Origin of the sequence: Bacillus sp. AFS031507, assembly GCF_002584635.1 — a bacterium.
In the GTDB taxonomy this organism is placed as follows: domain Bacteria; phylum Bacillota; class Bacilli; order Bacillales; family Cytobacillaceae; genus Neobacillus.
The window spans coordinates 1-57,671 of the sequence record NZ_NUOW01000001.1 but is presented as its reverse complement, the minus strand read 5'-3'; the positions used below and the strand labels follow the sequence as shown (position 1 = coordinate 57,671).

Genomic DNA, 57,671 nt, shown 5'->3' with positions numbered 1-57,671 from the left:
CGGATAGGAGTTATGAGTTTTCAATGAAAGAATATTATTATGATAAATTAATGGGGATAAAAACGGGAGGGGACCAAGAGGGATTTAATAAGTCCTTTCACTACCATCGTTATGAGCCAACGCCATATAGCGCCCTCGAAGAATTATTTAACAACTATAAATTAACTAGCCGTGATCGAATAGTTGACTTTGGGTGTGGCAAAGGGCGGTTAAACTTTTTTATTCATTATCTATTTAATGCAATGGTTGTCGGCGTTGAAATGAACGAGGATTTCTATCAAGAAGCAATTGAAAATCGAACTAGTTATTTAAAGAAAACCAACACGAGAAATAGCAATATTGATTTTTATTGCGGTTTGGCGGAAGAATACCAGATTGACCCTTTTGACAATCGATTTTACTTTTTTAATCCGTTTTCGATTCAAATTTTTATGAAAACCATTAATAATATATTACTATCGGTGGAAAAATCCGAGCGTAATATTGAATTGATTTTATATTACCCATCAGAAGATTATATTTATTATTTAGAAAACGATACCTCTTTTGAATTGAAAAAAGAAATCACGTTGCCTTACTTCTATGAACATAATTCTAATGAGAGATTTTTAATTTATCAATTAATCGTATAGCTTTGCATTAATCTGTTTAGCTCATCGTCTAATTCGGCTGTGTTTTTAGTATCAAGCAATTGTTCAGAAATGACGATATAACTGCTGTTGCTTCCTTTTAAATAACTATAGATAATCTGCGCGGCATCAATTTCATCTCTGCGTACTTTTTTTGATGAATTAACTTCTGTAGTTTTAAAAATGCTTAATATATTGGACTTGATTGTTTCTCTCAATGACTCAATCTCAGACCATGAATATCTTTCACTAAAGAGTATTTTGTTCTTCTTAATTAGGAATAGTTTAAAAGTACTTTGATTTAAGGGTTCAACGACTGCGAGATTTTTATTACTTTCCATAAATTCAATCACTTTTTCTTTATAAAGAAGGGAGTGGATGGCATCCAACGTGTCTCTATACTTTGCAGCCACTTCAAAATCAAATTCTTCAGAAGCCTCTGTCATTCTTCTCTCCATAACTTCAAGCAGGCTCAAATCGGTGCCATGCAGTAAGCCGATAATCTTAGTTATGTTTTCATTATATCGATCAAGTGCATCTCCTCCTAAACACATACCAAGGCATAAACCTAAGGAATAATTTAAGCAGGGAGTGTACTTGTTTGAAGGGCTGCTACAGCAGATCTTATAGAATTCCTTGATACCTTGGAGCGCTTTTTCGATAGTATGCTTGCTTGTATACGGACCAAAATAAAGACTGTTAGGATTATCAGGACTGCTACAAGTATTGATTCTGTGATAGCCGGCATCCATTTCAATCATAATATAGATATAGGATTGAGGATTTTTCATCATTCTATTAAAAAGGGGCTTTATTTCACTGATTAATTTACATTCCAACATAAACGCTTCAAATTCTGTGTCAGTAAGGACATAGTCAAAATCCTTAAGGCTTGCTTTTAGCTTTATTATCTTTTTAGGATGGACCTTTGAATTTTGGAAGTAAGACCGCACACGATTTTTAAGGTTTTTTGCTTTTCCTACATATATAATTTGTGCTCTGGAGTCCTTCATAAGATACACTCCAGGGGAAGAGGGAAGGTTTTTTACCTTTTCTTTAAGATCCATATGAATACCTCCATTCACACTATATTTTATCACAAATAAAAAAGGTGCCCAGCCTTCACCATCAATGGATGAGAAGACTAGGCACCTTTGAACTTAGATAACTGACTAGCTCAGCACCCCGCGGCTAGTGGACTTCGCCCTTTTCCCTACGATAAGTCAAGTACGAATGCGCTTACGCTTTCCGTGTTTCCTTTATCTCAGTCAAAGTGCTCCAGTCCATACGCAGCTAAACGGGCGCCTACGCTTTTCTTATTACCTGATACCTTTCATGTAGCCCTGAATTTTCGGAGCTAACATTAATAGGATAATACCTAGTACGATGGATGCTCCACCAATCACACCAAAATAGGTCATTTCAGTTTCAGGTGTGTAGAATTTAACAACTTGTGCATTAAGTGCTTGTGCAGCAGCACTTGCTAAGAACCATAAGCTCATCGTCTGTGCAGAGAAGGCTGCAGGAGCTAATTTAGTAGTCGCTGACAAACCAACAGGTGACATGCATAATTCTCCAAATACAACAATTAGATAACTAAGAACAAGCCACATTGGACTCACCAATGAATCCGTACCGCCAAAATAAGCAGGTATAAGAATAACTAGGAATGACAAACCAGCAAATAATAATGATAATGAGAACTTTTGAGGTACTGATGGCTGACGCTTTCCTAATTTAACCCACAACCAAGCAAATACAGGAGCAAATATAATAATAAATAACGGGTTTAAAGATTGAAACCACGCTGGCTTAATTTCAATTCCAGCAAAATGTAATTGTGTACGAGTATCAGCATAGCTTGCAAGGATGGTTGAACCTTGCTCTTGAATTGCCCAGAACATAACCGCTGCAATAAATAACGGGATATAAGCAATAATCCTTGAACGTTCTACAGCTGTTGTTTTTGGACTACGGTACATCACAACGAAATAAATCGTCGGAATTAAAATACCAAGAAAAGTAACAATATTTATAAAGCTAGCAAATGTTAAAAGTCCGTTTGGTATTAATACTGCACATAAAACAGCAAGAATAATTACAGCTAATCCAATAAAAGTGAGGACCTTTTTCTTTTCTGCAGGTGACATTGGATTGGCAATCATCGTTCCTGCAAGACCTAGATTTTTTTTCTTTGTAAGTCTGAACACGATTAATCCTAAGAACATACCAACAGCGGCAATTCCAAAACCTAAGTGGAAGTTACCAACCGATCCAACTATTAATGGGGATAAAAATGCTCCCAAGTTGATACTCATATAGTAAATAGTGAAACCTGCATCACGACGTTCGTCCTTTTCGCTGTACAATTCACCTACTGCGGAAGAAACATTTGGTTTAAGCATTCCAGTACCTAGGACAATCAATACCATGGAAACAAAGAACATAGAAACACTGCCAGGAATAGCTAGAGCTATATGTCCAAACATAATCAAGATTCCGCCGTAAAACACGGCTTTTGAAGAACCGAAGACCCGGTCAGCAAGCCAGCCGCCAATTATTCCAGACATATAAACAAGTGATCCATAGATGGACATGATAGAAAGTGCGAGATTTTTATCAATGCCCAATCCACCTTTAGAAACTTCATAATACATATAGAATACAAGGATGGCTCTCATTCCATAGTAAGAGAAACGCTCCCAGAATTCAGTGAAGAAAAGGGTCGATAGTCCTTTAGGATGTCCGAAAAATCCTGTTTGAGGCACACTATCCACAATTTTCTGTCTATTTATGTTTGACATGTTACAACCTCCCTTTTATTATATTATAATACTTTCTGTTGTTTTGAATTGTCAAAAACTTTTTTTGGAAAATAAGTTATGAAAGGGTTATAAACATTGATAATACTGAATTTCAGTTTAATAAAGGGAGAAAAGAAAGTTTTTTTAAAATAGTAAATGATTTCAGATAAGAGGGACTTTTCGCTCTAATAGACCTTAATTGGGTGCCTGACACCACAGATGGACATTTGTCCATCTGTGGTGTCAGGCACCTTTTTTCCGAAAATTAGGCATAATAGTGATTGACATTGACGTTGCGTAAAGGTGTATCGTTAGTTTATAAGGGGGTGAACGAATGGAGTATACAGTGCAGAAGCTTGGAAGTCTAGCTGGTGTTAGTACTAGAACACTTAGGTATTATGATGAAATTGGAATTCTTAAGCCAGCTAGAATTAATTCGTCAGGATACCGAATCTATGGTCAAGCGGAGGTGGACCGTCTTCAACAAATCTTATTTTACAGGGAATTAGGGATCAGTTTAGAAAGTATAAAAGAAATTGTAACGGCTCCAAACTTTGATGGCGCTGCAGCACTTAAAGAACATCGTGATAAACTCCTTGAGAAAAAGGAACAGTTGGAATTATTAATTGCGAATGTAGATAAAACGATCGCAGTAACAGAAGGGAGAATGAAAATGTCAAATCAAGAAAAGTTCGAGGGTTTTAAGAAAAAAATGATTGACGAAAATGAGAAGAAATACGGGAAAGAAATTCGAGAAAAGTATGGAGATGAAACCATTAATAAGTCAAACGCCAAACTTCAAAATATGACACAAGAACAGCATGATGAGGTAACAGCACTAGCTGAAAAATTGACACAAACGTTAGCAGATGCTTTTAAAACAGGGGATCCAGCCGGAGAAAAGGCACAAACAGCCGCTGACCTCCATAAGCAATGGTTATGCTACTATTGGAATGAATATAGTAAGGAAGCCCATGCAGGTCTGGCACAAATGTATGTGGATGATGAAAGATTCACCGCCTATTATGATAAACAACAGCCAGGGACCGCCGAGTTTTTAAGGGATGCCATTCACATTTATACGGGTATGAAAAAATAACTTTTTACAATAGAAACAGGAGAGTAATCTATGGGTGCAAAAGTAGAGTATAAAAAAACATATAAGCATATTTACCTTCCAAAAACCACACCAGTAATAATCGATGTACCAATGATGCCTTTTTTTATGATCAGCGGCACAGGTGACCCAAACGGTGATGAATTTGCCTTAGAAACCGAAGCATTATACAGTCTTAGTTATGCAGTAAAAATGTCCTACAAAAGTAAGGAAGTGCCGGAAGGATATTATGAGTATACTGTTTTTCCGCTTGAAGGTATTTGGGATTTGATCGATAAGTCTAAGCCGGTACAAGACAAGAGTAATTACAAATATACGATTATGATTCGCCAACCGGATTTTTTAACCAGCAATCTATTTGCAAAGTTCGTGGAACAAACGAAAAAGAAGAAGCCTAATCCGTACCTTGAGAAAGTGCTATTTGGCGAAATGTCTGATGGACTTTCCTGCCAAGTCATGCATATCGGTCCGTACAATAATGAACAAGAAAGTTTCGCCAAGATGGAGTCCTTCTGCGAAGAAAGTGGATATATTCGAACGTGTAAAACCCACCGTGAAATCTATCTATCTGACCCGCGCAAGACAGAAATGCACAAACTAAAAACTGTATTGAGATTCCCTGTAAGACAGCGATAGTCTTACAGGGTTTTTTTATTACTTTTTATCCTTTTTTATTATTTTAATATCTAAAGAAAAAATTTGGTGTATAACATAAAAAAATGCCTTAGTGCATTAACGCGACTATGTGCTACTGGGGTATTTTGAACTTTTTTCACGTAATTGACAAAAATGGATAGTACCACTAAAGTAATATATGTCATAATTATTTTAAAATTTATTATATTGTTATATTTCTGATTAGAAAGAATACATAAAAACAATCAATGTACAGGTAGGTGTAAATGTGGAAAAGGATCCTATTCTTCGAATAAAAGACTTAAAGGTGTCTTTTCAATCAGGGAAAAAACTAGTGCCGGCAGTTGATGGCATCAGTTTCGAATTAAAGGATGGAGAAATTTTAGGGATTGTAGGTGAATCAGGGAGTGGTAAAAGTGTCACCTCTTTAGCGGCCATGGGTTTGATTCCTTCTCCACCAGGAAAAATCGAGAATGGTGAGATCATTTTTGAAGGAAAAGACCTGAAAAATATCTCCGAAAAAGAGTGGAGAAAAATCCGCGGTAATCAAATTTCAATGATATTTCAAGAGCCAATGACATCATTAAATCCGCTGTTTACTATTGGCAATCAATTAATAGAAGCGATTCGATTACATACAGACCTATCAAAGCGAGAAGCAATTGTACGTAGTATTGAATTATTAAAACTGGTTGGTATTCCAAGAGCAGAAGGAATCCTTAAAGAGCATCCACATCAACTATCGGGTGGTATGCGGCAACGGGTAATGATTGCGATGGCCATGGCATGCAATCCTAGAGTGTTGATTGCAGACGAACCAACAACCGCACTTGACGTAACAATTCAAGCACAGATCCTTGCCTTAATGAAGGACTTAAATAAAAAGACAAATACAACAATCATTCTGATTACCCATGATTTAGGTGTCGTTGCAGAAATTTGTGAACGCGTAATTGTCATGTATTCTGGGCAAATCGTGGAGCAGGGGGATGTTAGAACGATACTCAAAAATCCTCAGCATCCTTATACAAAGGGCCTATTAAAATCCGTCCCTGATTTAAGAGGGAAAAAGGAGCGGCTTTATAGTATTCCCGGCACTGTCCCTACACCAGGATCGATCCAAAAGGGCTGTCGGTTCGCGGCTAGATGTTCAGAGGCATTCGGTCAATGCCAGGAAGAAACGCCAGATTTATATAAAACGGAAAAAGACGAACATGAAGTGCGCTGTTTCCTACAAACATTGAAGAAGGGGAGTGACAACTATGTCAGAGTTACTTCTTGAAGTAAATGGATTAAAAAAGTACTTTCCGATTACAGGCGGCCTTTTTGGGAGCAAACAAGGAGAAGTCAAAGCGGTTGATGATGTATCCTTTTACGTTAGAAAAGGAGAAACATTGGGCATCGTTGGTGAAAGCGGTTGCGGTAAATCGACCACAGGCCGTCTGCTCATGCGTTTGATTGAAGCAAGTGAGGGTAGGATTGTTTTTGAAGATCAAGAGATTACTAGTATGTCAAAATCTGAATTAAGAAAAACTCGACGAGATATCCAAATGGTATTCCAAGACCCTTATGCATCGCTTAATCCAAGACATTCGATCGAACAGATTCTTGAAGAGCCGCTTATTGTTCATGGAATAGGTACAAAAGAGGAACGTAAAAAGCAAGTGAGAGATATGCTTGAGGTAGTTGGCTTAAGCAGTTACCACGCCAAAAGATATCCCCACCAATTTAGCGGCGGTCAGCGTCAAAGAATTGGAATTGCAAAAGCGTTAATGACCAAACCAAAACTAATTATCGCCGATGAGCCTGTTTCAGCACTGGACGTATCCATTCAGGCTCAGGTTCTTAACCTGATGAAGGACATACAAAAGGAATTTCAGCTTACTTACATATTTATTGCTCATGATTTAGGAGTTGTACGCCATATTAGTGATCGTGTTGGCGTTATGTATTTAGGAAGATTAATAGAGTTAGCTGAAAGTGAAGATCTATATGAAAATCCGAGGCATCCATATACAAAAGCGCTGCTATCGGCTGTGCCAATACCTGATCCAGATATAAAGAGGGAAACGATTTTAATCGAAGGAGAACTTCCAAGTCCTGCGAATCCTCCCTCAGGTTGTGCCTTCCATACACGATGCTCTCAGGTGATGGATATTTGTAAAAAGACTAGACCTGCGGAACAAAATCTAAACGGTCATTTTGTCGCATGTCACTTATATAACAAGTGATTTGCAGCATTTATGATAAAAAAGCAAAAATATAAGGGGGCAACAAAACTTATGAAGAAGAGATCTTTTAAACTGCTGTTAATCTCTCTATTAGCCATCAGTATGTTTCTAGTTGGCTGTAACAGCAAAACCAATGAAGAAACGGGAGGCAAGAAAGATCCTGCCACTGGAAGTGGATCGAAAAAAGATACACTAGTTTATGGTCGTGGTGGAGATTCTACATCTCTAGATCCGATCACAACCACTGAAGGTGAAGCATTCAAAGTAACAGAAAACATTTATGAAACATTGATTCAATATGGTGATCAAGATACTACTATTAATCCAGGACTTGCTGAATCGTGGAAAGTGACACCAGATGGCTTAACTTACACATTCAAGCTTCGTCAGGGAGTTAAATTCCATGACGGTACTGATTTTAATGCAGACGCGGTCGTTTTTAACTTTGATCGCTGGATGAATGGTAATGCTGATAGCTTCCCATATTACACCATGTTTGGTGGATTTAAAGGGGAAAAAGGACACGTAATTAAAGAAGTTAAAGCTGTTGATCCAAATACAGTACAATTTGTATTATTTAGACCACAGGCACCGTTTCTTAAGAACCTAGCCATGTCTCCGTTTGGAATTGCAAGCCCTGCGGCTGTTAAAAAATACGGTGATAAGTTTAGACAAAATCCGGTAGGAACAGGTCCATTTAAATTCGTAGAGTGGAAAGAAAACGATACAATCACACTTGAAAAGAACCCTGACTACTGGCAAAAAGGTTTGCCTAAGTTAAACAAAGTTATTTTCCGCGTGATTCCTGAAAATACTGCACGTTTGAACGCTCTAGCAAATGGCGAGATTGATGTGATGGATGGACTAAACAATTCAGATGAGGCGACTGTTAAAGCAAATGCCAATCTCCAAGTGATTGAACGTCCATCAATGAACGTTGGCTATATTGGTTTAACAACCACTCGTAAACCATTTGATAATAAACTCGTTCGTCAAGCGATTAACTACGCTGTCGATAAAAAATCAATCATCGATGCGTTTTATGGTGGGAAAGCCCTTGCAGCGGTCAACCCAATGCCTCCTTCCATCGAAGGTTATAATAAGGCAGTTGAGCCGTATCCATATGATTTAGAGAAAGCAAAGCAATTGTTAAAAGAAGCTGGATACGAAAAAGGATTTGAAATTGACCTATGGGCAATGCCTGTTGCTCGCCCATATATGCCTGAAGCACAAAAAGTTGCTGAAGTTATTCAAGAGAGCTTAAGCAAAATCAATGTCAAAGCCAAAATCCAATCTGTGGACTGGGCTACTTACTTAGATAAAGCAGCAAAAGGTGAATTTGATATGTTCATGCTTGGCTGGACAGGCGACAATGGTGACCCTGATAACTTCTTGTACACATTGCTTGATAAAGACAGTATTGGAAGTAATAACTATTCCCAGTACAGCAATGACAAATTACATGACGTCTTAATTAAGGCACAAACAGAAATTGATCAAGCAAAGCGTAATGCACTTTATGAGGAAGCACAAGTAATCATTCATGATGATGCCCCTTGGGTTCCACTTGTACATTCTACACCTTTGTTAGCAGCAGGGAAAGATGTGGCAAATTATTTACCGCACCCAACTGGTTCTGAAGCACTAACAAAAGTTGAATTTAAATAATAGGCTGAGTTTAAGGTCACCTTTGATTTTTTAGCACAGTTGATTGGAGCGGAAGGCNNAGACTCCTGCGGGAGGACGGGGCCGGGGAGACCCCACAGGCGCTTAGCGCCGAGGAGGCTCCCCGAACCGCCCGCGCCTAGAGCAGAAATCAACAGACAAGTTGAACAGACCCAAATAATAATGGCTGAAAGGGGAGGGAGCATAGCCTCCCCTTTTATTAACTAAACACATTCAATATTTTTGTAGAAAAATTGTTTAGCTAAAGCATCTAACCAGGCGCTTACGCTTTTCAGTGAGGTGAAAAATTTGTTTACTTATACAGTCCGCCGTGTGTTTTCTTTAATACCTGTTTTAATTGGGATGACTCTAGTGGTTTTTGCCATCATCCATGCTATTCCAGGAAATCCCGCTCAGGTAATTCTTGGGCAAAGAGCAACTGCAGAATCAATTGCCACGTTAACAAAGGAATTAGGGTTGAACAGACCTTGGTACATACAATACGCCGATTATATTAATTCTTTACTTCATGGGGATTTAGGCATTTCACTCAGGACAAGGGGTCCAATTAACGAAGAAATATGGTCCTATTTAGCAGCAACCGCTGAACTAACCGTAGTGGCAATGCTAATTGCCATCATTGTAGGGGTAAATGCAGGAATTGTCAGTGCTTGGTTCTCCAAATCATGGTTTGATTATGTTGCGATGGTTCTTGCACTGATTGGGGTGTCATTGCCGATTTTTTGGCTTGGTTTAATGGAGCAATGGGTATTTTCAATTGAATTGGGCTGGCTTCCAACGACAGGAAGAGAGAATGTTAGAGATCCCGTTGCAGCAATTACTAATTTTTATTTAATAGATACCCTCTTACAAGGAAGATTTGATCAATTTATAACGGTCATTAAGCATTTGGTGTTACCTAGCATTGCACTCGCAACGATTCCAATGGCGATTATTGCTCGAATGACCCGCGCAACCATGCTGGAAGTGATGAAGTCAGATTATGTCCGTACCGCAAGAGCAAAGGGACTGAGCATGTTCTGGGTCGTTTATAAACATTCCTTAAAAAATGCCGTTATCCCTGTTCTAACTATCATCGGGTTGCAAACCGGTCTTTTACTTGGAGGAGCTATATTGACGGAAACGATCTTTGGCTGGCCAGGAATCGGGAGATATCTATATGATGCGATCGGCTATCGAGATTATCCTGTTATCCAGTCAGGGATATTAATTATTGCGGCAATTTTTGTACTCATTAATTTAATTGTGGATCTATTATATGTTTTTGTTGATCCACGAATTAAATATACCAAGTAGAGGAGGGGGATCTTAAAGTGGCGGAACTTGCAAAAAAACCGGCAAATATGGCAACGGTAATTGTTGAAGAAAAGCTGACACCTCCCTGGAAGGAAGCATGGATTTCATTTTATAAAAACCGATTAGCAGTTGTTGGTTTAGGAATTGTTGTCTTTTTTATTATCATTGCTATAATCGCTCCTATTATTGCTCCATATAGCTTTAAAGATCAAGTGTTGGCAGATCGAATGCTCCCACCTTCAAGTGAGCATTGGTTTGGGACAGACGACTTTGGCCGAGATATTTTTTCTCGTATTGTTTATGGTGCAAGAATATCATTGTGGGTTGGCTTTTTCTCAGTTTTAGGCTCAGTTGTGGCAGGGACATTACTAGGAATTGTCGCTGGATATTACGGCCGCTGGGTAGATGCGATTATCTCACGTATTTTTGATATTATGCTAGCTTTTCCAAGTATTCTATTGGCGATTGCGGTTGTTTCTATTTTGGGGCCATCTCTGCAAAATGCTTTGATTGCGATTGCGGTTATTAATATACCGAACTTTGGACGACTTGTTCGCTCCAAAGTATTAAGTGTTAAACAGGAAGAATATATTATGGCTGCCCGTGCCGTCGGAATGAAAGATTCACGTATTCTTCTCCGTCATATATTACCTAATAGTATATCACCAGTAATCGTTCAAGCTACATTAGCGATTGCCACAGCAATTATTGAGGCAGCAGCCCTTGGTTTCCTTGGAATGGGTGCACAAGCACCGACACCAGAGTGGGGGAAAATGCTTGCCGATTCAAAAAATTATATCACTCAGGCACCATGGACGTTATTCTTCCCAGGGGTCGCTATAATGCTGACCGTGCTCGGATTTAACTTAATGGGAGATGGGCTGAGGGACATCCTAGATCCGAAAATGAAACAATAGATGTAGAGACTCCTGTGTGGGTCTCTTTCTTTTGGTGTCAGGCACCATTAACTTGATTAATTAATAATTGTCTAAAATCTCAATATAGCATTATAATTATTCTTAATAATTTGTTTTTACCAATTGGGGGTTCGGGGTATTATGGGGAACAGAAATAAGAGTATTGTTTTTATTGGGTTTATGGGGGTTGGAAAAACTACTATCGGCAAGATGGTTGCTAATAAACTAAATCGTGATTTTATTGATGTAGATGAACAAATTGAAAAAGAATATAACATGCCAGTTTCTCAAATTTTCTCTGAATTTGGTGAGAAAGTTTTTAGAGAAAGAGAAAAAAGTTTAATTGCAAGTCTAGCGTCCCAGCAACAACAAAAGGTTATTTCTGTCGGCGGCGGTGCCTTCCTACAAGAAGAAATTAGAAAGACTTGTTTAGAATCTTGTATTGTTATTCTGCTAGATTTATCATTGGAGGGCTGGAAAGATAGATTAGGCCTGATTATAGACAGCCGACCTGTTTTAAAAGGAAAGTCAATTGAGGAAATGGAAGATCTTTTTTACAAAAGACAAGATATTTATGTTAACCATCATTTGAAGATTTCAACTGATAGCAAGGATGCAAAAGAAATTGCTGACCAAATTATTGACGAATTAAATTCAATCTAGGGAAAAATAGGTATCAAAACTTATGTAGAATGGGACAAGGAGTGAGAACAAATGACTAAAACAGTAACGGTTAGAGGTCTCGTCATTGGGGAAGGAATGCCAAAAGTTTGTGTCCCGTTGATGGGAGAAACACTTGTACAATTAAAGGAAGAAGCCGAATTTCTAAAAACAATTGACTTAGATGTAGTGGAGTGGCGGGTTGACTTTTTTGACCAAGTAGAAGATTTTGAGCAGGTGAAAAAGGCTCTTGCTGAAATTCGCACGATCCTGCCTACTACACCACTTATCTTTACCTTTCGAAGTCATAAAGAAGGCGGCAATAAGGAAATAACCACTTCTTTTTATTTTGAATTAAACAAGACGGTCGCAGAAACAGGTCTGGTGGATATCATTGATGTTGAGTTATTTAATGATGAAAATGAAGTCAAAACAATAATTGAAAAGGCACATGCAAAAAATGTTTTTGTTATTGTCTCTAACCATGATTTTCATAAGACGCCAACAAAAGAGGAAATTATCTCGCGGTTACGGAAAGCACAAGAGTTTGGAGGCGATATACCAAAAATTGCTGTAATGCCAAATAGTCCAGCCGATGTGCTAACCCTCTTAGATGCAACAAATACAATGAACGAACAGTTTGCGGATAGTCCATTCATTACCATGTCTATGGCAGGTAAAGGGGTCATAAGTCGATTAGCTGGCGAAGTATTTGGGTCTGCTGTTACTTTTGGGGCAGCAAAAAAAGCCTCAGCACCCGGACAGGTAAATGTGAAAGAGTTGCGAAGTGTATTAAACTTGTTGCATGAAAGTCTATAAATATCCGAAAAGCACTCAGAGGAGTGCTTTTTCTATTTTTGTAAGGAGACGGGCACGAATAAGCACCAATCGTTACCAGTGACTTCTATTTTTTAATAGCAGGTCCACTGTTTTTCTTATACATAAAGATGCATAAAAATGGAATAATATCACACAACATAATGTAAGCGTTTTCATTAAAAAGAAGCAAAATAACTAATTAAAACTGAAAATTAAGGTATCTATCTATTGAATATTTATATATAACTATGTATAATAATTCATTATGAAAGACACTTAGGAGTTGGGTAAATTGAAAGCTGCAATTATCGGTGGTACTGGTTACGGTTCGATTGAACTTATTCGCTTAATTCAAAAGCATCCTCATTTGAAAATTGGTTCTGTTGTTTCTAACTCCCAAGCGGGCGCTAGGTTTAGTGATATTTATCCCCACTTATCTGACATTGTTGATCAACCTCTTGAATCCTTTGATGCAGATGCTTTAGGGGAAAATAATGATATTGTGTTTTTGGCGACGCCCTCCAGTGTGAGTAGTAATCTTGTTCCGTCACTTTTAAATAGCGGGGTTAAATGTATAGATTTATCCGGTGATTTTCGATTAAGGTCTACTGAAGAATATGAATCTTGGTATAAACATAAACCTGCCGATGAGAAATATCTACAACTAGCAAGCTACGGATTAAGTGAAATATATGCAGAAAAAATTAAAACAGCTAACTTAATAGCCAATCCGGGCTGCTATCCGACTGCGACTACACTCGGTCTTATTCCAATATTAAAAACAAATTTGGCTGATGAAACGTCGATTATCATTGATGCAAAATCTGGTGTTTCTGGAGCTGGAAGAGGACTTTCCTTAACAGCCCATTACTCGGAAATCAATGAAAACTTAAAAGCTTATAAACTAGGAGCACATCAGCATATTCCGGAAATTGAGCAAGTACTTTCAGATGAGAGTGGAAGTCCAATAACGGTTACATTTACAACCCATCTTGTTCCAATGACAAGGGGAATCATGTGCACGATGTACGTGAATCTAACAGAAGAAATTTCATCAAAAAAAATTATAGATTTATATAAACAATTTTATCAAGATTCTCATTTTATAAGGGTACGTCCAGAAGGGAATATACCTTCAACAAAAGAGGTTGCTGGAAGTAATTTTTGTGATATCGGGCTGCATGTTGACGAAAGAACAAACCGCCTGACCATCATTTCAGTTATCGATAATTTAGTTAAAGGGGCTGCCGGGCAGGCCATCCAAAATGTGAATTTGATGAATGGCTGGGATGAGCGAACAGGGCTTACAGACATTCCAATGTATCCATAAGTAAAACTACTACCTTTTATGTATAGAACGAAGGGAAATTTGAAGGGGGAAATTAAATTGACACAAGCTACATCAACAAACGAAATCGTAATTATAGAAGAAGGTAGTGTGACCTTACCTAAAGGATACAAAGCAGGCGGCATGCACTGTGGAATAAAAAGAAAGAGACTTGATCTGGGATATATCGTTTCAGAAGTTCCTGCAACAACTGCAGGGGTGTATACAACCAACATCTTTCAAGCAGCTCCATTGTTAGTTACCCAAGAAAGTATCGCAAAAGAAAATATGATTCAAGCAATTATCGTAAACTCAGGGAATGCCAATGCCTGTACAGGAGAGCAAGGTTTACTTGATGCGTTCGCTATGCAAAAGGGCTTTGCAAGCGAACTGGGAATACAAGACCATCTCGTAGCGGTTACTTCAACGGGAGTGATCGGGGAACTACTGCCGATGGATAAAGTAAATGCAGGGATAAAACAAATCCTAAATAAAGATAATGAAAATGAAAATAATTTTATGGATGCTATCCTAACAACTGACACTTGTATCAAACATATAGCAGTGCAAATGAAAATCGATGGAAAAACAGTTTCCATTGGCGGTACCTCAAAGGGTTCTGGAATGATTCACCCTAACATGGCTACCATGCTTGGATTTGTAACATCAGATGCAAACATTGCCCAAGAAGACCTGCTTGGAGCATTGAGAGATATAACTAATCAAACTTTCAATATGATTACGGTTGATGGTGATACTAGTACGAACGATATGGTTTTAGTTATGGCAAATGGCTTGGCTGATAATAAACCACTAACTAAAGATCACCCTGAATGGAATATTTTTAAACAAGGGTTAAAAATCGTTTGTGAGTCACTTGCTAAAAAAATTGCAAGAGATGGTGAAGGTGCTACAAAACTAGTAGAAGTTCAAGTAAATGGTGCTTACAGTCAAAACGCAGCAAGTGCAGTCGGTAAAGCGATTATTTCATCAAACCTAGTTAAAACTGCAATTTATGGAACGGATCCAAACTGGGGAAGAATTGTTACTGCAATTGGCTACAGCGGTGTACCGGTTGAACCAAATGCAATTAAGGTGAATATCGGACCTTTCACTGTGTTCGAAAATGGTCTGCCAAGCACGTTTGTAGAAGAAGAAGTAAAGGAATACTTAGAGTCGGAAAATGTTAAATTAAGTGTTGAATTAAATCAAGGTAAATATAGCGCTACAGCCTGGGGATGCGATTTAACTTATGATTATGTGAAAATCAACGCATCTTACCGCACGTAAGGGAGGACAAGAAAATGAAATATATAGTCATCAAGTGCGGCGGAAGTGTGTTAGATAATCTCCCAAGATCCTTTTATGAAGATGTTGTAAAAATGCATCAAGCTGGTAAGTGGACACCTATCATTGTCCACGGTGGCGGGCCACTTATCACTTCGTTATTAAAAAACTTAAATGTCGAAACTACATTTGTGAATGGTTTAAGAGTGACTAATCATGAGGTGTTAGATGTCGTCGAAATGGTATTAAGCGGCTCAGTCAACAAACAAGTTGTAAGAAATATTGTGGAAGTTGGCGGAGAAGCACTAGGCGTGAGCGGTGTTGATGGCAGTTTGTTAAAAGCAGAGCCAACATCTGATTCAAAGAATTTAGGTTTTGTAGGGGACGTAATCGAAGTAAATCACAATGTAATAGATACAATCGTAAAACAAGGATATATCCCAGTCATTTCACCCATCGGAATAGATGCTAGCGGACAGCGATACAACATTAATGGAGATATAGCAGCAAGTGCGATTGCCAAAGCTTTGGAAGCAAATCTTTGTTTTATCAGTGATATTCCAGGGATTTTAATTGAAGAAAATGGAATGAAGACGAAACTAGATAAAGCTTCCAAATCTATAATTGAAACGTTAATCGATAATAAAACAATTTATGGTGGGATGCTTCCGAAGGTAAAAGCCGCTATTGACGGTCTTGTTCATAACATACCTGAGGTTGGTATTATCAATGGATTTGAGAAAAATAGCTTGATAGATTATATGGATGGAAAAAAAGTCGGCACAAAAATTGTCTTAGAAGAGGGGATCGCGTAATGTCAATCAATAATTCAATCTCCCTAGCCTCGCCAGTGATGGCAACATACAGTCGATTCCCTGTTACTGTCGTTAAAGGGAAGGGAAGCTATGTTTGGGATGAAAAGGGTACTCAGTATTTAGATTTCACTTCCGGTATAGCGACCTGTAACCTTGGGCATGTGCCTGATGTCGTAAAAGAAGCACTTGAGGAGCAATTACAGAATCTTTGGCACTGTTCAAACCTCTATAACATACCGAATCAGCAGCAATTGGCAGCGATTCTTACTGACAATAGCTGCGGTGACCAAGTTTTCTTTTGTAACAGTGGGGCGGAAGCAAATGAGGCAGCGATCAAGTTAGCTAGAAGGTATGCCAACAAAGTGAAGGGAAAGGAATCACCTGAAATAGTAACGTTTCAGCAATCCTTTCATGGTAGAACGCTAGCCACCTTATCGGCCACAGGACAAGAAAAAATTCAGCAAGGATTTTTGCCGTTAGTATCCGGGTTTAATTATCTTCCTTTTAATGATGAAGAAGCACTTGAACTGCTCTATACACTCGAGCCTGCAGCCGTTCTCCTTGAGCTTGTTCAAGGAGAAGGTGGAGTCATCCCAGCGAACCAAGAATGGGTTAGTAAACTTGCGAAAATTTGCCAAGAAAGAGAAATCCTCCTAATGGTGGACGAAATCCAGACAGGGATCGGTAGAACAGGCACACTGTTTGCATATGAACAATACGGCATAGAGCCCGATGTCATTAGCATTGCAAAGGGACTTGGCTCAGGTTTTCCAATTGGAGCAATGATCGCAAAAGAAGAAGCCGCTAAAGGATTTGACCCAGGAAGCCACGGCAGTACTTTTGGAGGAAATCCATTAGCAACAGCAGCAGGACTCGCGACTGTTACACATATTACTGAAAGTAATTTATTAAATAACGCCAACGAAATTTCAGGGTACTTAGATAAAAAGTTACAAGAACTGAAGGAAAAGTACTCTTTTATAAAAGATATCCGCGGCCTCGGCCTATTAAAGGGATTGGTCGTCGAAACGAATGCTTTAGGAATTGTTCAAAAGGCAATCGAAAACCATCTTCTTATCTTAACAGCCGGACCAAATGTAGTGAGAATTTTACCTCCGTTAACAGTAACAAAGGAAGAAATAAATGAATTTATTAAAGCATTGGAAATAACTTTCCAAGGTATTGAGAAAGGCGAGTGAGTATGTTGCAGAATGGATATCTTACTTTGGAAACGGGAGAAGTATTTGAGGGGGTACTAATTGGTGCCGAAAAAGAGTCTCTAGGAGAAGTGGTTTTTAATACAAGTATGACTGGGTATCAAGAGATTATCACCGATCCATCATACGCAGGACAAATCATTACCTTCTGTTATCCCATTATCGGTAATTATGGGGTTAACGCAATCGATGATGAGAGCATCACACCAGCATTATCAGGGGTGATTATCGGTGATTTATGTGAAACACCGAGCCATTATCAATCCGTAAATAAATTCTCTGAAAAACTAAAGCAGGCAGGAGTTCCTGGGATTGCAGGAATTGATACGCGTCTTTTAGTAAAAACCATTCGCAGCCGTGGGACAGTAAAAGGGTATTTAAGCCAGTCCAAGAATGGCGAAATATCAGCACCAGAAAAATCTTCATTTTGGGTGGAGAAAGTATCAACTAAAAAAATACAATATTTCAAAAACCAAGGGCCGCATGTGGTGATCATGGATTATGGATTTAAAAAGTCGATTCTCAACGCCCTGCTAGATGAAAACTGTGCGGTAACAATCGTCCCATACAATACTCCTTATGAAAAAATAAAGGCCTTGAACCCAGATGGTGTCCTGTTCAGTAATGGACCTGGGGACCCAATGGAATTAAAAAAATGGTTTCCAGAAATAAAAAAAATAAGTCAGAACTATCCTACACTGGGCATTTGTCTTGGGCATCAATTAATCGCCCTTGCCTATGGGGCTAAAACAAAAAAACTAGCCTATGGGCATCGCGGTGGTAATCATCCAGTGAAGGAACTTACGACTGGAAAAGTGAAAATCACAGCACAAAATCATGGCTATGTTGTCGTTGACGAAAGTATTGACAACAAGGAATTCGATGTCACCTACCGAAACGTAAATGACCGTTCGATTGAGGGGCTAATGCATAAGAACCATCAGATACAAACCGTGCAATTTCATCCTGAAGCCCATCCAGGACCAAGTGATACAGAATATATTTTAAAAAATTTCGTAACTCAGATAGCTTCTATGGGAGAGACTGTTTATGCCATTAAATAAAAGTTTAAAAAAGGTACTAGTGATTGGATCAGGTCCAATTGTTATTGGGCAGGCTGCAGAATTTGATTATGCAGGTACACAGGCATGTATAGCCTTGAAAGAAGAAGGAATTGAAGTTGTTTTAATTAATAATAACCCGGCCACCATCATGACAGATGAAGCCGTTGCCGATAAGGTATATATTGAACCGCTTAACGTTGAAACCATTGAAAAAATCATCAAGAAAGAAAAACCTGATGGTATTATTGGTACATTAGGCGGCCAAACGGGTCTGAATTTAACTGTGCAGCTTTACGAACAAAATATTTTAGAAAAATACAATGTTGAATTATTAGGAACATCTGTTGAGTCTATCAAAAATGGTGAGGACAGAGAGAAGTTCCGTAACTTGATGCTTAAAATTGGTGAACCAATTCCAGAGTCCGCGATTATTCACAGCTTTGAGGAAGGCGTGTCCTTTGTAAAGGAAATTGGATTTCCAGTCATCATTCGCCCTGCGTATACACTTGGAGGGGATGGAGGCGGCTTTGCTTATAATGATGAAGAACTGGAAACTGTTCTGAAAAAAGGCCTAGCGGCAAGTCCAATTCAGCAGGTGTTGGTAGAAAGAAGTATCAAAGGCTGGAAAGAAATTGAGTATGAAGTCATGAGAGACGACAATGACACCTGCATTATCGTTTGTAATATGGAGAATATGGATCCAGTCGGTGTTCATACAGGGGATTCTATTGTCGTTGCTCCGTCGCAAACATTAACAGATGTCCAATATCAAATGCTTCGTGATTCTTCTATAAAAGTTATTAAAGAATTAAAGATTATCGGTGGTTGTAACATCCAGTTTGCTCTTCATCCGGAATCGAATCAGTATTACATTATCGAAGTAAATCCAAGGGTGAGCCGTTCTTCGGCGCTTGCATCTAAAGCGACTGGTTATCCAATTGCCAGGATGGCTGCGAAGTGTGCGATTGGGTATCATTTGGATGAGATTGTGAATCCGATAACAGGTAATACCTTTGCATCATTTGAGCCAGCGATTGATTATATTGTGGTAAAACTACCTCGCTTTCCTTTTGACAAATTCCCTGAAGCGGACCGGACATTAGGAACGCAAATGAAGGCAACTGGGGAAGTAATGGCGATTGATCGGACATTTGAAGGTGCCTTAAACAAAGCCATTCGCTCGATGGAAATGAATGTTTATGGACTTTGCCTCGAAGGAAATAAATTAATTGATGAAAAGAACTTGCTTGAACTTCTTAACCAGGCAAATGATCAGCGATTATTCATCATTGCAGAATCGCTTAGAAGAGGGATCTCACTTCAAAAAGTTCGACAGTTGACCGAGATTGATCCATGGTTTTTACACAAAATTAGCTCAATCGTTACGTTAGAAACGGAATTAGCTGCATATAATTGGAGCGATGTTCCAGTTTCCTTGCTTAAGGTAGCAAAGCGAAATAATATTTCCGATAAGCTCTTATCTCAAATATTTGCTATTCCTGAAAAGCAGGTAAGAAGCAAATGGAAAGAACTCAACTGGAAACCTGGTTATAAAATGGTTGATACCTGTTCAGCAGAATTTGATGCTGTTACACCTTACTATTATTCAACCTGGCACGGGTTTGATGAAGTTGAAGTGACGAGCAAGAAAAAGATTCTTGTTATTGGCTCTGGCCCAATTCGAATCGGCCAAGGGATTGAATTTGATTACTGCTCGGTACACGCGGCAAAAGCGATCAAGAAAAAGGGCTACGAAGCGGTTGTTATCAATAACAACCCTGAGACTGTTAGTACCGATTATTCGATTGCAGACTGCCTTTATTTTGAACCACTTGCAGCAGAGGATGTACTTCATGTCATCGAAAAAGAACAGGTGGAAGGTGTATTGATACAGTTCGGTGGGCAAACAGCCATTAATTTAGCCCATGATTTAGAAGAAGAAGGGATCAAAATTTTAGGTACTACGGTGAAAAATGTTGATCGCCTAGAAGATCGTAAAGAATTTTATCAGCTGCTTGAAGACTTAAACATTCCGCATATAGAGGGTCAAACAGTTTCGCATTCTGACGAATTAATAGAAGCAGCCACTAAACTGGGTTATCCAGTCCTTGTGCGCCCATCCTATGTCATTGGCGGCCAATCAATGTTTACAATTTTTTCAGAAGCGGAATTGAGCCAGTATATACTGCAACTGGAGAAAAATTCGCAGGCAACGATGTGGCCATTATTAGTAGATAAATACTTACCTGGATTAGAGTGCGAGATTGATGTCATATGTGATGGGGAAAATATCCTCGTCCCAGGTATCTTTGAACATATAGAAAAAGCTGGGGTCCATTCAGGGGATAGCATCTCGGTGTTCCCGCCGATATCACTGTCAGAGAAAATTAAAGAAACGTTAATTGATTATGCCGAAAAAATTGCAAATTCAGCACCAGTTATTGGAATCATGAACATTCAATTTGTTATCTATGAAGGCCAGGTTAATGTGCTTGAAGTCAATCCGCGTTCTTCTAGAACAGTGCCAATCATGAGTAAGGTCACAGGAATTCCGATGATTGAATGGGCGACACGCGTTCAATTAGGAGAGACCCTCTCAGATCTATGTTCAACAAAGGGACTAATGGATGAGCCATCCTATTTTTCAGTAAAAACACCTGTTTTTTCATCAAGTAAGCTAAAAGGTGTTGACCATGTGCTAGGACCAGAAATGAAATCAACTGGTGAAGCGCTTGGCATGGGAGTAACCTATCAAGAGGCACTTGAAAAGTCTATTCCTGCTCTTGGCGGGCAACAAGATGAAAATTATATTTTCTGTTCCATTTCTGATCGAGATAAGCAAGCATCTCTTCCTATCATTCAAGAACTTGTAATAAAACAATACAAGATTGTTGCTACAGAGGGGACTGCTTCATATTTCCAAAACCATGGAATTGATGTTGAAAAAGTGATTAAGGAAGATGCAGAAGTCATTGAACTTTTCCGAAATCAGTCCATGAAGGCTGTCATTAATATACCGAATCAAGGACGAAATAAAATTAAATTTGGTTTCCAGATTCGCGAACATGCGGTTCGCTACAAGGTACCAGTATTTACACACTTAGATACAATTGAAGCGATTATCGGCCTGGAAAAAGGATCTCAATCCGATTCTGAGGTTCGATCTATGAATGAATATTACAAGTTGGAAGAGAGAGGTGCCGTTCATGGGTGAGGCCATTAAATTAAATGAAATTAGTAATATAAATAAGCCGAAACTTAAAGGAAAGGGCTTTTTACAGCTTTCCGATTTTAGTACAGATGAAATCTTCTATCTTCTAAACGAGGCGATAGAGATGAAAAAGCTCCAAAAACAAGGAAAACCGCATCCGTATTTAAGCGGGAAGGTTTTAGGGATGATTTTTGAAAAATCATCCACCCGTACAAGGGTATCATTTGAGGTAGGGATGTTGCAGTTAGGCGGTCATGCAATATTCTTAAGTTCAAAGGATATCCAGCTTGGAAGAGGAGAAAGTATTTCTGATACCGCAAAAGTGTTGTCGCGCTATGTGGACGGATTAATGATTCGAACGTTTTCACACGATTCAGTCGAAGAATTAGCTGAGCATGCAACAGTACCAGTTATTAATGGTTTAACTGACCTGCAGCACCCTACCCAAGTGTTAGCAGACCTTTTAACGATTCTTGAGTATAAAGGGAAACTGTCCGGCTTAAAGATGTGCTATATTGGGGACGGCAATAACAATATGGCTCATTCTTTAATGGAAGGCGCGATGAAGGTTGGAATGGATATTAGCATTGCCAGTCCCCCAGGATATTTGCCTGATGGAAAAATAACAGAAAAGGCAATTAAAGTTGGAAAACAAACTGGATGTAAGCTCGTGATTACAAATGATCCGCTAGAAGCTGTTAAAGATGCAGATGTCATCGTAACAGATGTCTGGACCAGTATGGGGCAGGAAGAAGAAACTTCAAAAAGACTCGAGGCGTTCCATGGATTTCAAGTAAATAATGAACTTTGTAAGAATGCAAAGGAGGACTATATCTTTTTGCATTGCTTGCCTGCTCATCGAGGCGAAGAAGTAACAGCAGAGGTAATCGATGGTCCTCATTCAGTGGTTTTTGATGAAGCGGAGAACCGTCTTCATGCCCAGAAAGCAATTTTAAAACTTTTACTAGCATAATAGTTTCCTTTTCTATGAGATTTGTTGTATAATAATTCTATTGGTTGAATAAAAATACACATAAGGTAAGAGGAGAATAATAACAATGACAAAAGAAAAAATTATTTTAGCCTACTCAGGCGGTTTAGATACATCAGTTTCAGTAAAATGGATTCAAGAAAAATATGGCTACGATGTAATTGCATTAGGTCTAGATGTCGGTGAAGGAAAAGACTTAGAAGCCATCAAAAATAAGGCACTGAATGTCGGAGCCATTAAAGCATATATGATCGATGCTAAAGAATTATTAGCAAAGGAATATATTTTACCAGCATTAAAAGCTAATTGCTTATATGAAGGAAAATATCCATTATCTTCAGCTTTATCTAGACCGCTTATTTCAAAACTATTAGTAGAGGTAGCTGAACAAGAAGGGGCTACTGCTGTTGCTCATGGCTGCACAGGTAAAGGAAATGACCAAGTACGTTTTGAAGTTTCCATCCAAGCATTGAACCCAAGTTTAAAAGTTGTTGCCCCTGTTCGTGAATGGGGAATGACACGTGACGAAGAAATCAAATATGCTGAGGAGAACGGAATTCCAATCCCAGTCGATTTAGATAATCCATTTTCAATTGATGCCAATATCTGGGGACGTGCTTGTGAGGCCGGAGTTCTAGAGGATCCATGGGCTGAGGCGCCAGAAGCAGCCTTTGATTGGACGAATCCAATAGAACTTACACCAGATGCAGCGGAGTATGTTGAAATTGAATTTGAACAGGGGGTACCTGTTGCCCTTAACGGTGAGAAACTCCCACTTGTTCAATTAATTGAAACCTTAAATGAGCTTGGCGGCAAGCATGGTGTTGGCCGTATTGATCATATTGAAAATAGATTAGTAGGAATTAAATCTCGTGAAGTGTACGAAAATCCTGCTGCGCTAATTTTAATCAATGCCCATAAAGAATTAGAGTTTTTAACTCTAACTCGTGAGGTTACACAATTTAAGACACAGGTTGAACAGCAAATGGCGAAGATCATTTATGAAGGACTTTGGTATTCTCCGATAAAACCAGCACTTGATGCATTTATTAATGAAACTCAAAAGAACGTTTCTGGAACAATTCGTGTCAAGCTTCATAAAGGTAATCATACGGTTGTGGGCAGAAAGTCTCCTTACAGCTTATATAACGAGGAACTAGCAACGTATTCAAAAGGTGATGCGTTTGATCATAATGCCGCAGTAGGATTTATTAAGATTTGGGGTCTGCCAACAAAGGTCTATTCAGAAGTGAATAAAAAGGAATCAATTTTAAAATAATTCGGATTGCCCTCGAATCCTTTTTCGAGGGCTGTCTTGTTAGGTTAAGGGGGAGCAATCAATGTCTAAGTTATGGGGCGGCCGTTTTACGAAAGAAACGAATAAACTAGTTGAGGAATTTACAGCCTCAATTACATTTGATCAAAAGCTAGCTAAGGAGGATATTGCAGGAAGTCTTGCCCATGTGCAAATGCTGGGTGAGTGCGGTATTATTCCAATGGAGGATGCTATAAAGATTAAGGACGGACTACTCTCCATCAAGAAAATGGTCGACGATAACGCGGTAGAGTTTTTAGTTGAAGATGAAGATATCCATATGAATATTGAAAAGTTATTAATAGAAAAAATTGGTCCGGTGGGAGGAAAGCTCCATACAGGGAGAAGCCGTAATGATCAGGTGGCCACCGACATGCATCTATACTTAAGAACGAAAACAACTGAGCTTATTAAATTAATAGAAGATGTCCAACAGGCATTAATTGAGCAGGCGAAAGAGAATGTCCAAACGTTAATTCCTGGGTATACTCACCTGCAGCGTGCCCAGCCTGTATCCTTTGCCCATCATTTAATGGCATATTTTTGGATGTTTGAACGTGATAAAGAGAGATTGATTGATAGTTTAAAGCGTATCAATTGGTTACCTCTTGGTTCAGGGGCATTGGCAGGAACGACGTTTCCGATCAATCGTGAACGTGTCGCGGAACTGTTGGGGTTTGAAACGGTTTATCCTAATAGTATGGATGCTGTCAGTGATCGCGACTTTATCCTTGAGTTTTTATCGATTGGTTCAATAATCATGACTCATATTTCCAGATTATCCGAAGAGCTTGTCATTTGGTCGAGCCAGGAGTTTCAGTTCGTCGAGTTGGATGATTCATTTTGCACAGGTTCAAGTATTATGCCGCAAAAGAAAAATCCAGACGTACCTGAGCTGCTACGTGGAAAAACCGGACGGACATATGGTAATTTAATCGGACTGCTCACCGTTCTTAAAGGTCTGCCACTCGCGTATAACAAGGATTTACAGGAAGATAAGGAAGGTATGTTTGATACGGTTGAAACGCTTGAAGGTTCCTTAATGTTATTAGCACCGATGATTGAAACGATGACAGTAAATAAAGACGTGATGCGTAAGGCCATTAACAATGACTTTTCTAATGCCACAGATATTGCTGATTACTTAGTAAGAAAAGGTCTGCCTTTCCGTGATGCGCATGAAGTTATCGGAAAAATTGTTTTATATGCTATTCAGTCTAACAAATTTTTGCTAGATTTGAGCTTCGAAGAATATCAGGGCTTTAGTCCATTATTTGAGGAAGATATTTATGTTGTATTAGCTCCTGAGCATGTTGTTGGTGTCCGAAATAGCTTTGGGGGAACAGCTCCAGAGCAAGTGGAAAAGCAAATCAAGCTTGCTGAGGGAAAACTAGAGCAATAAAAATAATTTTTTAAAAGCCTGCCATTTGGTGGGCTTTTAGTTTTTAAAATTTGTATTAAATAGTAAAATATTAGATAATTTACCCATGGGAATTTTAACTAATGACAGGAGGAAAAAATGATGAAAATTCGTGTGTCTGCCGTCCAGTACCAACTACATACCATTCAATCCTTCGAGGAATTTACCTCACAATGTGAGCACTACATAAAAACTGCTGAGGAATTTGGGGCAGAGTTTGTCTTATTTCCAGAGTTCTTTACAACTCAATTACTTTCAATAGGTAATGGTCATGGCAAGAGCCTGACAATTAATGACCTGCCAAGTTATACCCAACAATATCTAGAACTATTTTCAAATTTTGCACAAAAAAAGAACTTACATATTATTGCGGGAACACATGTGATTGAAAGGGATGGCAAGCTGTATAATACAGCACATTTATTTTATCCAGATGGAAGAATTGGTGAGCAGGCCAAACTCCATATTACACCGACTGAAGTAAATGAATGGAATATGGCACCTGGGGACTCATTTCAGATATTTGAAACAGAAAAAGGGAAAATCGCCCTCCTTACTTGTTATGATATTGAATTTCCAGAAATTGTACGTATGGCAAAGGCCAAAGGTGCCGATGTGATTTTCTGTCCATCATGCACAGATGACCGTCATGGTTTTCATCGTGTTCGTTATACCAGCCATGCTCGTGCAGTTGAAAACCAAGTATATGTGGTCCTAACGGGAACTGTCGGTTCACTGCCGACTGTTGATTTTATGCGCGCTAATTTTGGCCAGGCGGCAATCATTACTCCTAACGATATACCATTTCCACCAAAAGGAATCTTGGTGGAAGGGGAAATCAATAATGACATGATTGTGACGGCTGACCTAGATATAAACTTGTTATATGAAGTAAGAGAACGTGGTTCCGTTACAACCTGGCGTGATCGAAGAACGGATCTTTACACAGATTGGGAAAAATAAACTGAAGGGCTGGGTATAGAATGTATCGAAGTGAATTTTACGTCTATGACCAAGAGCGGCCTTTGTCAGTTATCATTCGAAATTATTCAAATGTGGATTTTGACGATCTTATCAAGATTCAATCCGAGTGCTTCCCACCTCCTTTTCCTTCAGAATTATGGTGGAATAAAGAGCAATTAACAAACCATGTGTACATGTTTCCAGAAGGTGCATTGTGTGTTGAAGTAGATGGTGAATTAGCTGGGTCAATTACCGGCTTAACTATCGACTTCGATCCTAGCGATAAAAACCATTCGTGGGAAGAAATCACTGACCATGGATATATACGGAACAATAATCCAAATAGGAATACCTTGTATATTGTTGATATCAGTGTTCGTCCGAAGTACCGCAAACTAGGGCTTGGTAAATTGATGATGCAGTCTATGTACCATGTTGTGATAGAAAAAGAGTTATATCGATTACTTGGCGGGGGCAGAATGCCAGGATATCATAAAAAAGCTGATATCATGACACCAGGACAATATTTAGATGCAACAATTAAAGGGGAAGTTCAAGATCCTGTTATCACTTTCTTGCTGCATTGTGGTCGTGTGCCAATAGGGATTATTGAAAATTATCTCGAGGATGATGAATCCTGCAATTATGCTGCATTAATGGAATGGAAAAACCCTTTTAGATGAGTGAGAGGAATGAATCATAATGGAATATATTAGAATAACCAGTATAGCAGACCCTAATTTTAAAAAGCTTCATAACTTAATGGGAGAAATTTTTCCTCCAGAAGAAGTATTAGAATATGAGCTATGGAAAGAGCCATTAGAAGATCCGAGTATTCGCGTGTTTGTTGCTGTCGATGGAGACGAAGTCACAGGAGCAACTGAATATCGTTATTATCCGGATTGGAATATTGCTATGACAGATTTTACAATCATCAGTAAACCAGGCTTAAGCCTTGGCCGTTTTTTAGCGCATAACCGTTTAAAGGATTTACAACAATTAGCTAAAGAAAATGGTAACGAGCTATTCGGGATGTTTGCAGAAATATACGATCCGTACCGGGTTGAACAACACGAATTTGGTGGAGTAAAGGTTATGGATCCATATGTCCGACGTGAAGTTCTCTCCCATTTGGGTTATAAACGCATTGATTTTTCATATGTTCATCCTTCCTGGAAAAACAATGGGGAAGCTGTAGCAGGTCTAGATTTATGTTTCATGCCAATTCAAGATGAAGGACTTAATTCACTACCAGCAAACCTGGTAAAGGATTTTCTGACGACATACTATTCAATTCTTACAAATAAGCCGAAGGATTGGCTCGAAATGATAGATCGACTGGGGAAAAAGGAATTTGTCTCCCTATTACCACTTTAATAAAAAGAAATTTCAAATAATATTGACAACTATCTTGGAATCAACTAGAATTCTCTTTATAACTTGGAAATTTAATGAAAAACTAACTAAATAAAACTCTTATCCAGAGCGGCGGAGGGACTAGGCCCGATGAAGCCCGGCAACCATCAAGGTAATTCTTGAAAAGGTGCTAATTCCTGCAGGTTATTTTTAACCTGACAGATAAGAGGAGGAAATCTACCCTCTTCTTATGAAGAGGGTTTTTCTTATTTATATGATATTAAAAGAAACAACCTATTGGTCATGTCTAATATTATTTAAGGGGTGGAAAGCATGTCTGTCATTAAAGTGGCAATTCTAGGCTTTGGTACAGTGGGTGAAGGGGTATATAAAACAATACAATCCCACGCTGATGAACTAACTAATGTTTTAGGAAGAAAAGTAGAAGTAGCTGCAGTGCTAATAAAAAATAAACAAAAAACAAGAGACATAAGTGAAGATGTTTTAATAACTACAGATTTTGCCGAAATTCTTAAACTACCTCAACTGGATGTTGTTGTCGAAGCAATAGTCGACAAAGAACAACCCTTTACTTTTTTAAAACAAGCTATACAAAGTGGTTGCCACATAATCACAGCAAATAAAGAGATGTTTGCACATCACGGTAATGAGCTGCTCAAGCTAGCAGAGAGTCATAAAGTTTCAGTCGGTTTCGAAGCAACAGTTGCGGGAGGAATTCCAGTTATTCAAACCCTTAGGCAGCTATTAAATGTTAACCGTGTTCGTACCGTACAAGGCATTCTTAACGGGACATCAAATTTCATTCTTACTGAAATGCGGGAGAAAAAACAGTCCTTTGTTGCTGCGCTTAGTTTAGCACAAGGGAAGGGGTATGCTGAAGCGGATCCAACCAACGATGTGGAGGGGTTTGATGCTTTTTATAAAACAATAATTCTCAGCAGAATAGCTTTTGGTATAGAACCAAATTGGCAGGATGTTGAACGGGAAGGAATTACTTCGATCACAAGTGAATTAATCGAATCAACTGAAAAGCTAGGGTTAAGGTTTAAACATATTGCAAGTATTAATAAGATAGGTGATCAAATTAATGCAACGGTTAGACCGGTTCTTGTTGGAAAGTCGCATCCTTTTTATTCCGTTGAAGGGGTAGAAAATGCGGTAAATATTCATTCTGATATCGTTGGTAGTATTACTTTGCAAGGACCTGGAGCTGGGATGTATCCAACTGCTAGTGCTGTTATCGAAGATTTGGTCTATGTCTGTCAAAATCGGCCTTCAAATAAGAATTTCAAAGAAACAATTGCATTATGTGATGGAGAGAAAAAAGAGGATGTAGAAGGCTTATGGTTAATTCAAGGTCTCTCAAAAAATTATAAAAACCCTTTGATTACATGGATTACTCAAGCTATTGATGAGACAGCCATTATCCGGGCAACAAAGGAAGAAATTGAACGTTTAATTAATGACCAGCAGCCAAGGTGTTACTTTCAAATAATAGGTGAGTATGAAACAGAGAACAAAATTAGTGAGGTAACCTTAGCTGCCCTTTAAGTTAAAGGAATGTAGCGAGCAAGCGGTTATTCCCGAAAGAGCATTTAGGTGCTCTTTTTTTATGAAGAATTACTACTCACTTATGTGTATGGTATTTATTAATATCTATAAAAATATTAAACAAAACATCCTTTAACTGGGGATAAGTTTAGTCAAAATTAAATGGTATTCATATTGTGTAAAAGCTTGACCAAATGGATTTTTTTAAAAAAAGAAAATGAAGAGGTGCATCATGTTAGGGAATAGCTTAAATGGACGTTTATTAACGAATCTGAATAATACATTCACCTATGAGTTTTGGGTAATGCCTGAAAGCGTTCATCGTATCGATAAACAAACACGTGATAGGCCCGCAGATGTAAATGGAAAAAATTATATCATAGGACCTGGACATGGAGTGTCCGATAATGATGCTGGGGTTAGTGTTTCAGTTGGATTAAATGGGATAACGGTCTATGAACATACTAAGAAAAATATCTATGCAGTGTTAGTCTATGAAGCTATTATTAATCAGCTCATTCATGTTGCTGTTGTCTATGATGATAGAGAGCCCCAGCTATTCATTAATGGGAAGTTTGTAAAAAAAGGTGAACGAAGCCCTAAATCATTTGTATACCCATCGGGGATGATTGGGGGGCAACCTGGTCTTTTCTTTAATGGAGATATCAACGAGATTAGGCTTTGGAATCACTGCCGGACAGAACAAAATCTTAATAATTATTTGAATAAAAAGCTCACTGGAAGTGAAGCAGAGCTATATGGTGTTTGGCCAACTCCACCTGTAAATGAACTAGAAACAAAAAAGGCAAATGCAAAAACCAAAACCCGCAAAATAAAAAAGCGTCCTTCTGCTAAAGAGCGACAAAATGAAATCCCCCTAGTAAGTAAGAACGAAGATATTGAAGTCAGTATTATTATTCCTTCCCTCAATAAATATCCACTCAATCTATTTACTCTCTATTCATTGGAATACCAAACATTCAATCCTTCAAAAATGGAAGTTATCTTTATAGATGATGCTTCAACAGACCAAACGGAAGAAAAGGTAAAGGGCTATAAGCCTCCGTATCATTTTAAATTTATACGTAATAAAAAGAATCTTGGAAGAGCTAAGGTTCGAAATTTAGGCATTCGTTCTGCAAGAGGAAGCATTCTTATTTTTCTAGATGCAGAAATGATTACAGAACCCGATTTTGTTGAAAGACATCATAAGCTCCACCAATCAAATAGTAAGCTTATTATATCAGGTGCAATGCATTCAAGAGTTATCCACTCATGTATCTTTCCTGAATTTACTCAAAAGAAGATAAACAAAATCTCAACTATATCTAAAAATAACCAGGAGATTTATTCGAGGATTAAAGACTTTAAATATCCAAGTAAAGAACCGTATCAGTTGTTAGAAAAAAAAGATATTGAAAAGAAAGTATTTAAGAATTTAGGTGTTGAAGTATACCCATGGTTCCAACAGATAACCCGCAATTTTCCTGCTGATTTAGAAGGGTTTGCGTTTCCATGGATGGCTTTTCTAACAGGGAATGTGTCCATTCGTAAAGAGTTTATTATTGAGGCGGGATTGTTCGATGAAGACTTTGTCAAGTACGGTTACGAAGATTGGGAAATAGGTTATCGTTTATATAAAATGGGCGCCAAATATATTGTTAGAAACGATTTGATCACGTACCATCAAGAACATCCTGTTGGAGAAAGTAAATGGAATGAGGCAATTAACAATCTGGGACTGTTTTTGAAAAAGCATCATGACATCGATGTTCTAATTCTTGGAATAGAGATATCAGGTCTAGCAGATTTATTAACGATGAATAAGGTATTAAGCGAATATAAGTTACTCGTTCAATCCCATCCAGAGCGATTTCTAAAATTCCAAGAAAAATTCATTTGCATCCTTGAAACAATCCTCCTTATACTTCAAATCGACATCCGTCACATAAATATCTTAGGAGCTGCAGGCTTTAGCTCTGACGACAGAAAAGAACTTCAAGAAGATATTAATTCAATCAAAGGTCTAAACAAGTTTACAAAATTAACTTCCCTTTTAGAAAAGATCAAGATCTCTTAAAAAAATTCTCCAAGGTAAAGGAGTGAAAGTGTGGTTTCCATTATTACATGTACAATAAGAGAAGAAAATATCAAAAATGTTTTCAAAAATTATAAACAGCAATCCTGGAAGGATAAAGAACTGATTATTATCTTAAATAAGGATTCTATGAATATTGATAGATGGATCAAAAAGGCAAGGAAATATCGTAATGTCCAGATTTATCAGCTACACGAAAAAGCAACCTTAGGTGACTGCTTAAATTTTGGGATTATGAAAGCAAGTCATGATATTATTGCAAAATTTGATGACGATGATTATTACGGGCCTGACTACATTAAAAGTTCGATGGATGCTTTTAAAAATAAAGATATTTCTATTATCGGAAAAAGTTCTTTATATATTTATTTTAAAAATAAAAAGGCGCTGATCCATGTATCAGGTAGTGAGAATTCAATCACAGACACTGTTGCTGGAGCGACATTAATATTTAGAAAAGACGTGTTCCAACAAGTTCAATTTGAAAAAGTAAATCGAGCGGAGGATTACTTTTTCATTGATCAATGTAAAGAGAAGGGCTTTAATGTCTATTCAACTGAACGTTTTCATTTTGCAGTCATCAGACATGATACCGAAAAACATACATGGAAGATTGCTGATAAGGATCTTATGGAATGGGGAGAATTAATCACCTATACAGAAGATTTTCAATCACTAGTCTCAAAAAAAGCCGCGATTTGAGGATCGAGCAGTGGCTTGATTTTCCCCCTTTATCATATAAAAAAGAAGCAGGCTGGCCTGCTTCTTCTTTTTGGCCTAAATCATTTATTTCTTTTCGTGTTTACACGTTGATTAGCAGCATTGGCACGTGCGAGTGCCTCAAGATCTGCATGGTCTGCAAATTCTGCAGAATATTCAACGTCATTCCCATCAGTTATTTTTAGGTTCTTAGGTGTTTGTGGAAGTGAGCTTTTGTTACTATTACCAGTTCCATTATGCATACGACCCATTACTAAAAACCCCTTTCATTGTTAACTTTCAGGAGCCGAATTGCTCCCTTTAATATCATTTACAATTAGAAAGGTAACCATGAATGGAAAATACTTCACCAGAGCCATTTGGCCGTAACTGTGGTCTAACTAGAGTCTGGTTTTTTTGTCGTGGTATCCGCCTGCACGGTCCGCCATTTTAAATTCCCTTTGATAAGATACTTCCTGCATACTGGTTAATGAGTATTTGCCTCGATCCTTATCTTTTTTCTTTTTTTCCGCCATTTTGCTCATTCCTTTCAACATTTTTTAGTTAATCGTCATCAAGCTATGTGGTAAAAAATTAAAAGCACGTTATGTACTTATTTCCATTTTTACCTTTTAAGAAAGGAATGATACTATTTTTTAAGAAAATATATTTTTCAATGCCAAATGTAAATCGGAATACTTAAATTGATAGCCGTTTTCTAAAAGCTTATTCGGTAATACCCTTTGTCCATCAACCACCAATGTACTCATTTCACCAAGCAGCAGACGAAGTGCAAAACTTGGGACCGGAAGCCAGTGGGGGCGGTTTAATACTCGTGCAAGTGTTTTTCCAAACTCAGTCATCGTTACCGGTTGCGGTGCAGTGAAATTGATGGGTCCATCCATTTTTTCATTTTCGATAATAAAGGATATCCCTTGGACCACATCCTCAATGTGAATCCATGACATCCACTGACGTCCATTTCCAATGGGACCACCGATAAATGATTTATAAGGGATAGCCATTTTTTGAAGAGCCCCTTGGTGTTTATCAAGGATGATTCCGAACCTGCAAAAGACAGTACGTATCCCTAATTGGCTGGCTTTTCCAGCTACGATTTCCCATTGCTTAACTGTATCGGCCAAGAAATCATTCCCAAAGCCATGGTTATCTTTTTCAGTAAAAATTTTATCAAAGGATGTTCCATAAATCCCAATTGCACTTGCATTGATCAGTGCCTTTGGTTTGGTGTCTAATTTATTTATAATGGCTAGCAGTGCATGAACAGACTCTAAGCGACTGTTTAGGATCTTTTCTTTTCTTTTTACCGTCCAACGGCCACTATTAATCGATTCGCCTGCAAGGTTGATAAAAATATCAGTATCTTGGAGTTCATGAATGGGGCTTGAACTATCACTTAGCCACTCGACGTATCGAATTCCATTAGTACGATTTGTCTCAATCGATTTTCTTGATAAAATAATTATCTCATGATTGTTTTTCAACAGGTGTTTGGTAAGTGCTTGCCCTACAAAGCCTGTTCCGCCTGCAATCGTTATTTTCATTTTTTCCGCCCCCTTTTACGTTTAATCTTACAATAGATAATGAGGAATATGGTAAAGTATTGATGAGGTGAATAACGTGGCCATTATAACAAAGATCACCACACAACAGAAAACACAGGATCGATTTAATATTTTTATGGATTACGGTAAGGGTAAGGGTGAGGAATTTGCCTTTAGTGTCGACAGTGATGTTCTAATCAAATTTCAATTAAAGAAAGGAATGGAGCTTGATGATTTTTCCTTTGTGGAAATTCAGTATCAAGACGACATTCGCAAAGCATACAACAAAGCCATCCATTACTTAGCTAGAAGAATGAGATCGGAAAAAGAAATAAAAGATTATCTTGTATTAAAGGAAATAGATGAACCTGTCATCAATGAAATTCTTCATAGATTAACTGCACAGAAATACATAAATGACGAGGAATTCGCGTTGGCCTATGTACGAACCCAAGCGAATACCACTGATAAAGGTCCTAATGTAATTAAAATGGAATTAAAGGAAAAGGGAATAGTAGAGGGAATTCTCAACCATGCACTGAAGGAATATCCTCTCGAGCGACAGATTGAAAAAGCCACCAAAATAAGCTCAAAGTTTTACGAAAAGAATACAAAGGAATCATTAAAAATTCAAAAACAGAAACTTGAGAATCTGCTCCTTAGAAAAGGTTATCCATATGAAGTCATTAATATTGCTGTTAATGATGTCGGGATGAACAACGAGATGGATGAGGAAATGGAGGCAATCAGATTCCAAGGTGAGAAGGTCCATCGAAAATTTAGTAAATACAGTGGCTTTGAATATGAACAAAAGATGAAACAAGCATTATATCGAAAAGGGTTCCCGATCGAGCTCATCGAAACATACTTATCAGAAAGTAAAAAATCATGACAAAAGCATCATGATTTTTTACTTTCGATAATAATGGAATCTTGATCCATTTGTTCGATAATCATTTCGGCAACTTCCCTTGGTGAGCGGAAACGGGAAGTATCTTTGACATGGTCACTATTATCCCAAAATGGTGTGTCCATACCGCCCATATACACCGCGTTAAATTTAATCCCTCTCCCTTCGTATTCTTTCTGCAGACTCTCTGTAAAGCCTCTAATTGCAAATTTACTGGCCACATAAACCGATTCATTCACTTTTCCACGCAAGCCTGCTGTTGAAATAATATTCAAAATACGACCTTCCGAAGTCTTTAGCAGTTGAGGTAAAATTGCTTTGGTCATTAAAATAGTCCCTGAAACATTTGTGTTGATCATTTCAGTAATGTGATGTTCATTCATTTCCACAAATGGACCGAAATGACCAACTCCAGCATTATTAACTAATCCGTATATATTATAGGTATGACTAATTTCTTCAGCTTTTTTCGAAACATCTTTCGCATTTCCAATATCAATAGGGAGGATATCAGCACTTCCTCCATTTGTTTCAATTTCTGTTTTTGTAGTTGTTAATTTATCAAAGTTCCGCCCTGTTAACAAAAGGTGATAGCCTTTTTGCGAAAAGAGATGCGCTAATTCTTTTCCTAAACCAGAGCCTGCCCCAGTAATAATGATCGTTTTCATTTTAAAATCTCCTTTGTATATTAGTTCATCCTTTATTTATTATATTATAATATACTAAAATGAGGTTATAAGGGGAGTGAATTCAAATGCAACAGGAGAAACGCTACAGTACCATGTCAGAACATGAATTAAGACAAGAAATTGGCATGCTCCAAGAACAAGCCAGAAAAGCAGAACAAATGGGAATGGTCAGTGAGTTTGCCGTGCTCGAACGAAAGGTTCAAATGGCGAGAGCATACCTGATTGACCCTCATTCGTTTAAACCTGGAGAAATTTATGAAATAGACGGGGACCCAGGACAATATTTTAAAATTGATTATATGAATGGTGTGTTTGCTTGGGGTTATCGACTTGCAGGAGAGGGAAAAGAAGAAGCGTTGCCAATCTCATTATTGAATCAGCCAAAAAAATAATTGGACAAACCAGAGAATAAGACCTCTGGCTTGTCTTGTTTTTACAGATCGGAAGGTTTATTTATAAACCTGTGGCGACTCATCATCGCGCTCACCTGAAGCACGCATCCGCTCTTGTGGATGGGTATTAATCGTGCCATCTGCTCTTTTTGAAGCATATTCTGCTTTTGCTCTTGGCTCTCCCTCGAACTTGTTATTATTTTGATTTGGGAAATTCGTTGCTTTATTTCTCATGCTGGACCTCCATTAATGGAATGAGAACACGTGAAAAGCAAAGCATTCTCAATGCTTACCACGTAAAGATAGTATCTGCTTTTTTAAAATAGGTTATGTTAAAAGAAATTGGCAATGAGGTGGATAAATGAACGATTATCATGAAAGATTGACAAAACTGCTTTTAGCTAAAAACGATCAACTCTCCTATAATCAGGCACGAACCTGGGTTGAACTTCTTTGGGATGATTTTGAAACCACTTATGCAAAAGCAGGCAGGGAATATATGGGCAGTGAAGTAGCAGAAAGAATTGTCAAGCAATGGATAGAAAACTACGGTGATAAACTGCATGAATTTGCAGCAACAAACCCAAAATACAAGGATTATTTAAATCAGGATAAAAATAGCGTAAACTAAAAAAGCGAGTGACAAAGTCACCGCAGATTGTTGAGAAAGGATATTTTTCTCGGCAATTTTTTATTTTGTCTAAACTAAATTACTGATTTTTTATGAGTTGATTGTCTTTGAAATGGTCTGTTGATTTCCGCTCCGGGCACCCGCTTTCCGCGGGGAGGTCCGGGAGCCTCCTCGGCGCTTTGGCGCCTGCGGGGTCTCCCGTAACCTCTCTATCCCGCAAGAGTCGAGTGCCCTCCGCTCTAATCAACAAGGAGGTAAATCAACCTAAAGCATTGCAACATACTTCTTCTAGCCGTACTTGTTTTGAAATCTTTTTTATTTTGGCAGGTCGCAGAATAACCCCTTCTTATTGACTTCGCCAGTGATTTTTTAACGAGAATAGGCTTTATAACCCCTTCTTATCGACCTCGCCAGTGATTTTTTAAAGAAAACAGGCTTTATAACCCTTTCTTATCGACCTCGCCAATGATTTTTTAACGGAAACGGGATTTATAACCCCTTCTTATTGACCTCGCCAGTGATTTTTAACGGGAACAGGCTATATAACCCCTTTTTATTGACCTGGACTCTTTTGGCTTAAACATTGACTTCATCGCTTATTCTTAATTTTATTATGAGTTGAGGGGCTTAAATGAATATTACACTCTGTTGATTGGAATGGAAGGCACGAAGACTCCTGCGGGAGTGCGGTGCAGGGGAGACCCCGCAGGAGCGAAGCGACGAGGAGGCTCCCCGGCACGCCCGCGGAAAGCGAAGTGCCTGGAGACCAATCAACAGACATGTCGAAAAACCAATATATACTATATAATATTATAACGATTTAATGCGGTGGATTGTTAAAGAAAGTGGATTAATAAAAAGGCTATCGAAAGTTTTTCGACAGCCTGGAGTGGAAAAGTCACCGCTTTTTAACTAGGAATTATACTTAATTTCTTTCTTAATTTCTTCTCACTAAACACCCACCCCGTATAGGAGCTAATTGGAACTAAGTTACAATCTAATTGAACAACGGCCACAAATGGATAGTGTCCATTGCTCCGATAGCGTAAATCAATGAAGCGAACTTCGTAAAAATCAATAAATTCATCGACTTCCCAGCGATAGACTGGTGAAAAGGATAAAAATGCTGAAAGGTTTTTATCCTTTTTTGCTGCCTCGATTACGGGTGTATTCGGAACGGGTATTCGATTAAAATGGTCTAAGATTTCAACTTTTTTATTTACTGCTTTTCCCACAAAAAATTGTTTCTTGTTCATGGCAGCAATTCTCCATTGATGAAATCTCATGGTTGGTGCAATAATTATTTCTGTTGCATCGGGAATCATTCTTTTTACCTCAACCAATACCCTTTTTTTCGCCCTAAAACGAGCAAGATAGTAAGCTATAATGACTGCATACATTATCAAAAAGGTATAACCTGGATTTGCTCCTAATACCCAAATAACGATTCCAAGGATATGGATCCCAAAGATAATCGGGTCAAACGTATTTATAACCCCTAGAGCGACCCATTTTGTAGAGAAAGGTCTTAGAGCCTGTGTGCCGTATGCGTTAAATATATCAACAAATACATGGATAAAAACAGCTGCAAATGTCCAAGCCCATAAATGAAAAAGATTGGCATCAGGAAAAAACGGATAGATAACGGCTAACAGTACAAGCGGCCACATTATTACAGCGGGGATAGAGTGGGTAATCCCGCGATGATTTCGAATGTATATGGCATTATTTCTTAGCTTCAAAACGGTATCTATATCAGGTATTTGCGACCCAGCAATTGTTGCAATTAAAACACTCGTCGTGGTCGCGTGGCTGCTAATTACTGCGGGATCAAGTGTAGCAAGACCACCAAGAGCAATACCCATGACAACATGAGTTCCTGTATCCAAAAGGAAATCCTCCTTCAATATAGTTCTTGTAAAACTAAACAAATTGAATTATCGTAAAACAAATACATTACTTATTATATTGCCTTTTTTCATACATGTTAACAACATCTGGAGGAACAAAAGTTATGATAATTGAACTAAAGAATATAGAAAAAATCAATATATCTGCTTTTCAAAATGATTTAATATCCTGGTTTAAACGAGAACAACGGGACTTGCCTTGGCGAAAAGACCAAGATCCATACAAAATATGGGTCTCAGAAATAATGCTCCAACAAACTAGAGTTGATACAGTAATCCCCTATTTTAATCGCTTTATTGAATGGTTTCCCACGATTGAAGACCTTGCCGAGGCAGAGGAGGATAAAGTGCTAAAGGCCTGGGAAGGGCTGGGATATTATTCAAGGGTTCGAAATTTGCAATCAGCTGTTAAGGAAGTAAGCGAGAAGTATAGCGGTGAGGTGCCAAATACCCCAGAAAAGATAGCTGAACTAAAAGGGGTGGGACCTTATACAGCTGGTGCGATTTTAAGTATTGCTTATGGAATTCCAGAGCCGGCTGTGGATGGAAACGTGATGAGGGTTATTTCAAGAGTCCTTTCCATCTGGGAGGATATTGCCAAATCATCTTCGCGGAAGATTTTTGAAAAAGCAGTGCGACAGTTAATTTCACATGAAGACCCTTCCTCTTTCAACCAAGCATTAATGGAATTGGGAGCGTTAATTTGTACACCCACTTCTCCTTCGTGCTTATTATGTCCAGTTCGAGAACATTGCCAAGCTTTTGATGAGGGAGTTCAAAATGAACTTCCAATAAAAACTAAAAAAACCAAGACACGAAACGTTCAACTTGCTTCTGCTATCCTTTTGGATGGAAATGGGAAGGTATTAATTCACAAGAGGCCGGCAACTGGACTGCTCGCAAATTTATGGGAATTCCCTAATGTTGAGATCCATCACCCCTTACAAAATGAACGGGAGCAGGTAGCGGACCTATTTCACCATTCACTTGAGATAAACATAAAACTCGAGCGAATTATTGGGCAACTTGAACACACTTTTTCGCACTTGGTCTGGAATATTAAAGTATATTCAGGTACGTTAAATTCTGTTTTTCAAGAAAGTGAAGAATGGAAACTTGTTTCATTCGAAGAAATGAAACAATTTGCTTTCCCTGTATCCTCTCAGAAGATGCTCAAAATATTTCACGAACACCAAAAGGAATGAACGCCTTATTCAAGCGGCGTTCATTTTTCAATCATAAACCGTTTTTGTTCCATGTGTATAATCTGCTTCTTGACGATTGATTCCGCCGCGATTCTCAATTTCTTCAATAATCTCGCGGTGAATCGTTTGTCCTTCGCTATTTAAATATGGAGTAATTTGCTGAAATGAGTGATGAAAAAAAGCAAGCTCACTGTTTTCCCAATCAGATTTAGCCAACATTGAAAGCTCTGTCATATCCCGTCCAACATACATATTTTCTACTTCCTTTCATAGGTTATTTATTCCTTAGTGTTTTATAATAATTGTCTTCTATTCCTGGAAAAGTTAAAATGATAACAATACTTGAATATAGAAGGGAATAGTTAGATGACTCAGAAAGTAGCACTCATTACAGGAAGCAGCAGGGGAATCGGTAAGGCAACAGCATTACGTTTGGCAGAAGCAGGATATGATATTGTTATCAATTATGCAAGAAGTAAAAAGGGTGCTCTAGAGACTGCCGAGCAAATTGAGGCATTAGGGAGAAAGGCATTAATTGTAAAAGCAAATGTTGGCGATGTTGCTAAAATTAAAGAAATGTTCGTGCAAATTGAGGCAGAATTTGGCCGCCTGGATGTGTTTGTCAATAATGCAGCATCAGGAGTTCAGCGTCCAGTAATGGAGTTAGAAGAATCCCACTGGGATTGGACCTTAAACATAAATAGTAAAGCCTTGTTATTCTGTGCACAGGAAGCAGCAAAATTGATGGAAAGAAATGGCGGGGGGAAAATTGTCAGCATCAGCTCTCTCGGTTCGATCCGCTATTTAGAAAATTACACGGTCGTAGGAGTCTCTAAAGCAGCGCTTGAGGCTTTGACAAGATATTTGGCAGTTGAGTTAGCTCCGAAAAATATTGTTGTAAATGCGGTCTCAGGCGGCGCTGTCGATACGGAAGCATTAAAGCATTTTCCAAACCGTGAAGAACTTTTACAAGAAGCAAAAGAAAAGACTCCTGCTGGAAGAATGGTCGAAATTGATGACATGGTTAACTGTGTAATGTTCCTTTTATCTGATGATTCAAGCATGATAAGGGGACAGACTATTATTATTGATGGTGGAATTTCATTACTTGTTTAAATTATTTTTAAATAATATTTTTTGCGGATAATCTCCACGAAGCATGGTTACATTATATTCGTGGAGGTGATATCAATGGCAAACTTCAATCAACAGCCAAACAAAACTTCAGCTGGAACTAACATCCAGGAAGTAAAACAACAAAACGCTCAATCTCAATCAGCTTCTGGGTCTGCAGGTCAATTTGGAACTGAATTTGCGAGCATGACAAATGCTGCTGAAGTAAAAAAACAAAATGCTCAATCTGCTTCAGCTCAAGGCTCTCAAGGGTCCCAAGGCTCATTCGGAACTGAATTTGCAAGCGAAACTAACGCTGCTGAAGTAAGACAACAAAACCAACAATCTCAAGCACGTAAAAACCAAGGTAATGGCCAATTTGGTCAAAGCTAATAATAGTATGCAGAAGGCACTCTAGAATCGTATAGAGTGTCTTCTTTCTGTTTCGACAAAACTTCTCTTAAGGTTACATATGTTGTCAAAGGAGAATTAGTCCTGTTCGAGAATACATATTAGATACAACTATTAAGGCGGTGAGGGAAATGGATCATTTTAACCGATTAGTTTCCGATCAAATGGTGACGATGGAAAAATTGCTATACCTTCAAGGAGAACTTGAACGTTGTCAACAAATCGAAGAAGAACTACAAACATTGCAGGATGCTACAGATCTTGAAAGTGTTCAAGCTGATATCCGACTGATGAAAAAAGAATTGAAAGAGATCCAGACCATTTTTGAAAAGCAGACAGAAGAGGTAATTAATTCCTATCGGGAAATGAACCTAACAGCATCTTTTTAGGTGAAAAAACCAAGAATATCTAAAAAAATTCGCAAATTTTTACAAAGAGCCATCGAAATATGGCTCTTTTGTTTTAAAATCTGTTCCCAACCGTTATAATAATAGAAAATAGGAATTGTACTTTGTTGCCTTTTGTCATTATTTATTTATATATTGTTAAGAATAGGTTACAAAGCGTTCAGGAATGAAGGTAGGGGAGAAACATGGGCGTACCCATCGAAGGTGAACCAATGCAAATACATAGTTATAAGCACAATGGGCACATCCATCGCGTCTGGGAAGAAACAACCGTTTTAAAAGGGACACAAAATTTGGTGATTGGAGGCAATGACCGAACACTTGTGACAGAATCAGATGGCAGGACCTGGATAACAAGAGAACCAGCTATTTGTTATTTTCATTCACAATATTGGTTCAATGTGATTGGAATGATCCGTGAGGATGGTATCTATTATTACTGTAATATCAGTTCACCATTTATCTTTGATGGCGAAGCACTAAAGTATATTGATTATGACCTTGATATAAAGGTGTTTCCTGATATGACCTTTAATTTATTAGACGAGGATGAGTATGAACGTCATCGCCGGGAAATGAATTATCCAGCACCTATCGATCAAATCCTAAAAAGGAATGTTGACAAGTTGATTCAATGGATTCGGCAGCGGAATGGCCCTTTTGCACCAGATTTTATCGATATCTGGTACGAACGTTATTTAACATACAGACGTTAGATGGCAATTAGAAATATATGCGCCTGTTGATTTGATCAACAGGTTTTTATTTGCTTATTAAAGAAGATTCCGAAAGGAGGACCAATTTGAGCAGTATTCGCAGGTATCTTCAATTTGTAAAACCATACCGTTTGCAAGTAATTGGGACAATTATCATTGGAGTAATCAAATTTTCCATTCCACTAATGATTCCGATGCTGATTAAATATGTTGTTGATGACATTGTTGGAAGTCCTACCCTATCCCACGGTGAAAAAATGGATAAACTGATGTTAATTATGGGTGTAATGATAGTAATCTTTGTCATCGTGAGGCCGCCAATCGAATATTATCGGCAATATTTTGCCCAGTGGACGTCCAGTAAAATATTATATGATATTCGGGATACGATGTACACACATATCCAAAAGTTAAGCTTTAGGTATTTTTCAAATACCCGTGCTGGAGAAATTATATCACGAGTCATCAATGATGTTGAGCAAACGAAAACATTTGTCATTTCAGGATTAATGAACCTTTGGCTGGATATAGCCACAATTATTATTGCAATTATTCTTATGTTTTCTATGAATGTTAAGCTGACGTTTGTTTCGATTTTGCTGTTTCCACTCTACGCCTTCTCGATTAGATTTTTCTTTGGGAATTTACGGAAATTAACACGTTCGCGCTCACAGGCCCTAGCCGAAGTCCAGGCCTATTTACATGAGCGGGTGCAAGGGATGCCCGTAATCAAGAGCTTTGCGATCGAAGACTATGAACAAGGCCAATTTGATAATCAGAATAAAAACTTCTTAGAAAAGGCATTACAGCATACAAGCTGGAATGCGAAAGCCTTTTCGGCTGTTAATACGATTACGGACATTGCCCCATTAATAGTCATTGGCTATTCTGCTTACCTCGTCATTCAAGGTCAACTATCACTTGGGACAATGGTTGCGTTTTTTGCCTATATTGATAAACTTTACAATCCATTAAGAAGGTTAGTTAATTCTTCCACCACTATTACTCAATCGTTTGCATCTATGGATCGGGTATTTGAATTTTTGGATGAGAAGTATGATATCGTGGATAAACCTAATGCAAGAGAATGCAGCGAGGTACACGGGGACATTTCGTTTGAGAATGTTTATTTTTCTTATGAAAAAAAAGAGGAAATGGTTTTGACAAATATTACTTTAGATGTAAAAAGGGGAGAAACGATAGCGCTCGTAGGAATGAGCGGCGGCGGGAAATCCACACTTGTTAGTCTGATTCCCCGTTTTTACGACGTGACCGAAGGAAGCATCACTTTAGACGGGGTAGACATCCGTCAATTTAAGGTTCAAACTCTGAGAGACAAAATTGGTGTGGTTTTTCAGGATAATATTTTATTTAGTGAATCGGTTATGGATAATATTTTATTAGGAAAGCCAGGTGCTTCTGCTGAAGAGGTATACAAGGCTGCAAAAGCGGCCAATGCCGATGAGTTTATCTTAAACCTGTCAGAAGGGTATAACACCAAGGTAGGCGAACGTGGGGTTAAGCTTTCTGGAGGACAGAAACAACGAGTTGCGATTGCCCGTGTCTTTTTGAAAAATCCACCTATCTTAATTCTTGACGAAGCAACCTCTGCACTAGATTTAGAGAGTGAGCATGCTATACAAGAATCACTCAAGGAGTTAGCCAAGGATAGGACTACCTTTATTGTTGCACACCGATTGTCAACGATTACTCACGCAAATCGAATTGTCCTGATTGAACATGGTCAAATTGTAGAAGTCGGAACACATGACGAGTTGATGGAGAAGAAAAGAAATTATTATAAACTTTTTCAAGTGCAGCAGTTAGAACAAAAAGAAACCGAAGCAGAGTAATTTGCTTCGGTTTTTTATATACTTTCTTCGTCGATCGAGACTTCATTATGATGATACGAATGGAAGCTTGTAATCAGTGTATCAAGATGTTCTACCTGTTCCCCGTAATCAATAATCGAAGCAACAATTTGCATGGTATGATAATGAAGTGGATTATCATGGTCGGTAATTTCTTGCTGGTGGAGTAAAAATAAATCAAATAACTCCTTTTTATTTAAGCAGATCGTATTTTCAGAATTGGCAGGAGGGTTTGGAATTTTACCAATAAATCTAAGCATGAGCTGTTCATGATGGTAAATTAGGCAGTCTAATTGTTCCTGTATCGATTGTTGGAATTTTTCTGGAAGGTGTAATAATTCATTCTCAAAACGATGAAGTCTTTTTAAAGTATCAAGTGCCTTTTTTGCTGCAGAATTCATTTGCCGATAAATAACAAGCTTACGGGATTTTTCCAGACTATTTTTCTTAAAATAACTGCGTTCTTCTTTGTACATACAGTAGAACTGGCCCATTTGAATGATATTCTCTTTTAATTTATCAATATCTGTTTTGAGAAGATTATGATCGAAGTCATGCCGGGTGCTTAAACGGATCCATCTAATAATTTCTTCTGTTGTGCTCGTCATTCTAAAATAAAGTTTATTTTCATACTTTGGCGGCATAAATACTAGATTGACTAAAAATGCAGAAAAGACCCCAATCATGATGGTAGAAAAACGGATCCCGGCAAATGGTATGAAATCGCCACCTGGTGTTTCCATTATGGATATTAACGTAACAAGTGATAAACCAATCGTATTTTCGAGTTTAAGCTTTAAATTAATGCCAATCACAATAATAGCAGCCAAGCCAATGACAATAATATGATTTCCTAACAGAAGTACAAAAACCACTGCAAGTAAAGCACCAATGATATTTCCTTGAATTTGTTCAATGATTGTTAAATAGGAGCGATAAATGGTCGGTTGTATCGCAAATATGGCAGCAATGCCGGCGAATACCGGTGAGGGTGAATGTAATAACTGACCTAAGTAAAGGGATAACACAATAGCAATTCCCGTTTTTAAGATGCGGGCACCTAACTTCATTCCAAATAGTTTCCTTTCAAAAATAAATATATAGTTTATGGCAGCCCCAAGTAACAGTTTTACATCGAAAACAGAACTGACGCTTTTTCAATTAGCAATAAGTTACTATACATTGATTATCATATATTATCAAGAGAAATTATATGAATTTATATTTCATTTGTTACAGGAAAATGTCATATAAAAAAACGCCCGCTAGAGCAGCGGACGTTACTATTAGTATTCTTGATCATTCTGTTGATACAGCTGGATCAGCTTGTTCTTTGACAGGAAGAACCTGCACAAATTGATTTTCAAGATCAGTTAAAAGTACACGAAGTTGATTAGCTTCGTCAGCCTGACCATTCTGTTCAAGCAAGTCAGTATATTTGGTTAATAGTTCGTTAATATCCTGTTTGCCTTTTTCGTCTAGATCAACAACTGAAACCTTAGCTCCTTTTGCAATCCTTTTTTGAATGGCTTCTTTCGTTAATCCCATCTCAGGCTGCTGGCGAATATAGATAACCCCGCCCGTCATTCCTGCACAAATCCATGGTCCTGGGTCTCCCAGTACAAGGCCGCGGCCATTAGTCATGTATTCAAAGGCAAAACCTTTAATATTAGCATTTGAACCAATGTTACCTGCTTCTTTTTCTGGAAGTGGCTTCTTAACAGCACCGCCAATAATTAAGTCAGCACCTGAAAGTCTAATCCCTGCGCGTGCGTCGGCATTTCCTTGTGCAACAAGAAGCCCTTTTTGAGCACCATATCCAAACCCTTTTCCGACGGAACCGTTGTAATAATTGCCATCTTTACCTTTGGATTTTAGGATATAGATATTTCCGCCAAAAGAAGTCTTTCCGACACCGTCCTGACCTCCGCCATTCACAGTGATGTCAATTCCTTCACTATTATAAGCACCCAAACCATTTCCAGGAATGGAACCACCCTTATATTTAAGTTGTACGGATGGAAGTTGCTTGTATGAACCATCAAGTCTTCCACGAACACGGTGACATGAAACACGGCTTCCTAGCACACGTTGTTCCGAAGTGACACTTGCAAATTCGCGAGATGAGTGTAACTGATCGACACTGCCATCAAGATACTCTGCACCCACTGCAACCTGCATTTGAACTTCTTCAATTGATTTAGATGCTTCTGTTTTTGCAAATTGGCTAATTTCTAGCGGCTTTAACAAATAGGAGAGGCTAAGTTGGCCTTGGCCTTTCATTTGCTCTAATAAATCAGAACGTCCAACAGCATCCTGTAAATTGCGAATACCAACCGATGCTGCAATTGTCTTCAACTCTGTCCCAAAGGCTGTGAAGAGATTCATAATTCCCTGCACTGCTAATTCTAATTGGCGTGGAACAAAACGTCGTAAGCCATGCTCTTTTGCTTGTGCTTCTGATTCAATTTGTGTCGCGATACCAACATGACAGGTGTCTAAATGGCAACCACGGCAAGTCGTACAACCAATTGCCAGCATTGAAAGCGTACCGAAACCAACTCGGTTTGCACCAAGGAGCATGATCTTCATAACGTCCATGGCACTCTTCATACCACCATCAGCCCAGATTTCTACTTTATGGCGAAGGCCGCTTTCAAGTAGGGCATTATGTGCAGCTTTTACACCAATTTCTACAGGTAAACCAACATGCTGAAGGGCATGTATTCTGGCAGCACCAGTACCGCCATCGAAGCCGCTCAAGGTGATAATGTCTGCACCAGCTTTGGCAATACCGACAGCAATCGTTCCGATATTCGGTACAACTGGAACTTTAACAGCAATTTTTGCTTGATCGTTTGCCGTTTTTAATTCAAGAATCATTTGTGCTAAATCTTCAATTGAGTAGATATCATGGTTGTTTGATGGTGAGATCAAATCAGAACCAAGTGTTGCATTACGTGCTTCTGCAACCTTCGCAGTTACCTTTGAACCTGGTAAGTGACCGCCTTCACCAGGCTTAGCGCCTTGCCCAATTTTGATTTCTAATAGATTCGAAGAGTTAAGTAGTTCAGCATTTACGCCAAATCTTCCAGAGGCAATCTGCTGACCTCTTGTTTTTGGATATTTGCCAAGCATATCTTTTATTTCTCCGCCTTCACCATTTAGGCTAATCATGTTTAACCGGTCTGCTCCTTCAGCATAAGCTCTGAATGCTGTTTCATTCTGAGAACCAAATGACATCGAAGAAATAAGAAACGGTAAATCATGGTCCCCAACACGAAGATTAACCTCATCAGGTGAGAGAGATTTATGACTCTTTTTAAGTTGAACTAAATGGCGAATCGTTGTTGGATTCTCTGTTTCTTGTTCTGAGATTTTATCACGATAACTACTGTAGTCACCAGTAGCAGCCACTTCACCAATGGCCTTCCAAATACGTGGGAAGAGATGGAAAGTCTTTCCGACTCTTTCCTTTTCATTATGGTAATCTTCTGCTCTAGACAAAGCATCCATCTTCATCGCTTCAAAATCAGTCTCAAGTTCCTTCGAGCCAAAAAAGTTAACGATGTTTAATAGGCTAGCGATTTCCTCATGTAATCCGATACTTGAGAAAAGGCGACCGTAACCTCTCAGTTCGTGAATGCCTATTGTTGAAATTACTTTTTCCAATCCTTTTGTCAAAGCACTATATAGATTGGTTAAAGGCTTAGTTGTCTCGTCTAGAACCGTTAAGAACATGTAATAAGGACTAATTAAATCGGCACCTAATCCAAAAGCAGTGATAATGTCATGAAGTGATCGTATAGCTCCAGAACGTAGAACTAAAGAACAATCCCTTCTTATTTCTGCCTTAACTAGTGCTTGATCAATCGCAGATGTTACTAAGTGCGGGTCAATCCAATAGGAATCTTCTTGGTGTGCTTTTGCATCATCAAGAACAAGTAATGTTTTTCCAGCCTGAACTGCTTGGACTGCCTCATTTGCAAGTCTTTCTAATGCAAGCTCTAACTTCTCTTCTTTATTAAAGGTCGTAGATATAAAGGTTACTAACTTTTGTTCCTGAAAATGGTGGACAACTTGATCAAAACTCGGCTGATCTAAACTTTCGGATAGGCTGTAGCCAGCTTTTCCTTCCAATAATAGAGGAGTTGTAAGTTCGATTACAGTTTCACTATTTTCTTTATTGAATAGGGTTGGACGCTTACCAATAATTACACGTGTGGAAAAGTGTTCTGTTTCACGGTCTCTATCAATAGCAGGATTCGTTACAACGGCAACACTTTCTTTAAAATAATCGGCAATATTTTTACGCTCTGGGTTAAGCGCAGCAAGTGGGGCATCGTGGCCAAGTGAACGAATTGGTTCCACACCTTTTTCTGCCATTTGTTCGATTAATTGGATATGATCTCTTTCCCAGCCAAAAGCTTTATATTGTCCATTATGGATTTTGTCAGGATAATTCATCGTAACTGTCTTTCCTAATGAAGGAGGAAGCAAACGTACCCTAACCTCACTGAAATTTAACTTTTCAGAAAAACGGGTATAGACCTCATTCTGAAAACGACCTTGTTCAAATACTTCTAACGTTTCACCGTTCCATTTAAAGCCAACCTTTTCACCTGGTGCTAAAGGCTTCGGATCGTTCGTATATTCGCTTGAAGAAATGATTCCTGGTTCTGAAGAAAACAGATAAGAACTATCAATTTCAAGCATCCAAAGCGGACGAAGGCCAAGAGCATCCACACTAAATACTGCTTCATCACCAAATCTAGAAATAATACCTGCAGGTCCTTGGGCAAAGTGTCCCCATGCTTCCCTTAAATAGGTATATAGATCTTGGAGATTTTCAGGGTATGCCTTAATTTCATTGATAATTGGCGGGAATAAAACATCCATTGCTTCAAATAATGAAAATCCTTCACGGCAAATTAATGTTTCCATTGTACGGCTTAAATCTTGGGAGTCACTGCCATCTTTGACAAGTGGTACACCAATCATTTTTGCTTCATCACGAAGCTTTGCAATGGTATTAATCTCCCCATTATGTCCGAGAACACTAAACGGCTGTACCCGGAAAAAGCTTGAAAGTGTATTCGTAGAATAGCGATTATGTCCGAGTGTCATGGTTGAAGCAACAAGTGGATTCGCAAGGTCATAATAGTAACGTGGAAGAATATCCCCAGCTCCCATTACCTTATAAACCACATGGTTCTGACTTAGTGAAGCCACATGGACATGCTCGTTTGTTTCTAAATCAACTAATGCATCGAAAAGGGCTTTTGATAATTCCTGACCTTTTTTTGTGGAAAGACAGGCAAATTGCCAAAAAACAGGGTTTTCCTGAATGGCAATGGGACCAAGTGCAGAAGTGTCCGTAACCTTATCAGTTTCATAAATTAAATCAAAGTCGTATTTCTCCAACTTCTTAATTAATTCTTGTTTGGTAGTTTCCCAGTTTACCTTTTGACTAATGAAAACATGACCAACAGCAAATTCTTCTTTTTCAGCTAGTGATGGTTCCTGGCCAGCCTGAAGCAATTTTTCCTTCCAAAGCTCGACAGGGATATCGGTATGAATGCCAACGCCATCGCCTTCACCGTTAATAAAACCTGCGCGATGATTCATTGTCACAAGAGCGTCTATACAATCAAAGATATTTTTTCTAGTTGGGCTCTTAGTTTTTTCAAGGCATGCGACAATCCCGCAGGCATCGTGTTCTTGTTTATGGAAATCTTTGAAAAGGGAAGGGGTCCATTTTTGTGTCATCTTATTAGGCTTTAGCAGATATCTGCTAAGGCCTCTTTCACCTCCTATGAAACTTAAAGTTTGAGAATATAGTGTTTGTAGTTAGATTTCGGTTGTTACTTTAACGAGGTATAAAGTTAAAAAGTATATCTAAAAATAATAATATAATAGTATCATAAGAATTTTCAGAAATCAAATAAATATGCAGTAATTTGGATAAGAAAATAGTGGTTAAATGGTGTAGGGTAAATGAGGGAACATCTTATTGTAAGCGTTTCCAAGATGATTTTATAAAAAAAAGGAAGTGATTCCCACTCCCTTTTGTGCATAAAATGTGCATATTTATTCGTTAGTAAGTGAGAAAAATGCATTTCTTACCGCATGTAGTGTTGCTTCAACATCTTCTTCAGTATGAGCGATTGTCAAGAACCATGCTTCATATTTGGATGGAGCAAGGTTTATTCCTTGATGGAGCATATGTTTAAAGAACTTTGCAAATGTTTCACCGTTTGTGTTTTCAGCTTGTACATAGTTTTCGATTTTTTCATTTGTAAAATAAATAGTTAACGCACCCTTCAAACGATTAATGGTAATTTGAATATTATTTTCCTTTGCTGCGTCTAAAATTCCTGCTTCAAGCATCGCACCTAAACGGTCTAAATAGTCATAAATTCCTTCTTGTTTTAAAACCTCTAGACAGGCGATACCTGAAAGAATGGAAGCGGGATTTCCTGCCATTGTCCCTGCCTGGTAGGCGGGTCCGAGCGGTGCAACGGTTTCCATAATTTCTTTTCGGCCACCGTAGGCACCAATGGGAAGACCACCACCAATGATTTTACCTAACACGGTTAGATCTGGCTGGATGCCTAATAAATCTTGAGCACCGCCGTACATAAAGCGGAAGGCCGTGATGACTTCATCATAAATCACAAGTGCGCCTGCTGCATGAGTAATATCATTCACTTCCTGCAAGAAACCTGGCTTTGGTTCTACAATCCCAAAGTTACCGACAATGGGTTCCACTAATACTGCTGCGATTTGGTCGCCCCACTTAGCGATTGCCTCTTTAAATGGTTCGATATCATTGAAAGGTACCGTTATCACTTCTTGAGCAATACTTTTCGGAACTCCCGCAGAATCTGGAGTGCCTAATGTAGATGGCCCCGAGCCTGCTGCAACAAGGACGAGGTCTGAATGACCGTGATAACAGCCTGCAAATTTAATAATTTTATCTCTTCCAGTGTAGGCACGAGCAACTCGGATCGTTGTCATCACGCCTTCCGTTCCTGAGTTTACGAAACGAACTTTTTCCATAGAAGGAATCGCTTCTTTTAACATTTTCGCAAATTTCACTTCATGAGGTGTTGGTGTACCATAAAGGACGCCGCTTTCTGCTGCACGTTTGATTGCCTCTGTGATATGTGGGTGGGCATGACCGGTAATAATGGGCCCATATGCTGCGAGATAATCGATATATTGATTGCCGTCGACATCCCAAAAGTAAGCACCATGTGCGCGCTCCATTACAACCGGAGCACCTCCGCCAACAGCTTTATAAGAACGTGAGGGGCTATTAACTCCACCAACAATGTGTTCAAGTGCTTCATTATGTAATCTTTCTGAATTAATAAATTTCATTTTTTTCCTCCTTAAAGTGCTTCTTACCTATTTTATCACTTTTCTTCACTCACTTAATCTGTTTTCACTTTTGCGAAAATTAATGGGGTACTTGATTGTTGTTTTATCAACCTCAATTGGCTAAACTAATTCTTTAGGGCATTGTTTCGGGAGGTAATAATGAAAAATGTGATTGAAGTCAAAAATTTACGAAAAGAGTTTAAGTCATATTCCAGCAGGACAGGTTTAAAAGGGGCGTTTCGGGACTTACTAACAAGAAATTATAAAGTTGTTCCGGCTGTAAATGATATTAATTTTACAGTGAAAAAGGGTGAAATGGTCGGTTATATCGGTGAAAACGGTGCCGGGAAATCAACTACGATTAAAATGCTTACAGGAATTTTAACGCCCTCTTCAGGGGAGATCACAGTAAATGGAATGAATCCTCATAAAGAACGGGAACGATTTGTTCAAACCATTGGAGTTGTTTTCGGACAGCGTTCGCAATTATGGTGGGATATTGCTGTTCAAGAATCCTTTCGCCTTTTGAAAAAGGTGTATAAGGTATCAGATGCAGATTATAACAGCCACATGAATCATGTGATACAAACATTAGATATCGAGCCGCTCTTAGATAAGCCTGTGCGCAAATTATCTCTTGGCCAAAGAATGCGGTGTGAGCTTGCGGCTGCATTGATTCATAATCCGCCACTATTGTTTTTGGATGAACCGACGATCGGCTTAGATGTACTCGTTAAGTTGAAGATTCGTGATTTTTTAAAAGAAATCAATGAGAAATATCAGACGACAATCCTCTTAACCACACACGATTTAACCGATATTGAGGCATTATGCGAGCGGGTGATTATGCTCGATGAAGGTAAGGTTATTTATGATGGTGCGCTTAAGAATCTCCAGGAGAAATGGGGCGAAGGGAAAGAACTTCAGTTTCAGTTTCTTGAGAAGGTTGGAATTTCTGCCGTGCAAAATCTCACCAGCGGAATGCCTGTTAAGTGGGACCTTGACGAAAAAGAGCAAATCTTTACCGCCACACTTGAAGATAATGATGAACTTATTTCACAAGTAATTGCCAAAGTAGTAGCTGCATTTAAAATTAAAGATATTAAAATAAACGAAACATCTACAGAAGAAATCATTCGAAATATTTATGAAAAGGGTGCAGTATAAGTGGAGAAATACCTTGAAATGATTAGAATCCGCTTTTTAATGATGCTTGCATACCGTACCAATTATTACACAGGAATTCTAATCTATAGCATTAACATTGGGGCATATTATTTTTTATGGTCGGCGATCTATGGTTCTAAGGAACATATTGTTGGTTTATCTGTCACTCAGATGACCACATATGTAGCGGTCTCCTGGATGGCTCGAGCATTTTACTTCAACAATCTTGATCGTGAAATGGCATTAGAAATTATGGAAGGTAAAGTGGCTATTGAATTAATCAGGCCCTATAATTATCTTGGTATGAAAACGATGCAAGGTCTGGGAGAAGGGATTTTCAGGTTATTCTTTTTTTCTGCACCGGGAATGATCATTGTTTACTTCGTCTTTCCTATTAAATTTACCTGGGATCCAAGTGTCTGGGGATTGTTTGCGCTCTCCATCCTGTTAAGTTTTTTTATTAATACGGAACTGAATTTATTAACTGGGATTACTACTTTCTTCTTATATAATAACTCTGGGCTAATTCGGGCAAAACGTGTCGTTATTGATTTATTTTCAGGGCTGCTACTGCCGATTAGTTTTTTTCCGGGCTGGGCACAGGATGTGATGAAATTTCTTCCCTTTCAAGGAATCAGTTATTTTCCCAGTATGATTGTTACTAAAGGTTTTTCCCATACCCAGGCAATTGAAGCAATTTCACAACAATTTGTTTGGGTAATCATATTATTTTTTCCAATCCAAATTCTTTGGATTTTGGCGAAGAAACAACTGATTATTCAAGGGGGGTAAGAGTTGTTTTATATATCTATGTTTTTTCAATATATATCTCAATATTTAAAAACGAGACTTCAATATCGAGCAGATATATTTGTAGAGTTTTTCTCTGATTTACTATCACAAGCAATAAACCTTATTTTCATTTTGGTCGTCTTTGGACATACCAATTTGTTAAATGGCTGGAACAGGGATGAAATCATATTTATCTATGGATTTTTTCTAGTACCTTCCGCAGTCTTTTCTGCCTTCTTTAACATTTGGGATTTTAATGAGCGCTATATCGTAAAGGGGGAGCTGGATCGTATCTTAACAAGGCCGATACACAGTCTCTTTCAAATTATCCTTGAACGAATTGAATTGGAATCATTGTTAGGGGCATTAACAGGACTTGCTGTTATGTTTTATGCGGGGAGTCGATTGGGACTGGAAGTCCATTGGTTCGATCCAATCTTATTTATTGTTTTTGTCCTTGGTGGGGCATTGGTTTATGGTGGAGTTTTCATCATGATTGCCTGCATTAGCTTTTGGGCAGATGCGCGTACATCTCTTATGCCGATGATGTACAATATTAGCAACTATGGCAGGTACCCAGTTAATATCTATAATAAACTAATTCGTTTTGTACTAACATGGGTGATGCCATTTGCCTTTGTTGGTGTTTATCCTGCTGCCTTTTTCCTTGGAAAAAAAGAATGGTTTTGGTATTCGTTTTTAACACCTGTGATGGGAGTTGTTTTTTTCGTACTTTCCGTAATGCTATGGAATCAAGGGGTAAAAAAATACAGAGGTGCGGGCAATTAACTAGAATTTGATATTTTATTGGTCAAGCGTGCATAGAAATTAAATACCAGATGTTAAAATAGAGGTGGTCTGTGGTGTTTTTTTTCTTGCTTCCAATCGTCATCTTTTGCATCTTTATGAGTTTACGGACGCTTTTTATTCCAAATACCGTAAAAGGTAAATTGGTATCAATTGATAATTTTTTGTATTTAGGTTCTGTGTATTTGACTGTCATTATTGGTTTTGGTCTTATTTATTTGCTTTTTGAGTTAATCGGAATGTCATTGTTGATAGAGGTAAATAATCAAAACAAAAATATTTTTGAAACAAGCTTTTACTTTAGTGCAATGACCTTATTTTCAGTTGGGAATGGTGATGTCATTCCACATGGGATTGGAAGAATCCTTACCGTTACAGAGGCGTTGATCGGTTATACACTACCTGCTGCATTTGTTGCCCGCGTTGTTTTTGATCGGGAAAAAGTAAGTTAGCGATGCAGGATAGTTGTTTTGTCAGTTAGGATTTTGCTACGCTAACGATAAGGAATAATTTACAATAGGAGTGGTAGGGATGACAGTTGAAATCGGAATGAAAGTACCGAATTTTGAGTTAGAAGCCAATAATGGAGAAACAGTAAATCTTTCAAAATTTCAGGGCACAAATGTTGTTATTTATTTTTATCCAAAAGACATGACTCCAGGCTGTACAACCGAAGCATGTGATTTTCGGGATCAAATTCAACAATTTACTGAGGTAAATGCCGTGATTTTAGGAGTCAGTCCGGATCCGGTTGACCGCCATCAGAAATTTGTAGAAAAATATGGTTTACCATTTTTGCTACTTGCAGATACGGAACATCTTTTAGCGGAAGCATTTGGAGTTTGGAAGTTAAAGAAAAACTTTGGGAAAGAATACATGGGTATAGAAAGATCTACTTTTATTATTGATAAGGAAGGCAAACTCGTCAAAGAATGGAGAAAGGTCAAAGTTAAAGGTCATGTAGAAGAGGCTTTATCTTACATACGAGAACAGTTAAGCTGATCTGCTTACTGAAGCCTATTTTGTACAGAAAAGGCATTTGTCCAATGCAAGAAACGTTAGATTGAATATCATTTTATTAGGGCATACCTCCTCAGATAAACTTTGGGTCCATAGTGGCCCCTTTTTTTATGGAAATAAAAAGGATTTCTAAATTTCAATTTAAATAGGCATATATGGGATTTATCATGAAATAAGTTCTAGGCTTGGACTTGCGGTGAGTCATTTAATAATGAAAATTTTCAAGAGAAAGAAATAATTGATAATATTTATCATAAAATACAAACAAATCTTTTTTATGTGGGGGCGGAGCTTGCTACACCATAAACATTTCCCGTTAATGAGATAACAATATTGACAAAAGTACAAATTACTTAGTAAAATTAATTATAACAATTATAATCTAAGAATACTTTTTAGAAAGAAGGTGCATGGCGATGAATCATTTAAAAGAAGCGTTGGATACCTTAAAAGAAACAGGGGTACGGATTACTCCGCAGCGTCATGCGATACTTGAATATTTAATAAACTCGATGTCACATCCTACCGCAGATGATATTTATAAAGCTCTAGAGGGAAAATTCCCTAATATGAGTGTGGCGACAGTTTACAATAATTTACGAGTATTTCGTGAAGTGGGTCTAGTGAAGGAATTAACTTTTGGAGATGCCTCCAGCCGTTTTGATTTTGTAACATCCCATCATTATCATGTGATATGTGAGAAGTGTGGGAAAATTGTTGACTTTCTTTATCCGGGCTTAGATGAAGTGGAGCACTTAGCTTCGCATGTAACCGGCTTTAAGGTCGAGAATCATCGCATGGAAATTTACGGTTCTTGCCCAGAGTGCGCAAGTAAAGAGATGCATTAAATAGGAGGGCGGCTGATTTTTAAAAAATCAGTCTTTTGCTGCAAATAAAAGAGGAAGAAGTAATCCATGGCAGCTATTCTGCAGATTGGTTTACTTCTTCCTCTTTTTATTTTTAGGATTTTTTATTATAGGACTCATCGAATTCCTTGCCTATTAAATTAGGGTCAAGGGTTAATGGCTCACGACAATACATACACATATCCACTCTACCAAGCATTTTAGTATGCTTACCGCAGCTTGGACATTTTACTTGGATGGTTTTTGTAGAAAGCATTCCAATCCAAAAATAAACAATAGTACTGGCAATAATAAAAAGAAGACCCAAAATCATAAAAATGGTCATAATAAGTGGTGAAGATCGAAAAAAGATACCACCATACATAACAATGAAACCAATGAAAATTAACGATAATGCAAAGGTACGAATTTTATTTATTTTACTCGAATATTTTGCCATTTAACTCCCTCCTAGAGAAAACTATACCATATTTATAAATAGAAAAGAAAAATCTAGGTAGAAGAATGTCGAAATTTGTCTTTGGATAAAGAAGGAGATTTGTTTTCCTTGTCGAACTTATATTGCTACCTGAAAAAAATGGAGGAATGAAGATGGAAGACATCCTTCGGCCTATTTATCAAGAAAGGGCGAGCCAATTAAATACTCTTGGAGTATTAATGGTACAAAAAAAACAAAAGTTAAGCCACATAACAGATTCATTTGATGAAATTCTTTTAGTTCTTGTCAAAGAAGCGGATCAGCCGCTATTCATTAAGCACTATACTTACTACGATAAAAAGGCAGCAATGCATATCATCACAGAAGCGCAGTTGCAAGAGTGGTTATTATTAGGATCGAATCGGAAAATATTTGAATGGCTTCATGAGGCAAAAATTATTTTTGATCGAAACGAATACGTAGCCAATTTAAAAACGGAATTGCGAGAATTTCCTTTTAACGGACGCAAAATAAAAATGGGTTTAGAATTTGCCAAATTGATTCGGCGATATGTGGATGGAAAAGCTTTGTTTGAAGGTCATCAGTTTTTAGATGCATACAACTATGTTGTCCATTCGCTGCACCATCTTGCCAGGTTAGCCATATTAGAAAATGGACTCCATCCAGAACTGACTGTTTGGAATCAAGTAAAACAGATTGAACCAGAAATTTATAAACTATACGAAGAACTTGTCTATAGCGAAGAAACGCTTGAGAAAAGACTTGAGCTGCTGTTCCTTGCGAGCGAGTTCATGATCCATTCGAGAACAAATATTGGGACAGTCCATTTGTTAGATATTCTTAGTCGTAAGGAAATTTGGATGTTTAATGAAATTATGAGTGAAGAAGAGTTGATCCCATACTCAGTCGATTTGGGAGTGCTTCTTGAATATTTAATTGATAAACATTTGATAGATGTAGTTAATATTGAAACGAAGGGCCAAGGTGTTTTTCATAGAGGTTATCGACTCAATAAAAAATTATCGTAAAAAAGGAATAAAACCTATTGACCTTTTCGTTGTTACTTGGTATATTAATAACCGTCGCTGCGAAACAAACTAAATGATGTTTTCGTAAGTGGCGGTTTTTAAAAAAAGTTATTGACACTTTCAAATACTTTGTGTTATATTATTAAAGTCGCTTACGAGCGAATGAGAAATTGATCTTTGAAAACTAAACAAACAAAATCGTGCAAACAAACAAAA

General features: G+C 38.2%; 54 protein-coding genes and 1 riboswitch. Of the genes, 41 read left to right on the top strand and 13 right to left on the bottom strand.

Annotated elements, in window-relative coordinates; translation table 11 throughout:
* Nucleotides 1–23: 23 nt before the first annotated feature.
* Nucleotides 24–632, top strand: coding sequence for a methyltransferase (locus COE25_RS00275; RefSeq protein ID WP_088085832.1), 609 nt, complete (start codon nucleotides 24–26; stop codon nucleotides 630–632).
* Here COE25_RS00275 and COE25_RS00270 read toward each other — a convergent pair.
* Nucleotides 617–1,696 carry a UvrB/UvrC motif-containing protein gene (locus COE25_RS00270; RefSeq protein ID WP_098929993.1) on the bottom strand — a complete coding sequence of 360 codons (1,080 nt, stop codon included), beginning with the start codon at nucleotides 1,694–1,696 and terminating at the stop codon, nucleotides 617–619. The genes COE25_RS00275 and COE25_RS00270 overlap by 16 nt on opposite strands.
* Nucleotides 1,697–1,948: 252 nt before the next feature.
* Nucleotides 1,949–3,433, bottom strand: coding sequence for a peptide MFS transporter (locus COE25_RS00265; RefSeq protein ID WP_088085834.1), 1,485 nt, complete (start codon nucleotides 3,431–3,433; stop codon nucleotides 1,949–1,951).
* Nucleotides 3,434–3,767: 334 nt separating this feature from the next.
* On the opposite strand from COE25_RS00265, the gene COE25_RS00260 reads away from it, so the two are divergent.
* From COE25_RS00260 to COE25_RS00145, 24 genes are all read left to right on the top strand, one after another.
* Nucleotides 3,768–4,532 (top strand): MerR family transcriptional regulator, encoded by a 765-nt coding sequence (locus COE25_RS00260; RefSeq protein WP_098929991.1) that lies wholly within the window; start codon nucleotides 3,768–3,770, stop codon nucleotides 4,530–4,532.
* 30 nt (nucleotides 4,533–4,562) lie between these two features.
* Nucleotides 4,563–5,186, top strand: coding sequence for a GyrI-like domain-containing protein (locus COE25_RS00255; RefSeq protein ID WP_098929988.1), 624 nt, complete (start codon nucleotides 4,563–4,565; stop codon nucleotides 5,184–5,186).
* A gap of 268 nt (nucleotides 5,187–5,454) precedes the next feature.
* A complete protein-coding gene (locus COE25_RS00250; RefSeq protein WP_098929986.1) occupies nucleotides 5,455–6,468 on the top strand; it encodes an ABC transporter ATP-binding protein in 1,014 nt (337 codons plus the stop codon).
* Nucleotides 6,449–7,417, top strand: a complete 969-nt coding sequence (locus tag COE25_RS00245; RefSeq protein WP_088085838.1) for an ABC transporter ATP-binding protein — start codon at nucleotides 6,449–6,451, stop codon at nucleotides 7,415–7,417. The genes COE25_RS00250 and COE25_RS00245 overlap by 20 nt, the downstream gene beginning before the upstream one ends.
* A gap of 51 nt (nucleotides 7,418–7,468) precedes the next feature.
* Nucleotides 7,469–9,085, top strand: a complete 1,617-nt coding sequence (locus COE25_RS00240; protein ID WP_088085839.1) for an ABC transporter substrate-binding protein — start codon at nucleotides 7,469–7,471, stop codon at nucleotides 9,083–9,085.
* A 306-nt stretch (nucleotides 9,086–9,391) separates the two neighbouring features.
* Nucleotides 9,392–10,399 (top strand): ABC transporter permease, encoded by a 1,008-nt coding sequence (locus tag COE25_RS00235; protein WP_088085840.1) that lies wholly within the window; start codon nucleotides 9,392–9,394, stop codon nucleotides 10,397–10,399.
* Nucleotides 10,400–10,416: 17 nt separating this feature from the next.
* Nucleotides 10,417–11,316, top strand: coding sequence for a nickel transporter permease (nikC, locus tag COE25_RS00230; protein ID WP_098929984.1), 900 nt, complete (start codon nucleotides 10,417–10,419; stop codon nucleotides 11,314–11,316).
* Between the two features lie 141 nt (nucleotides 11,317–11,457).
* Entirely contained in the window at nucleotides 11,458–11,979 is a 522-nt protein-coding gene (locus COE25_RS00225) for a shikimate kinase (protein WP_098929982.1), read from the top strand.
* Nucleotides 11,980–12,030: 51 nt separating this feature from the next.
* Complete coding sequence (gene aroD, locus COE25_RS00220; RefSeq protein WP_098929980.1) at nucleotides 12,031–12,795, top strand: type I 3-dehydroquinate dehydratase; 765 nt, start codon at nucleotides 12,031–12,033, stop codon at nucleotides 12,793–12,795.
* Nucleotides 12,796–13,087: 292 nt separating this feature from the next.
* Complete coding sequence (gene argC, locus COE25_RS00215; protein ID WP_098929978.1) at nucleotides 13,088–14,125, top strand: N-acetyl-gamma-glutamyl-phosphate reductase; 1,038 nt, start codon at nucleotides 13,088–13,090, stop codon at nucleotides 14,123–14,125.
* 18 nt (nucleotides 14,126–14,143) lie between these two features.
* On the top strand, nucleotides 14,144–15,412 hold the full coding sequence (gene argJ, locus COE25_RS00210; RefSeq protein ID WP_098929976.1) for a bifunctional glutamate N-acetyltransferase/amino-acid acetyltransferase ArgJ: 1,269 nt from the start codon (nucleotides 14,144–14,146) through the stop codon (nucleotides 15,410–15,412).
* A 14-nt stretch (nucleotides 15,413–15,426) separates the two neighbouring features.
* Nucleotides 15,427–16,224, top strand: a complete 798-nt coding sequence (gene argB, locus COE25_RS00205; protein WP_098929974.1) for an acetylglutamate kinase — start codon at nucleotides 15,427–15,429, stop codon at nucleotides 16,222–16,224.
* Nucleotides 16,224–17,423 (top strand): acetylornithine transaminase, encoded by a 1,200-nt coding sequence (locus COE25_RS00200; RefSeq protein WP_098929972.1) that lies wholly within the window; start codon nucleotides 16,224–16,226, stop codon nucleotides 17,421–17,423. The genes argB and COE25_RS00200 overlap by 1 nt, the downstream gene beginning before the upstream one ends.
* A 5-nt stretch (nucleotides 17,424–17,428) precedes the next feature.
* Nucleotides 17,429–18,505, top strand: a complete 1,077-nt coding sequence (locus COE25_RS00195) for a carbamoyl phosphate synthase small subunit (RefSeq protein WP_098930545.1) — start codon at nucleotides 17,429–17,431, stop codon at nucleotides 18,503–18,505.
* Nucleotides 18,492–21,719, top strand: coding sequence for a carbamoyl-phosphate synthase (glutamine-hydrolyzing) large subunit (gene carB / locus COE25_RS00190; RefSeq protein WP_098929970.1), 3,228 nt, complete (start codon nucleotides 18,492–18,494; stop codon nucleotides 21,717–21,719). The genes COE25_RS00195 and carB overlap by 14 nt, the downstream gene beginning before the upstream one ends.
* Entirely contained in the window at nucleotides 21,712–22,689 is a 978-nt protein-coding gene (gene argF / locus COE25_RS00185) for an ornithine carbamoyltransferase (protein WP_088085849.1), read from the top strand. The genes carB and argF overlap by 8 nt, the downstream gene beginning before the upstream one ends.
* 85 nt (nucleotides 22,690–22,774) lie before the next feature.
* Complete coding sequence (locus COE25_RS00180) at nucleotides 22,775–23,986, top strand: argininosuccinate synthase (RefSeq protein ID WP_088085850.1); 1,212 nt, start codon at nucleotides 22,775–22,777, stop codon at nucleotides 23,984–23,986.
* Nucleotides 23,987–24,047: 61 nt separating this feature from the next.
* Nucleotides 24,048–25,424 (top strand): argininosuccinate lyase, encoded by a 1,377-nt coding sequence (argH, locus tag COE25_RS00175; RefSeq protein WP_088085851.1) that lies wholly within the window; start codon nucleotides 24,048–24,050, stop codon nucleotides 25,422–25,424.
* Nucleotides 25,425–25,544: 120 nt separating this feature from the next.
* A complete protein-coding gene (locus COE25_RS00170; RefSeq protein ID WP_098929968.1) occupies nucleotides 25,545–26,405 on the top strand; it encodes a carbon-nitrogen hydrolase family protein in 861 nt (286 codons plus the stop codon).
* 20 nt (nucleotides 26,406–26,425) lie between these two features.
* The gene (locus COE25_RS00165) at nucleotides 26,426–27,088 is read left to right on the top strand and encodes a GNAT family N-acetyltransferase (RefSeq protein ID WP_098929965.1); all 663 of its coding nucleotides are present in this window, start codon (nucleotides 26,426–26,428) and stop codon (nucleotides 27,086–27,088) included.
* Nucleotides 27,089–27,107: 19 nt separating this feature from the next.
* The gene (locus tag COE25_RS00160; RefSeq protein ID WP_098929963.1) at nucleotides 27,108–27,782 is read left to right on the top strand and encodes a GNAT family acetyltransferase; all 675 of its coding nucleotides are present in this window, start codon (nucleotides 27,108–27,110) and stop codon (nucleotides 27,780–27,782) included.
* 96 nt (nucleotides 27,783–27,878) lie between these two features.
* A riboswitch (SAM riboswitch) is annotated at nucleotides 27,879–27,990 on the top strand.
* A 104-nt stretch (nucleotides 27,991–28,094) separates the two neighbouring features.
* The gene (locus tag COE25_RS00155) at nucleotides 28,095–29,333 is read left to right on the top strand and encodes a homoserine dehydrogenase (protein WP_257208664.1); all 1,239 of its coding nucleotides are present in this window, start codon (nucleotides 28,095–28,097) and stop codon (nucleotides 29,331–29,333) included.
* Between the two features lie 232 nt (nucleotides 29,334–29,565).
* Nucleotides 29,566–31,413, top strand: a complete 1,848-nt coding sequence (locus COE25_RS00150; RefSeq protein ID WP_180247382.1) for a glycosyltransferase — start codon at nucleotides 29,566–29,568, stop codon at nucleotides 31,411–31,413.
* 30 nt (nucleotides 31,414–31,443) lie between these two features.
* Nucleotides 31,444–32,133 (top strand): glycosyltransferase family 2 protein, encoded by a 690-nt coding sequence (locus tag COE25_RS00145; protein WP_098929959.1) that lies wholly within the window; start codon nucleotides 31,444–31,446, stop codon nucleotides 32,131–32,133.
* A gap of 80 nt (nucleotides 32,134–32,213) precedes the next feature.
* Here COE25_RS00145 and COE25_RS00140 read toward each other — a convergent pair whose 3' ends face one another.
* From COE25_RS00140 to COE25_RS00130, 3 genes are all read right to left on the bottom strand, one after another.
* Complete coding sequence (locus COE25_RS00140; RefSeq protein ID WP_098929957.1) at nucleotides 32,214–32,402, bottom strand: YfhD family protein; 189 nt, start codon at nucleotides 32,400–32,402, stop codon at nucleotides 32,214–32,216.
* Between the two features lie 129 nt (nucleotides 32,403–32,531).
* Nucleotides 32,532–32,666, bottom strand: coding sequence for a YfhE family protein (locus COE25_RS00135; protein WP_082797355.1), 135 nt, complete (start codon nucleotides 32,664–32,666; stop codon nucleotides 32,532–32,534).
* 120 nt (nucleotides 32,667–32,786) lie between these two features.
* Nucleotides 32,787–33,695, bottom strand: coding sequence for a TIGR01777 family oxidoreductase (locus COE25_RS00130; protein WP_098929955.1), 909 nt, complete (start codon nucleotides 33,693–33,695; stop codon nucleotides 32,787–32,789).
* A 76-nt stretch (nucleotides 33,696–33,771) separates the two neighbouring features.
* Between COE25_RS00130 and recX the strand changes: the two genes are divergently transcribed.
* Entirely contained in the window at nucleotides 33,772–34,587 is an 816-nt protein-coding gene (gene recX, locus COE25_RS00125; RefSeq protein ID WP_098929953.1) for a recombination regulator RecX, read from the top strand.
* An 8-nt stretch (nucleotides 34,588–34,595) separates the two neighbouring features.
* Here recX and COE25_RS00120 read toward each other — a convergent pair whose 3' ends face one another.
* Nucleotides 34,596–35,273: an SDR family NAD(P)-dependent oxidoreductase gene (locus COE25_RS00120; protein WP_098929950.1), complete on the bottom strand. Its 678-nt coding sequence runs from the start codon at nucleotides 35,271–35,273 to the stop codon at nucleotides 34,596–34,598.
* An 86-nt stretch (nucleotides 35,274–35,359) separates the two neighbouring features.
* On the opposite strand from COE25_RS00120, the gene COE25_RS00115 reads away from it, so the two are divergent.
* Nucleotides 35,360–35,686: a YfhH family protein gene (locus tag COE25_RS00115; protein ID WP_088085861.1), complete on the top strand. Its 327-nt coding sequence runs from the start codon at nucleotides 35,360–35,362 to the stop codon at nucleotides 35,684–35,686.
* A 57-nt stretch (nucleotides 35,687–35,743) separates the two neighbouring features.
* Here COE25_RS00115 and COE25_RS00110 read toward each other — a convergent pair whose 3' ends face one another.
* Nucleotides 35,744–35,920 carry a small, acid-soluble spore protein K gene (locus COE25_RS00110; protein ID WP_088085862.1) on the bottom strand — a complete coding sequence of 59 codons (177 nt, stop codon included), beginning with the start codon at nucleotides 35,918–35,920 and terminating at the stop codon, nucleotides 35,744–35,746.
* A 127-nt stretch (nucleotides 35,921–36,047) separates the two neighbouring features.
* Here COE25_RS00110 and COE25_RS00105 point away from each other — a divergent pair, with 127 nt between their 5' ends.
* Nucleotides 36,048–36,317 (top strand): YfhJ family protein, encoded by a 270-nt coding sequence (locus tag COE25_RS00105; protein ID WP_088085863.1) that lies wholly within the window; start codon nucleotides 36,048–36,050, stop codon nucleotides 36,315–36,317.
* A 908-nt stretch (nucleotides 36,318–37,225) separates the two neighbouring features.
* Here the strand turns inward: COE25_RS00105 and COE25_RS00100 are convergent.
* Nucleotides 37,226–38,206, bottom strand: coding sequence for a metal-dependent hydrolase (locus COE25_RS00100; protein WP_098929948.1), 981 nt, complete (start codon nucleotides 38,204–38,206; stop codon nucleotides 37,226–37,228).
* Between the two features lie 125 nt (nucleotides 38,207–38,331).
* Between COE25_RS00100 and mutY the strand changes: the two genes are divergently transcribed.
* The gene (mutY, locus tag COE25_RS00095; RefSeq protein WP_098929946.1) at nucleotides 38,332–39,432 is read left to right on the top strand and encodes an A/G-specific adenine glycosylase; all 1,101 of its coding nucleotides are present in this window, start codon (nucleotides 38,332–38,334) and stop codon (nucleotides 39,430–39,432) included.
* A 27-nt stretch (nucleotides 39,433–39,459) separates the two neighbouring features.
* Here the strand turns inward: mutY and COE25_RS00090 are convergent, their stop codons facing one another.
* Entirely contained in the window at nucleotides 39,460–39,684 is a 225-nt protein-coding gene (locus tag COE25_RS00090) for a hypothetical protein (protein ID WP_098929944.1), read from the bottom strand.
* A 114-nt stretch (nucleotides 39,685–39,798) separates the two neighbouring features.
* Here COE25_RS00090 and fabL point away from each other — a divergent pair, with 114 nt between their 5' ends.
* From fabL to COE25_RS00065, 5 genes are all read left to right on the top strand, one after another.
* Nucleotides 39,799–40,548 carry an enoyl-[acyl-carrier-protein] reductase FabL gene (fabL, locus tag COE25_RS00085; protein ID WP_088085867.1) on the top strand — a complete coding sequence of 250 codons (750 nt, stop codon included), beginning with the start codon at nucleotides 39,799–39,801 and terminating at the stop codon, nucleotides 40,546–40,548.
* Nucleotides 40,549–40,623: 75 nt separating this feature from the next.
* Nucleotides 40,624–40,938: a gamma-type small acid-soluble spore protein gene (locus COE25_RS00080; RefSeq protein ID WP_098929942.1), complete on the top strand. Its 315-nt coding sequence runs from the start codon at nucleotides 40,624–40,626 to the stop codon at nucleotides 40,936–40,938.
* A gap of 149 nt (nucleotides 40,939–41,087) precedes the next feature.
* On the top strand, nucleotides 41,088–41,345 hold the full coding sequence (locus COE25_RS00075) for a YgaB family protein (protein ID WP_098929940.1): 258 nt from the start codon (nucleotides 41,088–41,090) through the stop codon (nucleotides 41,343–41,345).
* A gap of 203 nt (nucleotides 41,346–41,548) precedes the next feature.
* On the top strand, nucleotides 41,549–42,079 hold the full coding sequence (gene ntdP, locus COE25_RS00070; protein ID WP_088085870.1) for a nucleoside tri-diphosphate phosphatase: 531 nt from the start codon (nucleotides 41,549–41,551) through the stop codon (nucleotides 42,077–42,079).
* 86 nt (nucleotides 42,080–42,165) lie between these two features.
* Complete coding sequence (locus tag COE25_RS00065) at nucleotides 42,166–43,932, top strand: ABC transporter ATP-binding protein (protein ID WP_098929938.1); 1,767 nt, start codon at nucleotides 42,166–42,168, stop codon at nucleotides 43,930–43,932.
* Nucleotides 43,933–43,946: 14 nt separating this feature from the next.
* On the opposite strand, the gene COE25_RS00060 is transcribed toward COE25_RS00065, so the two are convergent.
* The 3 genes from COE25_RS00060 to COE25_RS00050 form a co-directional block, all read right to left on the bottom strand.
* Nucleotides 43,947–45,020 carry an FUSC family protein gene (locus COE25_RS00060; protein ID WP_098929936.1) on the bottom strand — a complete coding sequence of 358 codons (1,074 nt, stop codon included), beginning with the start codon at nucleotides 45,018–45,020 and terminating at the stop codon, nucleotides 43,947–43,949.
* Between the two features lie 229 nt (nucleotides 45,021–45,249).
* Nucleotides 45,250–49,719 carry a glutamate synthase-related protein gene (locus COE25_RS00055; RefSeq protein ID WP_098929933.1) on the bottom strand — a complete coding sequence of 1,490 codons (4,470 nt, stop codon included), beginning with the start codon at nucleotides 49,717–49,719 and terminating at the stop codon, nucleotides 45,250–45,252.
* A 321-nt stretch (nucleotides 49,720–50,040) separates the two neighbouring features.
* Nucleotides 50,041–51,336, bottom strand: a complete 1,296-nt coding sequence (locus tag COE25_RS00050) for a glutamate-1-semialdehyde 2,1-aminomutase (RefSeq protein WP_098929931.1) — start codon at nucleotides 51,334–51,336, stop codon at nucleotides 50,041–50,043.
* A gap of 159 nt (nucleotides 51,337–51,495) precedes the next feature.
* On the opposite strand from COE25_RS00050, the gene COE25_RS00045 reads away from it, so the two are divergent.
* The 6 genes from COE25_RS00045 (at nucleotide 51,496) to perR (ending at nucleotide 55,970) form a co-directional block, all read left to right on the top strand.
* Nucleotides 51,496–52,503, top strand: a complete 1,008-nt coding sequence (locus tag COE25_RS00045) for an ABC transporter ATP-binding protein (RefSeq protein ID WP_088085875.1) — start codon at nucleotides 51,496–51,498, stop codon at nucleotides 52,501–52,503.
* The gene (locus COE25_RS00040) at nucleotides 52,504–53,295 is read left to right on the top strand and encodes an ABC transporter permease (protein ID WP_098929929.1); all 792 of its coding nucleotides are present in this window, start codon (nucleotides 52,504–52,506) and stop codon (nucleotides 53,293–53,295) included.
* 3 nt (nucleotides 53,296–53,298) lie between these two features.
* Nucleotides 53,299–54,084, top strand: a complete 786-nt coding sequence (locus tag COE25_RS00035) for an ABC transporter permease (RefSeq protein ID WP_098929927.1) — start codon at nucleotides 53,299–53,301, stop codon at nucleotides 54,082–54,084.
* 71 nt (nucleotides 54,085–54,155) lie between these two features.
* Nucleotides 54,156–54,554 carry an ion channel gene (locus COE25_RS00030; protein WP_098929924.1) on the top strand — a complete coding sequence of 133 codons (399 nt, stop codon included), beginning with the start codon at nucleotides 54,156–54,158 and terminating at the stop codon, nucleotides 54,552–54,554.
* A gap of 79 nt (nucleotides 54,555–54,633) precedes the next feature.
* Nucleotides 54,634–55,104 carry a thioredoxin-dependent thiol peroxidase gene (gene bcp, locus COE25_RS00025; protein ID WP_098929893.1) on the top strand — a complete coding sequence of 157 codons (471 nt, stop codon included), beginning with the start codon at nucleotides 54,634–54,636 and terminating at the stop codon, nucleotides 55,102–55,104.
* A gap of 428 nt (nucleotides 55,105–55,532) precedes the next feature.
* The gene (gene perR, locus COE25_RS00015; protein ID WP_098929891.1) at nucleotides 55,533–55,970 is read left to right on the top strand and encodes a peroxide-responsive transcriptional repressor PerR; all 438 of its coding nucleotides are present in this window, start codon (nucleotides 55,533–55,535) and stop codon (nucleotides 55,968–55,970) included.
* Nucleotides 55,971–56,082: 112 nt separating this feature from the next.
* On the opposite strand, the gene COE25_RS00010 is transcribed toward perR, so the two are convergent.
* Nucleotides 56,083–56,427 carry a YgzB family protein gene (locus COE25_RS00010; RefSeq protein WP_088085881.1) on the bottom strand — a complete coding sequence of 115 codons (345 nt, stop codon included), beginning with the start codon at nucleotides 56,425–56,427 and terminating at the stop codon, nucleotides 56,083–56,085.
* A 152-nt stretch (nucleotides 56,428–56,579) separates the two neighbouring features.
* Here COE25_RS00010 and COE25_RS00005 point away from each other — a divergent pair, with 152 nt between their 5' ends.
* Nucleotides 56,580–57,455, top strand: coding sequence for a nucleotidyltransferase-like protein (locus tag COE25_RS00005; RefSeq protein WP_088085882.1), 876 nt, complete (start codon nucleotides 56,580–56,582; stop codon nucleotides 57,453–57,455).
* Nucleotides 57,456–57,671 lie beyond the last annotated feature (216 nt).

Excerpts from the sequence above, each read along its gene's own strand:
- COE25_RS00275 (WP_088085832.1), top strand. The coding sequence starts at position 24 with ATGAAAGAATATTATTATGATAAATTAATGGGGATAAAAACGGGAGGG.
- COE25_RS00270 (WP_098929993.1), bottom strand. The coding sequence starts at position 1,696 with ATGGATCTTAAAGAAAAGGTAAAAAACCTTCCCTCTTCCCCTGGAGTG.
- COE25_RS00265 (WP_088085834.1), bottom strand. The coding sequence starts at position 3,433 with ATGTCAAACATAAATAGACAGAAAATTGTGGATAGTGTGCCTCAAACA.
- COE25_RS00260 (WP_098929991.1), top strand. The coding sequence starts at position 3,768 with ATGGAGTATACAGTGCAGAAGCTTGGAAGTCTAGCTGGTGTTAGTACT.
- COE25_RS00255 (WP_098929988.1), top strand. The coding sequence starts at position 4,563 with ATGGGTGCAAAAGTAGAGTATAAAAAAACATATAAGCATATTTACCTT.
- COE25_RS00245 (WP_088085838.1), top strand. The coding sequence starts at position 6,449 with ATGTCAGAGTTACTTCTTGAAGTAAATGGATTAAAAAAGTACTTTCCG.
- COE25_RS00240 (WP_088085839.1), top strand. The coding sequence starts at position 7,469 with ATGAAGAAGAGATCTTTTAAACTGCTGTTAATCTCTCTATTAGCCATC.
- COE25_RS00225 (WP_098929982.1), top strand. The coding sequence starts at position 11,458 with ATGGGGAACAGAAATAAGAGTATTGTTTTTATTGGGTTTATGGGGGTT.
- aroD (WP_098929980.1), top strand. The coding sequence starts at position 12,031 with ATGACTAAAACAGTAACGGTTAGAGGTCTCGTCATTGGGGAAGGAATG.
- argJ (WP_098929976.1), top strand. The coding sequence starts at position 14,144 with ATGTATAGAACGAAGGGAAATTTGAAGGGGGAAATTAAATTGACACAA.
- argB (WP_098929974.1), top strand. The coding sequence starts at position 15,427 with ATGAAATATATAGTCATCAAGTGCGGCGGAAGTGTGTTAGATAATCTC.
- COE25_RS00200 (WP_098929972.1), top strand. The coding sequence starts at position 16,224 with ATGTCAATCAATAATTCAATCTCCCTAGCCTCGCCAGTGATGGCAACA.
- carB (WP_098929970.1), top strand. The coding sequence starts at position 18,492 with ATGCCATTAAATAAAAGTTTAAAAAAGGTACTAGTGATTGGATCAGGT.
- argF (WP_088085849.1), top strand. The coding sequence starts at position 21,712 with ATGGGTGAGGCCATTAAATTAAATGAAATTAGTAATATAAATAAGCCG.
- COE25_RS00180 (WP_088085850.1), top strand. The coding sequence starts at position 22,775 with ATGACAAAAGAAAAAATTATTTTAGCCTACTCAGGCGGTTTAGATACA.
- argH (WP_088085851.1), top strand. The coding sequence starts at position 24,048 with ATGTCTAAGTTATGGGGCGGCCGTTTTACGAAAGAAACGAATAAACTA.
- COE25_RS00170 (WP_098929968.1), top strand. The coding sequence starts at position 25,545 with ATGAAAATTCGTGTGTCTGCCGTCCAGTACCAACTACATACCATTCAA.
- COE25_RS00165 (WP_098929965.1), top strand. The coding sequence starts at position 26,426 with ATGTATCGAAGTGAATTTTACGTCTATGACCAAGAGCGGCCTTTGTCA.
- COE25_RS00160 (WP_098929963.1), top strand. The coding sequence starts at position 27,108 with ATGGAATATATTAGAATAACCAGTATAGCAGACCCTAATTTTAAAAAG.
- COE25_RS00155 (WP_257208664.1), top strand. The coding sequence starts at position 28,095 with ATGTCTGTCATTAAAGTGGCAATTCTAGGCTTTGGTACAGTGGGTGAA.
- COE25_RS00150 (WP_180247382.1), top strand. The coding sequence starts at position 29,566 with ATGTTAGGGAATAGCTTAAATGGACGTTTATTAACGAATCTGAATAAT.
- COE25_RS00140 (WP_098929957.1), bottom strand. The coding sequence starts at position 32,402 with ATGGGTCGTATGCATAATGGAACTGGTAATAGTAACAAAAGCTCACTT.
- COE25_RS00135 (WP_082797355.1), bottom strand. The coding sequence starts at position 32,666 with ATGGCGGAAAAAAAGAAAAAAGATAAGGATCGAGGCAAATACTCATTA.
- COE25_RS00130 (WP_098929955.1), bottom strand. The coding sequence starts at position 33,695 with ATGAAAATAACGATTGCAGGCGGAACAGGCTTTGTAGGGCAAGCACTT.
- COE25_RS00120 (WP_098929950.1), bottom strand. The coding sequence starts at position 35,273 with ATGAAAACGATCATTATTACTGGGGCAGGCTCTGGTTTAGGAAAAGAA.
- COE25_RS00115 (WP_088085861.1), top strand. The coding sequence starts at position 35,360 with ATGCAACAGGAGAAACGCTACAGTACCATGTCAGAACATGAATTAAGA.
- COE25_RS00110 (WP_088085862.1), bottom strand. The coding sequence starts at position 35,920 with ATGAGAAATAAAGCAACGAATTTCCCAAATCAAAATAATAACAAGTTC.
- COE25_RS00105 (WP_088085863.1), top strand. The coding sequence starts at position 36,048 with ATGAACGATTATCATGAAAGATTGACAAAACTGCTTTTAGCTAAAAAC.
- mutY (WP_098929946.1), top strand. The coding sequence starts at position 38,332 with ATGATAATTGAACTAAAGAATATAGAAAAAATCAATATATCTGCTTTT.
- COE25_RS00090 (WP_098929944.1), bottom strand. The coding sequence starts at position 39,684 with ATGTATGTTGGACGGGATATGACAGAGCTTTCAATGTTGGCTAAATCT.
- fabL (WP_088085867.1), top strand. The coding sequence starts at position 39,799 with ATGACTCAGAAAGTAGCACTCATTACAGGAAGCAGCAGGGGAATCGGT.
- COE25_RS00080 (WP_098929942.1), top strand. The coding sequence starts at position 40,624 with ATGGCAAACTTCAATCAACAGCCAAACAAAACTTCAGCTGGAACTAAC.
- COE25_RS00075 (WP_098929940.1), top strand. The coding sequence starts at position 41,088 with ATGGATCATTTTAACCGATTAGTTTCCGATCAAATGGTGACGATGGAA.
- ntdP (WP_088085870.1), top strand. The coding sequence starts at position 41,549 with ATGGGCGTACCCATCGAAGGTGAACCAATGCAAATACATAGTTATAAG.
- COE25_RS00060 (WP_098929936.1), bottom strand. The coding sequence starts at position 45,020 with ATGAAGTTAGGTGCCCGCATCTTAAAAACGGGAATTGCTATTGTGTTA.
- COE25_RS00055 (WP_098929933.1), bottom strand. The coding sequence starts at position 49,719 with ATGACACAAAAATGGACCCCTTCCCTTTTCAAAGATTTCCATAAACAA.
- COE25_RS00050 (WP_098929931.1), bottom strand. The coding sequence starts at position 51,336 with ATGAAATTTATTAATTCAGAAAGATTACATAATGAAGCACTTGAACAC.
- COE25_RS00045 (WP_088085875.1), top strand. The coding sequence starts at position 51,496 with ATGAAAAATGTGATTGAAGTCAAAAATTTACGAAAAGAGTTTAAGTCA.
- bcp (WP_098929893.1), top strand. The coding sequence starts at position 54,634 with ATGACAGTTGAAATCGGAATGAAAGTACCGAATTTTGAGTTAGAAGCC.
- perR (WP_098929891.1), top strand. The coding sequence starts at position 55,533 with ATGGCGATGAATCATTTAAAAGAAGCGTTGGATACCTTAAAAGAAACA.
- COE25_RS00010 (WP_088085881.1), bottom strand. The coding sequence starts at position 56,427 with ATGGCAAAATATTCGAGTAAAATAAATAAAATTCGTACCTTTGCATTA.
- COE25_RS00005 (WP_088085882.1), top strand. The coding sequence starts at position 56,580 with ATGGAAGACATCCTTCGGCCTATTTATCAAGAAAGGGCGAGCCAATTA.